56 protein-coding genes and 1 tRNA gene (1 of these 57 only partly in view) are annotated in these 57159 nt (G+C 55.6%); 9 read left to right on the forward strand and 48 right to left on the reverse strand.

Going from position 1 to position 57159, the window contains the following annotated elements; translation table 11 throughout:
* Positions 1-40: 40 nt before the first annotated feature.
* The 6 genes from FGQ86_RS07870 to infC form a co-directional block, all read right to left on the reverse strand.
* The gene (locus FGQ86_RS07870) at positions 41-298 is read right to left on the reverse strand and encodes a hypothetical protein (protein ID WP_195639065.1); all 258 of its coding nucleotides are present in this window, start codon (positions 296-298) and stop codon (positions 41-43) included.
* A gap of 134 nt (positions 299-432) precedes the next feature.
* Complete coding sequence (locus FGQ86_RS07875; RefSeq protein WP_138303395.1) at positions 433-807, reverse strand: zinc ribbon domain-containing protein; 375 nt, start codon at positions 805-807, stop codon at positions 433-435.
* Between the two features lie 187 nt (positions 808-994).
* Positions 995-1078: transfer RNA gene (locus tag FGQ86_RS07880), tRNA-Leu, on the reverse strand.
* A 226-nt stretch (positions 1079-1304) separates the two neighbouring features.
* Positions 1305-1661, reverse strand: coding sequence for a 50S ribosomal protein L20 (gene rplT, locus FGQ86_RS07885; RefSeq protein WP_033125377.1), 357 nt, complete (start codon positions 1659-1661; stop codon positions 1305-1307).
* Positions 1662-1693: 32 nt separating this feature from the next.
* Complete coding sequence (rpmI, locus tag FGQ86_RS07890; RefSeq protein ID WP_004840820.1) at positions 1694-1891, reverse strand: 50S ribosomal protein L35; 198 nt, start codon at positions 1889-1891, stop codon at positions 1694-1696.
* Between the two features lie 32 nt (positions 1892-1923).
* A complete protein-coding gene (infC, locus tag FGQ86_RS07895) occupies positions 1924-2418 on the reverse strand; it encodes a translation initiation factor IF-3 (RefSeq protein WP_033125376.1) in 495 nt (164 codons plus the stop codon).
* Between the two features lie 394 nt (positions 2419-2812).
* On the opposite strand from infC, the gene FGQ86_RS07900 reads away from it, so the two are divergent.
* Positions 2813-4168 (forward strand): sodium-dependent transporter, encoded by a 1356-nt coding sequence (locus tag FGQ86_RS07900; RefSeq protein WP_033125375.1) that lies wholly within the window; start codon positions 2813-2815, stop codon positions 4166-4168.
* Between the two features lie 31 nt (positions 4169-4199).
* Positions 4200-4673: a YbaK/EbsC family protein gene (locus tag FGQ86_RS07905; protein WP_033125374.1), complete on the forward strand. Its 474-nt coding sequence runs from the start codon at positions 4200-4202 to the stop codon at positions 4671-4673.
* A 111-nt stretch (positions 4674-4784) separates the two neighbouring features.
* Here FGQ86_RS07905 and FGQ86_RS07910 read toward each other — a convergent pair whose 3' ends face one another.
* Together FGQ86_RS07910 and FGQ86_RS07915 are read right to left on the reverse strand one after the other, a co-directional pair.
* Positions 4785-5453, reverse strand: coding sequence for a phenylalanine--tRNA ligase beta subunit-related protein (locus FGQ86_RS07910; RefSeq protein WP_138303396.1), 669 nt, complete (start codon positions 5451-5453; stop codon positions 4785-4787).
* A 30-nt stretch (positions 5454-5483) separates the two neighbouring features.
* Positions 5484-6347, reverse strand: a complete 864-nt coding sequence (locus FGQ86_RS07915) for a DegV family protein (RefSeq protein ID WP_033125372.1) — start codon at positions 6345-6347, stop codon at positions 5484-5486.
* 159 nt (positions 6348-6506) lie between these two features.
* On the opposite strand from FGQ86_RS07915, the gene FGQ86_RS07920 reads away from it, so the two are divergent.
* Positions 6507-7868, forward strand: a complete 1362-nt coding sequence (locus FGQ86_RS07920) for a spore germination protein (protein WP_138303397.1) — start codon at positions 6507-6509, stop codon at positions 7866-7868.
* A gap of 55 nt (positions 7869-7923) precedes the next feature.
* On the opposite strand, the gene FGQ86_RS07925 is transcribed toward FGQ86_RS07920, so the two are convergent.
* The 7 genes from FGQ86_RS07925 to FGQ86_RS07955 form a co-directional block, all read right to left on the reverse strand.
* Entirely contained in the window at positions 7924-8436 is a 513-nt protein-coding gene (locus FGQ86_RS07925) for a deoxyuridine 5'-triphosphate nucleotidohydrolase (protein ID WP_138303398.1), read from the reverse strand.
* A complete protein-coding gene (gene nrdG / locus FGQ86_RS07930; RefSeq protein ID WP_138303399.1) occupies positions 8429-8917 on the reverse strand; it encodes an anaerobic ribonucleoside-triphosphate reductase activating protein in 489 nt (162 codons plus the stop codon). Before nrdG ends, FGQ86_RS07925 begins: the two co-directional genes overlap by 8 nt.
* A 3-nt stretch (positions 8918-8920) precedes the next feature.
* A complete protein-coding gene (gene nrdD / locus FGQ86_RS07935) occupies positions 8921-11053 on the reverse strand; it encodes an anaerobic ribonucleoside-triphosphate reductase (protein WP_033125368.1) in 2133 nt (710 codons plus the stop codon).
* A gap of 189 nt (positions 11054-11242) precedes the next feature.
* A complete protein-coding gene (locus tag FGQ86_RS07940) occupies positions 11243-12016 on the reverse strand; it encodes an ATP-binding cassette domain-containing protein (protein ID WP_138303400.1) in 774 nt (257 codons plus the stop codon).
* Positions 11991-12890, reverse strand: a complete 900-nt coding sequence (locus tag FGQ86_RS07945) for an ABC transporter permease (protein WP_138303401.1) — start codon at positions 12888-12890, stop codon at positions 11991-11993. The genes FGQ86_RS07940 and FGQ86_RS07945 overlap by 26 nt, the downstream gene beginning before the upstream one ends.
* Positions 12891-12946: 56 nt before the next feature.
* Positions 12947-13981 (reverse strand): ABC transporter substrate-binding protein, encoded by a 1035-nt coding sequence (locus FGQ86_RS07950; RefSeq protein WP_033125575.1) that lies wholly within the window; start codon positions 13979-13981, stop codon positions 12947-12949.
* Positions 13982-14464: 483 nt separating this feature from the next.
* Entirely contained in the window at positions 14465-15862 is a 1398-nt protein-coding gene (locus FGQ86_RS07955; RefSeq protein WP_138303402.1) for a sodium:alanine symporter family protein, read from the reverse strand.
* 403 nt (positions 15863-16265) lie between these two features.
* On the opposite strand from FGQ86_RS07955, the gene FGQ86_RS07960 reads away from it, so the two are divergent.
* Genes FGQ86_RS07960 through FGQ86_RS07975 form a run of 4 tightly spaced genes read left to right on the forward strand, consistent with a single transcriptional unit; the run spans position 16266 to position 20488 of the window.
* Positions 16266-17255 (forward strand): ABC transporter ATP-binding protein, encoded by a 990-nt coding sequence (locus FGQ86_RS07960; protein ID WP_033125364.1) that lies wholly within the window; start codon positions 16266-16268, stop codon positions 17253-17255.
* Complete coding sequence (locus tag FGQ86_RS07965) at positions 17239-18105, forward strand: ABC-2 transporter permease (protein ID WP_033125363.1); 867 nt, start codon at positions 17239-17241, stop codon at positions 18103-18105. Before FGQ86_RS07960 ends, FGQ86_RS07965 begins: the two co-directional genes overlap by 17 nt.
* A 13-nt stretch (positions 18106-18118) precedes the next feature.
* Complete coding sequence (locus tag FGQ86_RS07970; protein ID WP_033125362.1) at positions 18119-19504, forward strand: GldG family protein; 1386 nt, start codon at positions 18119-18121, stop codon at positions 19502-19504.
* A gap of 15 nt (positions 19505-19519) precedes the next feature.
* Positions 19520-20488: a DUF4340 domain-containing protein gene (locus FGQ86_RS07975; RefSeq protein ID WP_033125361.1), complete on the forward strand. Its 969-nt coding sequence runs from the start codon at positions 19520-19522 to the stop codon at positions 20486-20488.
* A 128-nt stretch (positions 20489-20616) separates the two neighbouring features.
* On the opposite strand, the gene FGQ86_RS07980 is transcribed toward FGQ86_RS07975, so the two are convergent.
* The 22 genes from FGQ86_RS07980 to FGQ86_RS08085 all read right to left on the reverse strand — a co-directional run bounded on the left by FGQ86_RS07980 (position 20617) and on the right by FGQ86_RS08085 (position 42876).
* On the reverse strand, positions 20617-20961 hold the full coding sequence (locus FGQ86_RS07980; protein WP_033125360.1) for a cupin domain-containing protein: 345 nt from the start codon (positions 20959-20961) through the stop codon (positions 20617-20619).
* A gap of 49 nt (positions 20962-21010) precedes the next feature.
* Positions 21011-22966, reverse strand: a complete 1956-nt coding sequence (locus tag FGQ86_RS07985; RefSeq protein WP_138303404.1) for an ABC transporter permease — start codon at positions 22964-22966, stop codon at positions 21011-21013.
* Positions 22963-23727: an ABC transporter ATP-binding protein gene (locus FGQ86_RS07990; RefSeq protein WP_033125358.1), complete on the reverse strand. Its 765-nt coding sequence runs from the start codon at positions 23725-23727 to the stop codon at positions 22963-22965. Before FGQ86_RS07990 ends, FGQ86_RS07985 begins: the two co-directional genes overlap by 4 nt.
* 128 nt (positions 23728-23855) lie before the next feature.
* Positions 23856-24809: a type II CAAX endopeptidase family protein gene (locus tag FGQ86_RS07995; RefSeq protein ID WP_052083983.1), complete on the reverse strand. Its 954-nt coding sequence runs from the start codon at positions 24807-24809 to the stop codon at positions 23856-23858.
* Between the two features lie 128 nt (positions 24810-24937).
* Entirely contained in the window at positions 24938-26260 is a 1323-nt protein-coding gene (locus FGQ86_RS08000) for a replication-associated recombination protein A (RefSeq protein ID WP_138303406.1), read from the reverse strand.
* Positions 26261-26283: 23 nt separating this feature from the next.
* Positions 26284-27027 (reverse strand): tRNA threonylcarbamoyladenosine dehydratase, encoded by a 744-nt coding sequence (locus FGQ86_RS08005; RefSeq protein WP_076780920.1) that lies wholly within the window; start codon positions 27025-27027, stop codon positions 26284-26286.
* 102 nt (positions 27028-27129) lie between these two features.
* Positions 27130-27897, reverse strand: coding sequence for a polysaccharide deacetylase family protein (locus FGQ86_RS08010; protein ID WP_138303408.1), 768 nt, complete (start codon positions 27895-27897; stop codon positions 27130-27132).
* 77 nt (positions 27898-27974) lie between these two features.
* Complete coding sequence (locus tag FGQ86_RS08015; RefSeq protein WP_138303409.1) at positions 27975-29342, reverse strand: GHKL domain-containing protein; 1368 nt, start codon at positions 29340-29342, stop codon at positions 27975-27977.
* A 4-nt stretch (positions 29343-29346) separates the two neighbouring features.
* Positions 29347-30054 carry a LytTR family DNA-binding domain-containing protein gene (locus tag FGQ86_RS08020; protein ID WP_138303411.1) on the reverse strand — a complete coding sequence of 236 codons (708 nt, stop codon included), beginning with the start codon at positions 30052-30054 and terminating at the stop codon, positions 29347-29349.
* Positions 30035-30928, reverse strand: coding sequence for an MBL fold metallo-hydrolase (locus FGQ86_RS08025; protein ID WP_138303413.1), 894 nt, complete (start codon positions 30926-30928; stop codon positions 30035-30037). The genes FGQ86_RS08020 and FGQ86_RS08025 overlap by 20 nt, the downstream gene beginning before the upstream one ends.
* Before the next feature lie 51 nt (positions 30929-30979).
* On the reverse strand, positions 30980-31813 hold the full coding sequence (locus tag FGQ86_RS08030; RefSeq protein ID WP_138303415.1) for an HAD family hydrolase: 834 nt from the start codon (positions 31811-31813) through the stop codon (positions 30980-30982).
* 4 nt (positions 31814-31817) lie between these two features.
* The gene (locus FGQ86_RS08035; protein ID WP_138303417.1) at positions 31818-32408 is read right to left on the reverse strand and encodes a GNAT family N-acetyltransferase; all 591 of its coding nucleotides are present in this window, start codon (positions 32406-32408) and stop codon (positions 31818-31820) included.
* A 3-nt stretch (positions 32409-32411) separates the two neighbouring features.
* Entirely contained in the window at positions 32412-32939 is a 528-nt protein-coding gene (locus tag FGQ86_RS08040) for a helix-turn-helix transcriptional regulator (RefSeq protein ID WP_076777938.1), read from the reverse strand.
* 63 nt (positions 32940-33002) lie between these two features.
* A complete protein-coding gene (locus FGQ86_RS08045; protein WP_138303419.1) occupies positions 33003-33962 on the reverse strand; it encodes a 3-isopropylmalate dehydrogenase in 960 nt (319 codons plus the stop codon).
* Positions 33963-34197: 235 nt separating this feature from the next.
* Positions 34198-34860, reverse strand: a complete 663-nt coding sequence (locus tag FGQ86_RS08050) for a GPP34 family phosphoprotein (protein ID WP_171031529.1) — start codon at positions 34858-34860, stop codon at positions 34198-34200.
* Between the two features lie 56 nt (positions 34861-34916).
* Positions 34917-35501: a helix-turn-helix transcriptional regulator gene (locus tag FGQ86_RS08055; protein ID WP_033125351.1), complete on the reverse strand. Its 585-nt coding sequence runs from the start codon at positions 35499-35501 to the stop codon at positions 34917-34919.
* A 172-nt stretch (positions 35502-35673) separates the two neighbouring features.
* Positions 35674-37077: an MDR family MFS transporter gene (locus FGQ86_RS08060; protein ID WP_138303423.1), complete on the reverse strand. Its 1404-nt coding sequence runs from the start codon at positions 37075-37077 to the stop codon at positions 35674-35676.
* Positions 37067-37531, reverse strand: a complete 465-nt coding sequence (locus tag FGQ86_RS08065; protein WP_052083980.1) for a MarR family transcriptional regulator — start codon at positions 37529-37531, stop codon at positions 37067-37069. Before FGQ86_RS08065 ends, FGQ86_RS08060 begins: the two co-directional genes overlap by 11 nt.
* A gap of 239 nt (positions 37532-37770) precedes the next feature.
* Positions 37771-40122 carry an ABC transporter permease gene (locus FGQ86_RS08070; protein WP_138303425.1) on the reverse strand — a complete coding sequence of 784 codons (2352 nt, stop codon included), beginning with the start codon at positions 40120-40122 and terminating at the stop codon, positions 37771-37773.
* Complete coding sequence (locus tag FGQ86_RS08075; RefSeq protein ID WP_138303427.1) at positions 40119-40802, reverse strand: ABC transporter ATP-binding protein; 684 nt, start codon at positions 40800-40802, stop codon at positions 40119-40121. Before FGQ86_RS08075 ends, FGQ86_RS08070 begins: the two co-directional genes overlap by 4 nt.
* Before the next feature lie 97 nt (positions 40803-40899).
* Entirely contained in the window at positions 40900-42171 is a 1272-nt protein-coding gene (locus tag FGQ86_RS08080; protein WP_138303428.1) for a HAMP domain-containing sensor histidine kinase, read from the reverse strand.
* 3 nt (positions 42172-42174) lie between these two features.
* Positions 42175-42876 (reverse strand): response regulator transcription factor, encoded by a 702-nt coding sequence (locus FGQ86_RS08085; protein ID WP_076777945.1) that lies wholly within the window; start codon positions 42874-42876, stop codon positions 42175-42177.
* Between the two features lie 121 nt (positions 42877-42997).
* Here FGQ86_RS08085 and FGQ86_RS08090 point away from each other — a divergent pair, with 121 nt between their 5' ends.
* Positions 42998-43132 (forward strand): LuxR C-terminal-related transcriptional regulator, encoded by a 135-nt coding sequence (locus tag FGQ86_RS08090; protein ID WP_334292798.1) that lies wholly within the window; start codon positions 42998-43000, stop codon positions 43130-43132.
* Between the two features lie 11 nt (positions 43133-43143).
* On the opposite strand, the gene FGQ86_RS08095 is transcribed toward FGQ86_RS08090, so the two are convergent.
* The 6 genes from FGQ86_RS08095 to FGQ86_RS08120 form a co-directional block, all read right to left on the reverse strand.
* On the reverse strand, positions 43144-43392 hold the full coding sequence (locus FGQ86_RS08095; RefSeq protein WP_076777946.1) for a hypothetical protein: 249 nt from the start codon (positions 43390-43392) through the stop codon (positions 43144-43146).
* Between the two features lie 22 nt (positions 43393-43414).
* The gene (locus FGQ86_RS08100) at positions 43415-44434 is read right to left on the reverse strand and encodes a sensor histidine kinase (RefSeq protein WP_138303429.1); all 1020 of its coding nucleotides are present in this window, start codon (positions 44432-44434) and stop codon (positions 43415-43417) included.
* Positions 44431-45105, reverse strand: a complete 675-nt coding sequence (locus tag FGQ86_RS08105; protein ID WP_033124411.1) for a response regulator transcription factor — start codon at positions 45103-45105, stop codon at positions 44431-44433. Before FGQ86_RS08105 ends, FGQ86_RS08100 begins: the two co-directional genes overlap by 4 nt.
* A 100-nt stretch (positions 45106-45205) precedes the next feature.
* Positions 45206-48403 (reverse strand): carbamoyl-phosphate synthase large subunit, encoded by a 3198-nt coding sequence (gene carB / locus FGQ86_RS08110; protein ID WP_033124412.1) that lies wholly within the window; start codon positions 48401-48403, stop codon positions 45206-45208.
* Positions 48403-49473 (reverse strand): carbamoyl phosphate synthase small subunit, encoded by a 1071-nt coding sequence (locus FGQ86_RS08115; protein WP_033124413.1) that lies wholly within the window; start codon positions 49471-49473, stop codon positions 48403-48405. Before FGQ86_RS08115 ends, carB begins: the two co-directional genes overlap by 1 nt.
* Before the next feature lie 212 nt (positions 49474-49685).
* Complete coding sequence (locus FGQ86_RS08120; RefSeq protein ID WP_033124414.1) at positions 49686-50954, reverse strand: transglutaminase domain-containing protein; 1269 nt, start codon at positions 50952-50954, stop codon at positions 49686-49688.
* A 152-nt stretch (positions 50955-51106) separates the two neighbouring features.
* Here FGQ86_RS08120 and FGQ86_RS08125 point away from each other — a divergent pair, with 152 nt between their 5' ends.
* Positions 51107-52345, forward strand: coding sequence for a peptidoglycan-binding protein (locus FGQ86_RS08125; protein ID WP_033124415.1), 1239 nt, complete (start codon positions 51107-51109; stop codon positions 52343-52345).
* Between the two features lie 96 nt (positions 52346-52441).
* Here the strand turns inward: FGQ86_RS08125 and FGQ86_RS08130 are convergent, their stop codons facing one another.
* From FGQ86_RS08130 to FGQ86_RS08150, 5 genes are all read right to left on the reverse strand, one after another.
* Positions 52442-53857 (reverse strand): oxaloacetate decarboxylase subunit alpha, encoded by a 1416-nt coding sequence (locus FGQ86_RS08130; protein WP_033124416.1) that lies wholly within the window; start codon positions 53855-53857, stop codon positions 52442-52444.
* A 72-nt stretch (positions 53858-53929) separates the two neighbouring features.
* A complete protein-coding gene (locus FGQ86_RS08135) occupies positions 53930-55081 on the reverse strand; it encodes a sodium ion-translocating decarboxylase subunit beta (RefSeq protein ID WP_033124417.1) in 1152 nt (383 codons plus the stop codon).
* Positions 55082-55143: 62 nt separating this feature from the next.
* Complete coding sequence (locus FGQ86_RS08140) at positions 55144-55524, reverse strand: biotin/lipoyl-containing protein (protein ID WP_138303430.1); 381 nt, start codon at positions 55522-55524, stop codon at positions 55144-55146.
* A gap of 27 nt (positions 55525-55551) precedes the next feature.
* Positions 55552-56376 carry an OadG family transporter subunit gene (locus FGQ86_RS08145; RefSeq protein ID WP_138303432.1) on the reverse strand — a complete coding sequence of 275 codons (825 nt, stop codon included), beginning with the start codon at positions 56374-56376 and terminating at the stop codon, positions 55552-55554.
* Between the two features lie 14 nt (positions 56377-56390).
* Positions 56391-57159 carry the 3' portion of a carboxyl transferase domain-containing protein gene (locus FGQ86_RS08150; protein ID WP_138303433.1) on the reverse strand. 671 nt of this gene lie beyond the right edge of the window, so the window shows 769 of its 1440 coding nt (coding positions 672-1440); the start codon falls outside the window, past its right edge — the gene reads right to left on this strand; it ends in the stop codon at positions 56391-56393.

Below are 57159 nucleotides of genomic sequence, written 5' to 3' on the forward strand. Positions count from 1 at the left end.
TATGAAAGAGCCTTTTGATAAAAGAAAGGGTGCCCCTTTCCTATAAATTTAAAAATTCATAGTTTTGGGACACCCTCCTGCTTTCAGCCGGGGCATCCGGCATCCATCTGCCGATCAGATTGCCCGCCGCGTCTGTCTCCACGGAAAGCCCCGCCTCCTCCATATAACGACGTATCAGCTCCTCCGCGGCCCGGTCCTGAGCGGTAAAGGGAAATCTGGTGACGCTCCCGTCCCCGTTTCTCCCAATCCTGCCAAGCTCCATTATGTGGTTCCACAATCTCTGTGTATTGATCTTCATAAGCCCTCTGATAGTATGATTTAATATTATTTGAATTTTACAAACTTTTTCAAAATTAGCCACATTATACCACGATTACCCTGCCTGGTAAACCTTAAAATCCTCAAATCGGTCTCTCGGATCAATCTCTCTGCTTAAAATCTTCCGCCGCATTTCGGGCAGAATGTAAAGTCTTCCTCTGTCGTATAGCCGCAGTTCGGACAGCGCTTTACCCGTCCTGACTGCCATCCTCTGGAGACCGGCTCCAGATCCTCCTGCCTGATCTCCAGCTCTTCCCCTCTTGCGATCCGCCTGCCCACCTCCGGATCCAGCCTGTACACAGTGCCGCAGCAGCTTGTCTGCACAAAGTACTGCTTGTTCCACTTAAAGCAGGGAATAAAGAACAAAGACAGGGCCGTGTATGTCATGTACACCATATATCTCCCGTATCTGCCGCACCTGCTGCAGATGACCATCTGGTTGAACTTCAGATCCTTTCGCCCACTGGTGATACCTATGATAAAAAACATGCTCTCACGTTCCTTCCTTATTATAATCAGATATAAACAAACCAGCTTTCATTATAGCGGAAAAACGCGCTTTGTACAGCTCTTTTTCCCCGTTGATGTCAAAAATGAAAAAAGGAGCTCCCGCTCTCCCCGGGAACTCCTCTCTGGAAATGAAAAAAGCCTTGAAAACTCAAGGCTTCTTACTTAATGCGGAAGATGGGACTTGAACCCACACGACACGAATGTCACAAGATCCTTAGTCTTGCTCGTCTGCCAGTTCCGACACTTCCGCATGACTGCTTTATTTCGCTGTCCGAAAAGTATAATACTACAGGCCAGCCTGAATGTCAACAGTTATTTTAAAATTTTTTCTATTTTTTATACAGTATATATATTATATACATTATATGTATTATGCGCATTTGGAAATCCTTCGAAAATTCCCGCCCCTTGTGGGCGGAAATCTCCGGATTTCACTTAAAAATCACTTCAAACACTCTGCTTTAGCGAGCGCCTTATTACGCAATGCTCTTCTTTGCAGTCTCAGCCAGGGAAGCGAAGCCTTCCTTGTCGTTTACTGCCATCTCAGCGAGCATCTTTCTGTTAATGTCAATGTTGGCAGCCTTCAGGCCGTGCATGAACTTGCTGTAGGAAAGTCCGTTCATTCTTGCAGCAGCGTTGATACGTGCGATCCAGAGCTGACGCATCTGGCGCTTGCGCTGCTTTCTTCCTGCGTATGCAGATGTGAGAGCTCTCATGACAGACTGCTTTGCAACTCTGTACTGTTTGGAGCGCGCTCCTCTGTATCCTTTCGCCAGCTTTAATGTTCTGTTATGTTTCTTCTTAGCGTTTAATCCGCCTTTAATTCTTGCCATGTCCTAATTCCTCCTTCAATCTTTTCCCAATCCTACAGATATGGTAATACTTTCTTCATATTCTTTACGTTGGTTGCGTCTGTGATTGTAGCCTGTCTGAGATTTCTTTTTCTCTTTGTAGACTTCTTGGTTAAGATATGGCTCTTATAAGCTTTGTTTCTTTTCAGCTTTCCTGTACCTGTCTTTTTGAAGCGCTTTGCAGCAGCTCTATTTGTTTTAATTTTTGGCATGATGTTTTCCTCCTTAAAGATAAATAGTATTTTTAACGTTTTTCAGTTAAAACCATGCTCATATTTCTTCCTTCGAGTTTGGCCGGCTTTTCCACAACCGCCACGTCCGCAAGCATCTGCGCCACATCGTCCAGGATGTGCTTGCTCTGCTGCACGTGAGCCATCTCTCTTCCGCGGAAACGGAGCGTAACCTTCACTTTATTTCCCTTGGTGAGGAATTTCTTTGCATTGTTCACCTTGGTGTTCAGGTCGTTGGTGTCAATATTTGGTGAAAGACGCACTTCCTTCACTTCAACCGTTTTCTGTTTTTTTCTGGCTTCCTTCTCTTTTCTTGCCAGCTCATATTTGTACTTGCCGTAGTCAATGATCTTGCATACCGGCGGCTGAGCTTTGGGAGCAATTTTGACCAGATCCAGCTGCGCCTCCTCTGCCAGCTTCATAGCTTCACGGGCAGACATAATTCCGAGCTGTTCTCCAGCCTCGCTGATCACACGTACTTCCCTGTCTCTGATCTGTTCGTTAATCATTAAATCGCTAATTGTAGTGCACCTCCATCATAAAAAAATAAGTGAATAGTCCAGACTACCCACTTAACCTATTGCACAATACACCTGACATGGTATATAATGTCTCAATATCAACCAATAGTCACCTGATCGTGCTATGGTGAGAGCGGATACTCTGCTTTGTTTTACACCTTACGCATCAATTAATTTATCACACATTCTGATCCATGTCAACACTTTTCTTTTTTCTATCCTATTTTCCTTGCTAAATATCTCTTCTTTCATTATAATAGTCCTTACATATGTCTGAGATCATCCGGGTGCAGGTGCGCACACCGCTGTGCGCCAAAGGCAGGCGGAGATCCGGGATGCATGTGTGGACTACTGATTGAAAAATTTGAGGAGGTTTCTACAAATGAATAAGAGAAGCAGCTTTTCCGGCAAGCTGGGCTTTGTGCTGGCTGCCGCCGGATCAGCGGTGGGACTGGGAAATATCTGGCGTTTTCCCTATCTTGCCGCCCAGTACGGAGGAGGCACCTTCCTCCTGATCTACCTTGTGATCGCAGTGACCTTTGGTTTTTCCCTAATGATCGCTGAGGTGGCCATCGGAAGAAAGACAGGCCTTTCTGCCATCGGCGCGTTTAAGTCGCTGGACTCCCGTTTTGGATTCCTGGGAATCCTGGCATCCGCCGTCCCCATCATCATCCTTCCCTATTACTCTGTGATCGGGGGATGGGTCATCAAATACTTTGCGGTCTTTCTCACCGGCGGCGGCTCCGCCTCCGCGGCAGACGATTATTTTACGAATTTCGTCGGGAGTACTTTTGAACCCCTGGGCTGGTTCCTGCTCTTTCTGGGAGCAACGGCAGTCATCGTTCTTCTTGGAGTGGAGAAGGGAATTGAGAAGGTGAGCAAATTCGCCATGCCCATCCTTGTCCTCCTGGCTGTGGTCATCTCCATATACTGCCTGACCCTGGACGGCGCCATGGACGGACTTGCCTATTATGTGCAGCCCCACATGGATGACTTTTCTGTAAAGACAGTCCTCTCCGCCATGGGCCAGCTCTTCTACTCCATGTCCCTGGCCATGGGTATCATGGTGACGTACGGCTCTTACATGCGCAAGGACACCAACCTGGAGAGCTCTGTGCGCCAGATCGAGGTGTTTGACACAGTCATCGCCTTCCTGGCCGGTCTCATGATCATTCCGGCTGTGTTCGTGTTCTCCGGCGGAGACCCGAAGATCCTTCAGAGCGGACCGAGCCTTATGTTCGTGATCCTGCCTAAGGTATTTGCCAGCATGCCCATGGGCGGGGCCATCGGAGCGGCCTTTTTCCTGCTGGTGATCTTTGCGGCCCTGACATCCTCCATCTCGCTGATGGAGACTATCGTTTCCATCTTCCGGGACAAGTTCCACTGGAGCCGTAAAAATGCCTGCATCTTTGTGACTGTCCTGTCCCTGGTGATGGGAGTTCCGTCCTCCCTTGGATTTGGTCCCTTAGGCTTCATCACCTGGGCCAACATGACCATTCTGGACATCATGGACTTTGTCAGCAACAGTGTACTCATGCCCATCGTGGCCTTCTTCACCTGCATCTTCGTGGGCTTCTTTGTAGGCCCGAAGGTGATCGCTGACGAGGTAAAGATAACCAACGGAAAATTTGTGGGCGAAAAGCTGTTCACAGTCATGATCAAGTGGATCACCCCTGTTTTCCTTGTGCTGATCCTCGCCAGCTCCGTGGCCAATTCCATGGGATGGTTCAAACTTTAATATCTAATATGAGAAAGGTGATGTATAAGACATGTCGATCGAGAAGGTAAGATCCTACTTCCGCCAGTGGCCTGGCATGGAGGAACGAATTCTGGAGTTTCCCGTATCCAGCGCCACTGTGGCCGAAGCCGCCAAAGCGGTTGGCACTGAGGAGAGACGGATTGCGAAAACTCTCTCCTTTATGCTGGATGAAGGCCCCATCCTTGTGGTGGCGGCCGGAGACGCCAAGATAGACAACAAAAAATTCAAGGGCACCTTTCACAAGAAGGCTTCCATGCTGAAGGTGGACGAGCTGCCAGAGCTGGTGGGACATCCTGTGGGCGGTGTGTGCCCCTTCGGGATCCGGGAGGGAGTAAAGGTCTATCTGGATCAGTCGCTTCGGCGCTTTCCCACCGTCTTTCCCGCCTGCGGCAGCGCCAACAGCGCTATTGAGCTGACCATTCCGGAGCTGGAGACGTACTCCCGCTTTGCAGAATGGGTGGATGTGTGCAGGATACCGGAATAAGAAATATTGGAATAAAAAGCGCTATGATAAAGATGCCAAAGTAAAAGGAGCAGCCCTGCCATCAATGAGTTCAGATGGCAGGGCTGTTCCTTTAGCTTCCGTTCTATTTTGCTATTCGACAATCCAGCTCTCAACGTCCGATGCGCCCGCGTATTTCTCCAGATATTCCTTCCCGTACTCCAGCGCCTTCTCCAGATCGCCGCCAGGTGAGAAGGAGTAGATCAGGGTCAGCACCTCCTGCGCCTCCTCCGTGATCATGGCCCGTTCGGAGTCGCTTGTGGAGCTTCCGATGGCTCCCGCCTCATCCGCCAGCACCGGCAGGTGTTCGATATTGACCTGATCCTTTCCGATGCCCTTGTAGGTCTCTCCCTCCCGCCCGATGCGGAAGGTGAGCTCCTCCCCGATGCGAGCCGTGTCGTAGGAGCCCACGGAAAATCCGGACTGGATGGAGATCAGGTTGTTCACATCCACCACTGTGTTGACCTGGTAGAGCCCCTTCCCCTGTCCGATCCTGCGGATCAGAGCCTCGGAGGACACCCGGTAGCGGCTGGGATCCTTTCCGAAGGCCCGGTAGGCTGCCCGGGACTCCCTGATGTTCGGGATCTCCGTCACCCCATAGTCAAAGATGTCGTCCTTTGCCTTCTTAAAAATATCTTTTTTGAGATAGGCCCACAGCTCCTCGTTTTTCGCTTCCACCTTCACCTTGTACTGCAGGCAGCCCACTCTCGTGTCCGGCCACTTGTCCTTCATCTCCCCATCGATCACCAGATGCTTTCCCATGCCCTTTCGTCTCCTTTTCCTGTCTTGTACCTAGCGCTTATTTCCCATGCAGAACACAGCCACAACACCGGGGCCGGTATGGCTTCCGATGACTGTGCCGATGTTGTTGATCAGTATATTGTCGATGCCCATCTTCTCCCGCACAAGGCTGGCCACATACTCGGCGTCCTCTATGCAGTCCCCGTGTGTGATCATGATGATGTCATTGTCCCAGCCTTTGGACTGCTCCACCGCCATGTCCACGATCTTGTTCAGGGATTTCTTCCTTCCCCGCTCTTTTCCGATGACCTGCAGCTTACCCTCGTTGTCCATGTGGATGATAGGCTTGATCTTCACCATAGTGCCCACCACGGCTGTAGCCTTGGAGATACGCCCGCCTCTGTGGAGATGGTTCAGGTCGTCCACCGTCACATCATGGCAGATATGCAGCTTGTTCTCCTCCACCCAGGCCGCCGTCTCCTCAATGGTCTTTCCCGCCGCCTTCTGCTGAAGTGCCTTGTAGAGGAGAAGTCCCTCGCCCAGGCACGCGCACAGAGTGTCAATGACAATAACTTTTGCCTCCGGGTACTCCTCCCGGAGCTCCTCACCCGCGATCTTCATGCTGTTGCAGGTGCCGGAGAGTCCGGATGAGAAGGCCAGGTGCAGCACGTCCTTTCCTTCCTTTAAAAAGGGCTCCAGAGCCGCCTTCGCCTCCTCCGGGTTAACCTGGGAGGTGACAGACATTTTCCCCTCTCTCAGCTTGGCAAAAAATTCTTTGGCGGTCAGGCCGCTCATATCCTCATAGGTCTGTCCGTCCATTGTATATCTCAGAGGAACGACCGGAACATTCCTCTCCTCCAGCCATTCCTTTGGCAGATCCACTGTACTGTTCACAGTGATCACATAATCCCTCATTCTTCCATACCTCCTATACATTGGTTCTGTTGCACTAATCATACCATTTTTTATACAGTAAGGCAAAGCCTTTTGACGGCTCATGCATATTTCACCCTGTTTTGGGCAGATTAAGCTTATCAACACAATGTATCAGTACGGATATGGAGGGATCGATTTATGCCGGATACGAGAATAGTGACTGCGTCTGCGAAAGAAAATGTGGCGTACATGAACCAGATACTGCCTGTAAAGGACAGCTTTGACCTGGTGCAAAGGGATCTGGTCATCGGGGAGCGGGAGGCCTCCTTTTTCTTCATCGACGGATTTATGAAGGACGAGGTCATGTTGAAGATCATGGACTCCTTCCTCAGCGTTGCGAAGGAGGATATGCCGGGGAGCGCCACCGGCTTTGCCAGGCAGTGCCTCCCCTACGTGGAGGTGGACACCATCAGCGACTTTGACCAGGTCCTTCGGAACCTCCTCTCCGGCACTACCTGCCTTTTCATAGACGGCTACGAGGCCTGCCTTGTCATCGACTGCAGGACCTACCCCGCCAGAAGCGTGGGGGAGCCGGAGAAGGACAAGTCACTGAGAGGCTCCAGGGACGGCTTTGTGGAGACCATTGTGTTCAACACAGCTCTCATCCGCCGCCGGATCAGGGATCCCCATCTGGTCATGCAGATGATGGAGATTGGGGACAGCTCAAGGACAGACGTGGCTCTGTGCTACATGTCGGACCGGGCCGATGAGGCTCTCCTTAAAAATGTGGAAAAAAGGCTCCAGTCCATCCACACCGGCGATCTGCGGATGAACCAGCAGAGCCTGGCGGAGGAGCTCTTCAAGAGAAAATGGTTCAACCCCTTTCCCAAATTCAAATTCACAGAGCGGCCGGACACGGCGGCGGCCTGCCTCCTGGAGGGGAAGGTGGTGATCCTGGTGGACAACTCCCCCTCCGCCATGATCCTGCCCACCTCCATCCTGGATATCATCGAGGAGGCCAACGACTATTATTTCCCCACCCTGACCCAGATTTACCTGAAATTTTCCAGAGGGCTCATCACCTTCCTGACCGTCTTCCTGACGCCGGTCTTTCTTCTCTTCATGCAGAACCTAAACTGGCTGCCGGAGGTTTTCCGCTTTGTGGCCATCCGGGACACGGTAAACATCCCTCTTGTGTTCCAGCTTCTCATGCTGGAGCTGGCCATTGACGGGCTGCGGCTGGCGGCCCTGAACACCCCCAGTATGCTGAGTACCCCCTTGAGCGTCATCGCCGGCATTGTCATGGGCGAATTCTCCGTCCAGTCCGGCTGGTTCAACTCGGAGGTCATGCTCTACATGGCCTTTGTGGCTGTGGCCAACTATACCCAGCCCAATTTTGAGCTGGGCTACGCGCTGAAGTTCATGAGGCTTTTGCTCCTCATCCTGACCGCCCTCTTCAACTGGGTGGGCTTTGCGGCGGGCTGCGTCATTGTCATCTGCAGCATCTGCTTTAACAAGACCCTCTCCGGCCGGAGCTACCTGAACATCAAACTAAACTGACCTGCAAAAACCAAACAGGCCCGGGACAGACTGAACTGCCCCGGGCCGCCGGCCTTTAATTGGTACTTCCAAAGCCTCCGTTGCGGATGCCCTCCGCCTCGTCGTCCACTGTGATACCGTACTCCACAAAGATCCCCTGCATAAAACCTGTGCCCGCAGGGATCTCCACTGTCTTCCCCTCGTTGGTGTCGTTGGTGAGCTTGGCAAAAATGTGCCCCTCATTGTCAGAGTAGTAGTAATCGCTGTCAATGATGCCCACCGTATTATTGAGCTGCAGGCGGTACTTGAAGCCAAGCCCGCTCCTGGGATAGCATTTGAGCACCCACTCCTCCTCCATCTTTGCCCGGACGCCGGTGGGGATCTTCACCGTCTCCCCCGGCCCGAGGGTAAAATCCGCGGGGGCGAAGAAATCATAACCGGCAGAGCCCTTTGTGGCCCTTCTCGGCAGACGGATACTCTCGTATATTTCCCGGAGCTTCTCCTTTGACACCTCGCCGAAGGTGTCTGTCCACCCCTCCTCAAACTGTGTAAAGCTTACCTTCTCAAATTTCGCAATCCTCTTAGCCATGTAATACAACCTCTCCTGTCTTTAATGTCTTCTGCACATCGATCACCTGCTGGTTGGCGCTTCCCTTCCAGTGCAGCGTGCTGTCCTTCTCATCCTCACGGAAGGGCCCGTCCACCAGCACGTCCACATACCGGATCACCTCCAGGTCCCGCACCTCGTCCCAAGTGCTGCCTGTGTAGAGCCAGATGGTCTTGTCCGGGAAATCACTCCTGATCCGTCGGGCCAGCTCCGTCACCCCCTGCATATTGGCAGGGTGGAGAGGATCGCCGCCGGAGAAGGTGATGCCGCTCACGTAGTCCTTCTCAAGCTCCTCATAGATCTCCTGCCGGGCCGCCTCGTCAAAGGGCAGTCCCCCTTCCGGATCCCAGGTCACCGGGTTGTGGCACCCGGGGCAGGCGTGGGCGCATCCTGCCACCCACAGGACCACCCGCAGGCCGTCTCCGTTGAGCATATCATCCTTTGTTATGTTGTGGTATCTCATGTCTTACATGCTCTTCCTTTCCGCGATCTCCGCCATCTTGGCCTCGTTGAGGCGGGTGTCCCCCTTGACCCTGGAGTAGGACAGATACCCGTTCATGCGGTCAATCTTTGTCAGATTTTTGCTGCCGCACACAGGGCACACATCCATGGACAGCTCCTCGTGTCCGCAGTCGTCACAGTAGGCCAGGGACAGGTTGACGCCCTCGTAGTAGCCCTTGGCCATGGCCCGGCGCACCAGGGAACGGATGGCTTCTTTATTATAGTTGACCGGATATTTGACATACTGGATCTTGCCGCCGTTGCTCAGATCCCAGAAGCGCCCCTCCAGATCCTGCTTCTGTATGGGGGTGATGTCCTCCGTCACATGGCAGTGGAAGCTGTTGCTGACGTACTCCCGGTCTGATACATTCTCTATGATACCATATTTTTTCCGGAACTGCTGCACCTGAACGCCGCATAAATTCTCCGCCGGCGTCCCGTAGATAGCGTAAAGCCGCCCGTCCTCCTTCTTGAACTCGTTCACTCTGTCGTTGATGTACTGTAGGGTCTCCAGGGCGAACTGACCATCCTCCACAAGAGATTTCTTGTTGTGGAGCTGCTGCAGCTCATTCAGGGCCGTGATGCCAAAGGAGGCAGTAGCGGACTTAAGAAGGGGCTTGATCTTGTCATAAAGTCCCAGATGGCCGCCGTAGAAGCCGCCCTCGCAGTAAGCCAGGGGGTTGGTGGAGGCCTTCATCTCTCCCAAGTAGTCGTAGGTGCGCAGGTGGAGCTGACGGATCAGGTTCAGGTAGTAGTCCAGCACCTCATGGAAATCTCTGCTCTCCTGCTTTGCCTTCGCGTAGATCATGGGGAGATGGAGGCTGATGGCTCCGATGTTAAATCTCCCCACAAATACCGGCTGGTCGTTTTCATCTGCCGGCTCCATGCCTCCCCGCTCATACCAGGGGGACAGGAAGGCCCGGCATCCCATGGGGCTTACGACCTTTCCATATTTTTTGTACATGCTGGCCACGTAGCCGTCCCCTGTCAGGCTGAGCCAGTCCGGGTACATGGTCCTGGAGGAGCAGTCGATGCCCGCCTCAAACACGTCCTCCATCACGCCGCCCGGTCCGTGGAGCTTCTCGTCGTAGAGGAAGACGATTTTGGGAAAGAGGACCGGCTTTTTGTGCCCTTCCTTCCCCTGTCCTTTTTTGCGCACCTCCAGCATTTTCATAGTCACAAGCTTGCCGTACCTGCTGGGGACCGTGCCGGCTGTCACCGTGATAAAGGGGTAGTCTCCCCGGCTGGAGGAGACGGAGTTGAACTTGTACTCCCAGCCCTGGAAGCCCTGCTCCATCTCCTTCTCCAGATCCGCCCAGGCCACCTTCTGAACCGTCTCCTCGTCCAGACCTAAATCCCGATACTTCTGGATCAGCCTTTTGTGGGATTTCTCCGCAAAGGGCTCCAGTATGTCGTCCACGCTGGGAACGGTGAAGCCGCCGTACTGCTGGCTGGCCGCGCTAAGGACAATGTCCCCGATGACGTCAAAGGCGGTGTCCAGCGTCTTGGGCTCATTGTACCACAGGTTTCCCATCTCAAAGCCCCCAGTGAGCACAGACTTCACGTCAAAAAGACAGCAATTCATCGTGTCCCTCCTGGCGGACATGTCGTGGATGTAGATGTAGCCGTCCCGGATGGCCTGGATCTCCTCCACAGTGAGGAAGAACTTCTTGTACAGCTCCTTGTTCAGCTCATTGAAGATGAGGCTCCTCTTGGTAGACACAAGGGCACTGTCCGTGTTGCTGTTCTCCTTGTCCCCGATGTACATGATGGACTGGCTCTTCTTGTAAACGTCGTCCAGCATCTGGACAAAATCCTGCTTGTAGTTCCGGTAATCCCGGTAGCTTTTCGCGACCACTGGGTTCACCTTCTCAAGAGCTCCCTCCACCACGTTGTGCATCTGGGCGATGGGAACCTCCGTGATGTCCAGGTCGTCCACCTTCTCCTCCACAAAGCGGCAGATGAACTTCAGCTCCTCGTCTGTAAACCTGATCAGCGCCCGGTACGCGGACTTGTTGACAGCCACAACTACCTTCTGCACATTGAATGTCTCCTTTGTGCCGTCCTTTTTCACTACCTTCACGTTGTCTCTTCTCATAATATGCCTCTCCTCGTATGTCTATATTTAGTGTTTTATTTTTATCTCACTCACTATATCCTGTGCAAAATGCATTATCTATATTACCATCCCCCCTCTGCCCGCGTCAATCAGAACCGCCCGAAAATATTTCACAAAAAAAGAGCCCCGCCGGGCTCTTATTTTTGTATACTTATATGAGACTCTTTTTCAGTTTCCACACTCAATACTGATCTCATTGAAGAGCTTCAAAATCTCATCCACGGAGACCTTCTCCTTCTCCTCCCTCTTTTTGTCCAGGACAATCCCTCCCTGGTGCATCATGAGGAGCCGGTCCCCGTACTCTATGGCGTACCGCAGATTGTGGGTGACCATGATGGTAGTCAGCTTTTTCTCCTTCACGATCCTGTCTGTCAGCTCCATGATCAGCTCCGCCGTCTTCGGGTCCAGAGCCGCCGTGTGCTCATCCAGGATCAGGAATTCAATGGGCGTCATGGTGGACATGAGAAGAGCCATGGCCTGGCGCTGCCCTCCCGAGAGGGATCCCACCATGATATCCAGCTTATCCTCAAGACCGAGGCCCAGCTGGGCGAGAAGCTCTCTGTAATAGGAAATCCGCCCCCTGTTGGTCCCCCTTCCGAAGCCGTAGACCTTGCCCTTGTTGTCCGCCAGGGACATATTTTCCAGAATGGTCATGGAGGGACAGGTACCCATGGCCGGGTTCTGGTAGACCCGCCCGATCCGGCGGTTCCGGCGGAATTCCTTCTCCTTCGTGATATCTGTTCCGTTGATGTAGATCCGCCCCGCCTCCACCGGGATGCTGCCGCAGATAATGTTCAGCATGGAGGTCTTCCCGGAGCCGTTGCTGCCCACCACAGAGACGAACTCCCCGTCCTCCACGGTCAGATCAAAATTCTGAAACAGGCACATCTCATTGACAGTGCCGGGGTTATAGTATTTATGAATTCCTTTGAGTTCCAGCATCTGTCTTCACCTTCTTTCTTCTCTCCATGCTGATGATCAAAATGACAAGGAACAGCACCGCCGTGATCAGCTTCATGGCCTGGGGCTGGAAATTGCGGATGGCCACAGCCACACAGGCCTTGTAGATCACGGAGCCGATGAGCACCGCCGTGGTGGCCTGCATGATGGTGATCCTCCTGAAAAGACTTGTGCCGATGATCACGCTGGCAAGGCCGATGACGATGGCGCCGGTTCCCATGGATATCTCAAATACTCTCTCCTCCTGGCAGAACGCGCTGCCCGCCAGGGACACAAGGCCGTTGGCGATGGCCAGGCCCACGATCTTCACATTCCCCTGGTCCTTGGCAAGGGAGGTGACCAGCACCGGATTGTCCCCCACGGCCCGCAGAAGATAGCCGGATTTTGTCTTTAAGTACAGATCCAGCAGCACCTTGGCGATGACCGTCAGGATGAAAATGATGATAAGGGTCGTGTAGCTTTTGAGAGCCTCCGGCACGATCCCGTCAAGCCACTCATTTTTAAAGATGCTCTCCTGGGAGAAGAGGGGCACGTTGGATGTGCCCGCTATATAGAGGTTGATGGTCCACAGGGCAGTCATCATGATGATACCTGACAGCAGGTCTCTCACCTTCCCCTTCACGTGGATCAAGCCCGTGCAGATCCCGGCCAGAGCCCCCGCGGCAAAGGATGCCAGCAGGCTCAGGTAGGGATTGACGCCGTTTGTGATGAGGAGGGCCGTCACCGCCCCACCCAGGGGAAAGCTGCCGTCCACCGTCAGATCCGGGAAATCCAGGATTTTGTATGTGATGTATACGCCCAGGGCCAGGATCCCGTAGATCAGCCCCTGCTCCAGTATTGTTACGATAAAGTCCATGAAAACTGCCTCACCTTCTGATTTACATTTTCTTCAGCTCAAAGCTGCCGGACGGATCACTCGGCAGATGAGTCTGAGATCTCGTCAAAGCTCTCCACCGCGCTCTGCGTCAGCTCATCCGGCACTGTGATGCCGAGATTTTCCGCCACCTTCATGTTTACATAGAAACCGGGCTCTGAGATGGTCTCATAAGGCATCTCGGGGGCCTGCGCCTCTCCCTTGAGGATCTTCGCGGCCATCTCGCCGGTCTGCTCCCCTAACGCCACATAGTCAAGTCCCTCCGCTGCCAGGCATCCGATCCGCACCTGCTCGATCTCGCTTCCGAATACCGGGATGCCCTTCTCATTTGCCTTCTCCAGGATCGTCGGAAGGGAAGCCACCACCGTATTGTCCGTCAGGTTGGTGATACAGTCCACCTTGCTGATCAGATCGTCAGCTGCCAGGGAGATGTCCGCCGTTGTGCTGATGCCGCTCTCCACGATCTCAAAACCGTAGTCGCCCGCCAGCTCTTTGTAGGTCTCAAGGGCAGAGATGGAGTTGGCCTCGCTGGTGGTGTACATGATGCCCACTTTCTCAGCGTCCGGAAGGATCTGGCGGATCATCTCCAGCTGCTCCTTGATGGGAAGCTCGTCAGAGGTCCCGGTCACATTGCCCACCGGATTGCCGTCCTCGTCCGCCAGCTCTGCCGCCACCGGATCGGTCACCGCCGTATAGACCACCGGGATGTCTGTATCCATAGCCGCGTTGTAGGCGCTCTGGGCAGTAGGTGTGGCGATGGCGCAGATCAGATCCACCTTGTCAGACACGAAGGCGTCTGAGATCTGGCTGGCCGTTCCCATGTCGGCCGCCGCGTTCTGGTACTCCACTGTCAGATTTTCTCCCTCGACAATGCCCTCGTTCTCCAATCCCTGGAGGAAGCCCTCCCTGCAGTTGTCCAGGGAGCCGTGCTCCGCGAACTGGGAAATACCGATGGTGTAGCTGTCCTCCCCTGACCCTGAGGAGTCGGAGGAGCCTGAGGAGCCTGAGCACCCTGCTGCCATCGCTGTTGTCATTGCCGCTGTCAATAATACTGCCATCACTTTTCTTTTCATCATTGTTCTGTTCTCCTTTACTCTTGTTCTTTTTTGCTGCTGTACAGGAGAGAAAATCCGTGGAGCGGGTATCCCGCTGTAAAAGTCTTTACTGCGCCGGTCTGTCCGGTGTAATAAAAAACCGTCCCAAACCCAAAGGCTTGAGACGGTAATAAAATCTACTTTATTATCGCGGTACCACTCAAATTGACAAATGTCCACTTTCTCATGTACTAACATACACTCCTGATTGATAACGGGTTCGGTTCCCGACAAGCCATACTCGCCATTTCCGGTTTTCAAGCCGCCCTCGAAAGTCCATTCAACTATCCGCTCCGTATGGCAATTCCACCGCCTGCCACTCTCTTTGACATCGCTGTGATAATCTACTCCTCTTTCTCATCGGTTTATGGATTATTTATTTCATGCTCATTACTTTACTCTGACAAAGCAGATTTGTCAAGAGATTTTTTTAATTTTATGAAAATATGCCGCTGTTCCGCATCAGTCGTCAATAACCGGCACCGGCTCGTCGGACCAGGCGTCCAGATCGTTTATGTACTTCTTCGTCTCCTTTGCGATCACATTGGACAGAAGGAGAACTGCGATCAGGTTGGGCACGGCCATCAGCGCGTTCAGGATGTCGGCAAGAGCCCACACAACGTCCAGAGCCACGATAGGCGCGATGGCTGCCACTACCACGTAGAGAATACGGTAGCCGATCAGCACCTTCCTGCCTGCGAAGTACTCAACCGCGCGCTCACCGTAGTAAGCCCAGCCAAGAACTGTGGAGTAGGCGAAGCAGATGATGCCCAGGGTCAGGATCACAGGTCCCAGGTAGGGGATCTGCTGGAAGGCCAGTGTTGTCAGAACGCCGCCGTCAGAGATCTCATCCGCATTGATGCTTGGGTTTTTCATAACAGTCGTCACGATCACGAGACCGGACATGAGACATACGACAACTGTATCCCAGAATGTACCTGTGGAGGATACAAGCGCCTGGCGCACCGGGTTTCTCGTCTGAGCCGCCGCTGCCGCGATCGGTGCGGAGCCCATACCGGACTCATTGGAGAAAAGACCTCTCGCAATACCAAATCTCATAGCTGCCATGATACCGGTTCCCACAAGTCCGCCTGCCGCCGCGCCGGGTGTGAAGGCCAGGGTGCAGATGGTCTTGATAGCCGGAATGATGAAATCATGGTTGATGCCAAGGATGATGAGACATCCAAGCACATAGAAGATGGCCATGAAGGGCACCAGCTTCTCACACACGTTGGCGATGGACTTGATGCCGCCGAAGATAACGATGGCTGTCAGCACTGCGATCACGATACCCACGATCCAGCCGGGAACTCCCACGTTCTCCTCCACAATGTTGGCAATGGCGTTCACCTGTGTGGCGCAGCCGATACCAAAGGAGGCAAAGCCTGCGAAAACGGCGAATATCATTCCCAGGATCTTGCCCAGGGGCTGCCATTTCAGTCCTCTGGAGAGGGCGTACATGGCGCCGCCCTGCATACGGCCGTCCTTTGTCTTCACGCGGTATTTCACAGCGATCAGTGACTCGGAGTACTTTGTGGCAATTCCGAACACGCCGGAGAGCCAGCACCAGAGCACGGCTCCGGGGCCTCCCAGGGCGATAGCCGTTCCCACACCTACGATATTACCGGTTCCGATAGTCGCCGCCAGGGCGGTGGTCAGAGCGCCAAAGTTGGACACCTCCCCTTCCGCGTCCGGATCCTTGGTGACTGAAAGCTTGATACCCTTGCTGATAGATTTCCACTGGATAAATCCTGTGCGGAATGTGAGGAAAATGTGTGTTCCAAAGAGCAGGATGATCAGCCACCAGCCCCAGATCACGTCGTCGATCGCATAGATTGCATTACTGATTGTTTCTAACATAAAATGCCCCCTTTTCCTTTCTTCTCTGCGATTTTCCTTTAGTAAACAGTAGCATAACAATACACAAAGAACCTTGCTCCTCTTCATGTTCGTTTATAACAGTCTATCAGAATTTTCTGATAATTGCAAGACCTGTTATAAATATAACACATAAATCAAAACACTTATAGGAGTAATATATATTCTTCTGGTCATATACATCCTGTTTAACTAAAAAAGGGCATGGGCAAAGACTTTTTTAGACATCTTTGCCCAAACCCTTTTATGCATGGGTGAATTATACGCCGGAAAGCAGAGCTCTGTCAAGAGACAAGCCCAAACAATTTTCAGACTTTGGTCACATTTCCTACACATTCTCACTCTAAAATGGGGAAGAAAATCGTAATCTAAAGGAGGTATCGCTTTGATCGAAGTCAGAAATCTGGTGAAGTACTACGGCTCGCATATGGCTGTAGACCATCTGAATTTCACCATCCAGAAAGGACAGATCTACGGATTTCTGGGGCCAAACGGCGCCGGAAAATCCACCACTATGAACATTATGACGGGCTATCTGGGGGCCACGGAGGGGCAGGTGCTCATCAACGGACATGATATCCTCACAGAGCCCTACAAGGCAAAGCGGGATATCGGCTATCTGCCGGAGCAGCCGCCTCTCTACGTGGATATGACCGTTCTGGAGTACCTGAAATTTGTAGCTACCCTGAAGCTTATCGACAAAAGCATAAAAAGCGCCCAGCTGGACCAGGTCATCAGTCTGGTCCGCCTTGGTCCTGTCAAAAACAGACTCATCAAAAACCTCTCCAAGGGCTACCGGCAGAGAGTGGGACTGGCAGGCGCTCTCATCGGCTTTCCGGAGATCATCATCCTGGATGAGCCCACCGTTGGCCTGGATCCCCAGCAGATCATCGAGATCCGCCAGCTTATCCGGAATCTGTCCAAGGAGCACACGGTCATCTTGAGCTCCCATATCCTGTCCGAGGTGCGGGAGGTCTGCGACCACATCATGATCATCTACCAGGGAAAGCTGGTGGCCAGCGACACGCCGGAAAATCTGGAGCAGAAGATGCAGGGAAACGAGACCATAGAGCTCCTCGTCAAGGGAAGTCCGGAGGAGACAGAGGCTGTCATCCGCTCTCTTCCCTCCCTCCTCTCCTCAGAGGTGGAACAGTCTGAGGAGGCGGGCTGCACAAAGGCTCTTCTCACAGTGAAGGGCCGCGCCGATATCCGGGAGGATATTTTCTGGGCGTTCAGCCGGAATAAGCTTCCCCTGCTGCGCCTGGCCAACACACGGACCACACTGGAGGACATTTTCCTGGAGCTCACCTCTGAGAGTAAAGAACATATGACAGATGAGGGAAAGGAGGCTCTGAAAGATGAGAGCAATTTATAAAAGAGAGCTGGACTCCTATTTCCACTCTATGATCGGTTACGTGTTTATCGCCTTTTTCCTGGCCTTTACGGGAGTGTATTTTATGGCCTACAACCTGAATTACGGGTATCCCATTTTTTCCTACGTGCTCAGCTCCCTGGTGTTTATCCTGCTGATCGCCATCCCGGTGCTCACCATGAAGAGCTTCTCCGAGGACAGAAAGAGCAGGACCGATCAGCTGCTTCTGACGGCTCCGGTCTCACTGGGACAGATTGTCATGGGAAAATATCTGGCCATGGTGACAGTCTACCTCATCCCGAACCTGGTATTCTGTCTCTATCCCCTTGTGATCAAGCTGCAGGGAAACGCCTATCTGCTGACAGACTACTGCGGCATACTGGTGTTCTTCCTGATGGGGTGCGTCTACATATCCATCGGCATGTTCCTCTCTTCTCTCACTGAGAGCCAGATCATCGCCGCCATCTCATCCTTCGGCGTGCTCCTGATCCTCTACCTGTGGGACGGGATTTTGGGCTTTCTGCCCTCCTCTGCCCTGCTGAACCTTGTTATCCTGCTGGTGCTCCTCACCCTTGTCAGCGTTCTTGTCTGGCATATAACGGGGAACCCTGTCATGGCCGGCATCCTGGAGGTCGTTTTCCTTGCCGCCGGCATCATCGTCTACGCGGTAAATTCCAGCGTGTACGAGAGCCTGCTGTCAGACGTGCTGGGGCGGCTGGACCTGACGGCTCCTCTGACGGACGTGGTGTCCAGCAGCCTGCTGGATACGGGCAGTATCATCTTATACCTTTCTGTCATCGGACTGTTCATCTTCCTGACTATGCAGTCTATACAGAAAAGGCGCTGGAGTTAGGAGGGACATAGGCATGACAGATAAGATCAGAAATTCATTTAAAAGCATCGCATCAAAGCAGGGAAGCTACAGCGTTGGCCTGACAGCCCTTGTCATCGCCATCGTGGTGGTCATCAACCTCATTGTGGGACAGCTTCCCAGCCAGATCCAGCAGATCGACATCAGCACAAACAACATATACGAGATTACAGACACGAGCCGGGAGCTGCTGGACGGCCTGGACAAGGACGTCACCTTTACTGTGCTGGCCGACAAGAGCAGCACAGACGAGCGCATCAGGAATTTTATCGACAGATACAGCGCCCTCTCCAGCCACATCACTGTGGAGTGGATCGATCCGGTGCTGCACCCCGCGGCCCTCTCCACCTATGAGGCGGACTCAGACACCATCGTGGTCTCCTGTGCTGACACAGGCCGCAGCACCACCGTGGCCTTCACCGACATCATCACCTACGATCAGATGTCCTACTACACCACCGGAAGCGCCACAGAGTCGGAGTTTGACGGGGAGGGACAGCTCTCCAGCGCCGTCAACTACGTGACAACAGACGTGACGAAGAAGGTGTACTACACCTCCGGCCACGGGGAGAGCTCCCTGTCCTCCTCCATCACGGACCTGATGAGCAAGTCCTCCCTCACCCTGACCGAGCTGAACCTGATGATGGCCTCCTCCATCCCGGAGGACTGCGACCTTCTCCTCATGGACGCGCCGGTCAATGACCTGTCAGAGGATGAGATCACCATGCTCAGCGACTATATGGAGGGCGGCGGCCATCTCTTTGTCATCCTGGGCAGCGATGTCAGCGAGACGCCCGCCCTGGCCTCCTTCCTGGAGACCTACGGGCTCACCTCAGCCGGCGGCTACATTGCGGACACCCAGAGGAGCTACCAGGGGAACTACTACTACATCTTCCCGGAGCTCTCCGTGTGCGGCGACATGGCAAATGAGCTCCAGTCAAAGATGGTTCTTCTCATCAACGCCAATGGGCTGGTAGAGGGGACTCCGGCGCGGGATACCATCACCCTGACCCCCTTCATGACCACCTCCTCCAGCGGCTACGCGGTGACAGAGGATGGCCAGTCCACCCAGGGAACCTACGTGCTGGGAGCCACAGCCACGGAGAACGACAGCCGGCTCACGGTCATCAGCTCAGAGTCCATGATCGACGAGACCATCACGAGCCAGTTTACGAACATCGAGAACCTGACTCTGTTCATGAACGCGGTGACTGCAAACTTTGACGACATTGAGAACCTGTCCATTGAGCCCAAGAGCCTGCAGATCGAGTACAACACCATGCAGTACACAGGGCTCATCGGCCTGGCGGCCATCATCGGCATCCCCGTCATCTTCCTGCTGTACGGCCTGCGCCAGTGGATGAAACGTCGGAAAGCGTAAGGAGGGATATTGGATATGGATATAAAAAAACACCGCACACTGTTTTTGCTTGGAGGTATTTTCATCGTGCTTGTCCTGATCTACCTGGCTCTCTCCTCCCACCAGCGGGGCGCAGACGAATCGGACGCCGGGGAGGGCTCCCAGATCCAGGTCTGCGACCTGGGGGATCTGTCCTCCTTCCAGTTCACGGACCAGTCCACCGGCACAGGCATGAGCTTTGTGAAGGAGGACGGCACCTGGTACGTGGCTGATGACCGGGATATTCCTCTGGCCCAGACCTACATCGACGCCATGGAAAACACCTACGCGTCTCTGACTGCCACCAGACAGATCGACGACCCGGACTCCCTGTCTGACTACGGCCTTGAGAGCCCGTCCTACACAGTCCAGGCCACAGATACAGAAGGGAACACCACCACCTTTTCCATCGGGGACGCGGCAAAGGAGGACTACTATCTGACTGTGGACGGCGCCCAGTCGCCTGTGTACACAGTCAGCAGCTCGGCTGTATCCGTCCTCCAGTACGACATGGACACTCTGGTGAAAAAGGACACCATGCCCTCCATCGGAAGCGGCAACCTTCTGACAGCGGAGATCACGGAGAACGGGCAGACCACCACCTACTCCTCTGACGACGAGGAGCAGAGCGACACCATCTCCACTATCGCCGGCGGATACGGGGCCATGGCCCTCACCGACCTGGCCAGCTATCACGCCACCGCGGAGGAGCTGACTTCCTTCGGTCTGGACGAGGCGTCCCGGACCACGGTGAAGCTGACCTACCAGGAGTCCTCCGGCAGCTCCGACTCTGACTCTGGCGACGACTCCGGGGACAGCGACAGCCTGACCTACACCCTCTACCTGGGCAGCGACTCGGGAGACGGCACCAGGTACGTGCAGGTACAGGACTCTGACCTGGTGTACCTGGTGAGCAGCGATGTGCTGAACAACCTGCTTGGCACAGGGAACAGCACAGAGGAGTAATTTCTCACCCGCCGCGGGCTGAAGCCACAAATTCCAACATTTTGCATTTGCAAAGAGCGGGCCGTATCCGGGAGCTTTTCCCGGGCGCGGCCCGCTCTTTTTTGCTGTCTTTTGTTCCTGCCTGTTTTCTATTTTTTCAGGATGAGGGCCACAAAGACCAGGTCCTCTGTCCCTGTGTTCTTCACCCCATGGCCGTCCCCGTCCTTGCAGAAGGTCACGTCTCCCGCCTCGATGGGAACCGCCTTGCCGTTGTCATCGTACATGCCGCTGCCGCTGATCACGTAGTAGGTCTCTGTCTCCCCGTGGTGCTCGTGGTGGCCCAGCTCACAGCCCGGCTTTATGGTCACGCGGCTGAACATCTTGCAGTGCTCTCCCAGCTCCTCCCCTGTGATGAGAGCCTCCTTCATGATAAATCCCGCGCCGCCGTTGACGTGCTCTACTTTGACAGTCTCTCTCTCTGATGCTTTTGTCATAGTGACATTCCTCCTTTGATCTAATCTGCCACTATTTTATCACACTGTCTCACTCATTGACAATCTTATAATATTCTCTGGCCGTGACGGCAAAGACAGCCACATAGAAGAGGGCGAACACCAGCACCGTGGCCGCCGTGCAGGCCAGGAACAGGGGCGTGTTGACAAGGCCCAGCATGGCCAACAGCTTGTCGATGACATTGAAGGCCACCGCAATGTGAACCACAGCCATCACAAGGGGCAGGAAGAACACCATCAGCACCTGGCTGCGTATGGAACGCCTGACCTCCCGTTTTCCCATGCCCACCTTCTGCATGATCTGGTACCGCTCCCTGTCGTCGTAGCCCTCGGAAATCTGCTTGTAGTAGATGATGAGCACTGTGGCCACCAGGAACATGATGCCCAGGTAGAGACCGATGAAGAAGAGGCTTCCGTACAGGGCAAAGAAATTTTCCCGGCTCAGCTCCCTGTTCTCGCACACCGCCCCGGGCACCTCCTGTCCGATCCGGTCCGCAATGCTCTGCACCGCCGCCAGGCAGTCATCCTGGCTTCCGCCCATGTCAAAGTAGGTGGAGTACTGGAGAGCGCCGTTCACCACGCCCATGTCCAGTATGGACTGTTCATCCGGCATGATCAGATACCAGCCGGTGACCACCCGGGCCACGCTCTTGTCCTCCAGCCGGAAATCCTTCAGCTCCTTCACCACCTTCAGCTCTTTTCCGTTGACTGTGATGGTGTCCCGGCCGTAGCTGCCCTCGTCGGTGACGAAGAGGATGACCTCGTCCGGGGCGAGCTCCGTGGGGTCTCCCTGGACCTTCTGGTAGTCCTCCAGAGGGATAAAATACATCTCCTGTATATCCTCCACCGTGTAGTCCACAGTCTGGCTGTTGGTAAAGGCTGTGTCGCTCTGCCGGAGCACGGCGGTGGCGCCGTACCTGTAGGACATGCCGTCCTCCTTCTCCACATGGCGGGCAGAGAGCTCCTCCTCCACGATCCGGTCTATGGACGAAATGGTCGCCGGATCGGAGGCGTCCGCCGTGGTGATGCAGTAATCGTAGGGGAACCGCTGGTCCAGTATGTCCTCCATCCCCGCGTAAAGGCTCACCGTGCTGGAGATGAGCACCAGCACGATGGTGCTCAGGATGCAGATATTGGCAAGCCCCGCCGCGTTCTGCTTCATCCGGTAGATCATGCCCGACACCGCTGTGAAATGATTTGCCTTGTAGTAGAAATTTTTCTTTTTCCTGAGCGCCTTCAGGACAGCGATGCTGCCCGCGATGAAGAGACAGTAGGTGCCTATGATAACAAGGACGACTGCCACGATAAAGGTGTCGATGGCGTCAATGGGCCGCTCCGTAGTGATCGCCAGATAGTATCCCACTCCCATTGCCAGCACGCCGACAAGAGCAAGGAGCCACTTGGTCCTGGGCTCCCTCTCCCCCACATTGCCGCCCCGCAGGAGTTCCACCGGATTGGCCAGCTTTACCTGAAAAAGGTTGTAGAGCCATGTCAGGAAAAAGATAAAGGTAAAGAGGACCGCCGTGTAGAGGATGGAGGGCAGGGAGATATGGAAGCGTATGCCCACATCATACTGCAGGATGCGCAGGAGGAGAAGATGCATCAGCTTCCCGAAGACCATGCCTCCCAGTATCCCCAGCACCAGGCTGACAGCCCATATGATCAGCGTCTCTACGGTAAGCATCCTGCCGATGTGTCCCTTCCCCATGCCCAGGATATTGTAGACCGCGATCTCCTTCTTCCTCCTCCTGATGAGAAAGCTGTTTGTGTAAAACAGGAAGATGAGGGAAAAAAGGGTCATCACCGGTATGGTGAGGAAGAGGACTGTGGTCACATTCCTGTTTCCGATGCTGTCATTCCTGGCCAGAGTATCCATCATGTAGTACATCATGACCGTGAGCACGGCCGTCAGCATGAAGGGAACATAGGTCTTCCCGTTGTTCTTTATATTGGTAACCGCCAGCTTTGCGTAGATCCTGCTGCTCACCTCTTCTCACCTCCCGTAGCCAGAACGGTCAGTGTGTCCGAAATCTTCTGGTAGAGCTGCTCGTTTGTCAGGCTGCCTCTGTAGAGCTGGTGGAACACTTCCCCGTCCTTGATGAACAGGACCCGCCCCGCCGTGCTGGCCGCTTTCACACTGTGGGTCACCATGAGGATAGTCTGGCCGTCTCTGTTGATCTGCATGAACATTCCCAGCAGCTCGTCTGCAGACCGGGAATCCAGGGCGCCCGTGGGCTCATCTGCCAGGATAAGCTGGGGCTTTGTGATGAGTGCTCTTGCCACCGCGGCCCTCTGCTTCTGTCCTCCCGACACCTCGTAGGGAAATTTGCCAAGGATTTCCCGGATACCCAGCTTTTGCGCTATGGGCTGGAGGCGGCGGTCCATCTCCTCATACTTCTTTCCCGACAGGACCAGGGGCAGGAAAATGTTGTCCCTCAGGGAAAAGGTATCCAGCAGATTGAAGTCCTGAAAGACAAAACCCAGGTTCTGCCTGCGGAAGGCCGCCATCTCCTTTTCCTTCACCTTTCCGATATCATTTCCCTTCAGATAGACTCTCCCGGCGGTCGGCTGGTCCAGCGCCGCCAGGATGTTGAGGAGGGTGGTCTTGCCTGAGCCGGACTCACCCATGATCGCCACATACTCGCCGGGTTCAACAGAGAAGCTCACATTTCGCAGCGCCTCCACCTGGCTGCCGCCAAACCGGGTCGTATATATTTTCTTTACATTTTTCACTTCCAGTAATGCCATGAAAATAACCTGCCTTTCTCTTCGTATGTTCTGTAGACATTATACCGAAGGAAAGGCAGGCTATCCATTTTTTCATATTACATTTCCGGGTCTGTACCTTACATTTTTGTCACACAGCGGCTGTCTCCCTAAAGCCGGCTCACTCCCTCCAGAGCCACCACTGTCTCCATGATGAGGAAGAGGAGCATCCAGAAAGTGGTGAAAGCCCACAGCCAGTACCTCCTGGGCGGGCGGTTCCGCCGCCACCAGGAGACGATCTTCTCTCTCTCCTTCACAAGGATGACGCAGGCCGCCAGGAAGAAAAATCCCGGCACGCCGTACTCCAGCACCGCCCCGGCCGTCTTCGGGAGAGCCCCCGCCAGCCGCCCCAGGAGGTCGCTGAACACCAGATTGTTGAGAACATGGATCAGGATGGACCACCCTATGGAGTACTCCACCGCCACATATCCGAAGACTAGCCCCGCTCCCACCGCGAAGGTGCCCTGCAGGAAATTCCCGTGCATGGCGCCAAAGAGGACAGCGGACAGGACGATTGCAAACCCTTTGCCCCCTCCCAGCAGCCTTCTCAATACAAATCCCCTGAATACAAGCTCCTCCGCCACAGGCCCTATCAGGGAGGCGTAGAGGAACATGGGCAGGTCGCCGCTCACTGCCGATGCACTCTCAGCCGCGTTCTTAAGAGTCAGTCCAAAGGGATTGAGGACCAGTTCTGCCAGGAGAGCTGCCACAGTAAAGATTGTCTGGCAGGCCATAAAAACGCAAAATATCCGGATAAAATTTCCGGCCTCCATCTTTCGGCTGCTCCGGAATGCCTCCCTCACAAGACCTGTCCTGCGGCTGGCTATGGCCAGGAAGAGAAGTCCTCCGCACACGCCCGCGATGCTCAGTATCCCCAGGAAAGAGCCCATGTTCTGCCCAAAGGCCCCCACCGCCCGGTCTGCCGCCTGCTCTGACCCGGCTCCGGCCATGATGGCGATGGTCCTGATAGCGACAGCTCCGAACATGACGGCTACCATGATCAGATTGTAGAAAAAAATATAGCCCGCTGTGCGGTTTGTCATTTTCCGTACCTGTTTTTTCATCTCTCTTTGTTACCTCCTTGTACCCCTACTATAGCCCCCAGACAAAAAGAGCACACATCCTCTGTTGCGAATGGTGCTCTTTTTGTTGTGAAAGGTGTAAAGGAGCTGCGGGCCCGTCAGTCCCTCTGTCAGTCCTTCTGTCCTTTTATCTTTCTCATATGCTCCTTGATCTGCCTCTCATATCCCATGTCCCCGGGCTCATAGAACCGGGTGCCCTGTATCTCGTCAGGCAGGTACTGCTGCTCCACATAATGGTCCGGGTAATCGTGGGCGTACTTGTAGCCTGTGCCGCGGCCCAGGTCCTTCGCCCCCCTGTAGTGGGCGTCCTGAAGATGCGCAGGCACGGTGGTCTTGCAGCGCCCCACATTCTCCATGGCGGCAAAAATGGCGTTCACCGCCGAGTTGCTCTTGGGGGCCGTGGCCACGTAGAGCGCTGCCTGGGACAGGATGATCTGGGCCTCCGGCATCCCCACCCGCTCCACCGCCTGGGCGGCGGAGACCGCCACGGTGAGAGCCATAGGGTCCGCGTTTCCCACATCCTCCGAAGCGCATATCATGATCCTGCGGGCGATAAACTTGATATCCTCCCCCGCGTAGAGCATTTTGGCCAGATAGTACACGGCCGCATCCGGGTCCGACCCTCTCATGCTCTTGATAAAGGCGGAGATGGTGTCGTAGTGATTGTCCCCGGTCTTGTCGTAGCGGACCACCCGCTTCTGGATGCACTCGGAGGCCACCTCCAGAGTCAGGTGGATCTTTCCGTCAGCGGACCGCTCTGTGGTCAGCACGCCCAGCTCCACCGCGTTCAGGGCGTTCCTTGCGTCCCCGCCCGCCACGTCCGCCAGGAATTCCAGAGCGTCCTCATCGATCACCGCGTCATAGCTGCCCATCCCCTTCTCTTTGTCGTAGACCGCCCGGTTGATGAGGGTCTTCACATCCTCCTTGCTCAGGGGATAGAGTTCAAAGATGCTGGACCTGGAGATGAGAGCCCCGTTTACCTCGAAATAGGGGTTCTCCGTGGTGGCCCCGATGAGGGTGATGGTTCCGTCCTCCACAAAAGGAAGGAGATAGTCCTGATGCCCCTTGTTGAACCTGTGTATCTCATCCACAAAGAGGATGGTCCGGCGGCCGTACATTCCGCGGCGCTCCTTCGCCTGGCGGACCACCTCCTCCATGTCTTTCTTTCCCGCCACTGTGGCGTTGATCTGGGTGAACTCCGCCTTCGTGGTGTGGGCGATGACCTTGGCAAGGGTAGTCTTCCCGGTTCCCGGCGGGCCGTAGAAAATGAGGGAGCCCAGCTTGTCCGCCTTGATGGCCCGGTAGAGGAGCTTGTCCTTCCCGATGATGTGCTGCTGGCCCACCACCTCCTCCAGCGTCTCCGGCCGCAGCCTGGAGGCCAGGGGAGACTCCCTGTCCATATTCTGTTCTCTTGCGTACTCAAATAGATCCATATCTGTTCTGCCACCTTTCCAGCCTAAAGTCCTGCTATATCCCGCACCACTTCCCCCGCGATGAGAAGGCCTGCCACAGGGGGCGTAAAGGAGATGCTTCCCGGCAGGCTCCTCCTTTGTCCCTTGTCCTCCCCCGTGTCCCGTCCTGATACGTCCACAGGCTTTTCTTTGGAGTAGAGCACCTTCACATGCTCGATCCCCCGCTTTTTCAGCTCTCTTCGCATCACCTTGCAGAGGGGGCACACGGAGGTCCGGCTTATATCTTCAATCTCAAAGAGCTCCGGGTGGAGCTTGTTTCCTGTCCCCATGCAGCTGATGACGGGGATCCGCTCCCTGTCCGCCCTCTCGATCACCGCCAGCTTTGCCGTCACCGTGTCAATGGCGTCCACGATGTAGTCCGGCCTCTCCGCAAAAAGCGGGTCTGTATTGTCCGCCAGGACAAAGGTCTCAAAGGTCTGTACCTCCGTCTCAGGGCAGATATCCTGTATCCGCTCCCGCATCACCTCCGTCTTGTACCGGCCCACCGTGCTGTGGTAGGCGATGGACTGGCGGTTGATGTTGGTCATGGACACCCTGTCATTGTCCACCAGGATGAGGCGCCCCACCCCGGCCCTTGCCAGAGCCTCGATGCAGTGGGAGCCCACGCCTCCCACCCCCAGCACCATGACCGAGGAGCTTCGTATTTTCTGCAGCTTCTCCTCCCCTATGAGGAGCGCTGTCCTTGCAAATTCATCTGCTGTATATTCCTGTTCTCTGAATTCTGTCATCTTTTTTGCCTTTTCTTTCTACTTTTTCAGCGCCTCTTTCACTTAAGCGCCTCTTTCTATACCGCTTCCGCCCGAGACTGCGCCTTGCGGCGGCACATTCCCTCACGGCAGCATCAGCTCATCCGCCGTCACAAACGCGAAGCCTTCCGCCTGGAGGATATCCACAATGCGCAGCGCAGCCTCCACGGAGGACGCATAGCAGTCGTGCAATAAAATGATATCACCATCTTCCGCCTCCGTCACTACCTTTTCTACGATCTGATCCGCATTTTCCGTGGTCCAGTCCAGCGGGTCCACCGTCCACAGCACCGGCAGCACCTGAAGCTCCTCCTCCAGCTTCTCATCCCAGACGCCAAAAGGGGGGCGCACGTATTCTGTATGCTTTCCTGTGATAAGGTAGATGACTTTGTCTGTGTCCCCGATCTCCCGGCTCAGATGCTCCTCATCCTCCAAATCCAGCTGAACATGGTGATAGGTGTGGTTTCCGATGAGATGCCCCTCCCGGTCCATCCGCTCCACAATTTCCGGGTACTGCACCGCGTACATGCCAATGAGAAAAAAGGTGGCCTGCACATTCCGCTCCTTCAGCCCGTCCAGCAGCTCTGGCGTCCAGCTGGGGCTGGGTCCGTCGTCAAAGGTGAGGGCCACCCGCCGGGCCTTTTCTTCCTCCACAGCCTCCTGCCTCTTTGTTCCGCTGTCCGCCCCGGTCTCCGCGGTCACACCGCCTGCCCTGATCTGTCTGGCCAGCGTCTCTGCTTCCGCGGTCTCGCCGGCCGTACCGGCCCACTCCGTGAAAGAACAGGACAAAGCCGGCAGCAGCAGGGCGCAGGCATACAAGAGGAACACGGCCCTCTTTCCTGAAAGCTTCATCTTCCCTCTCCATCTGGCATTTTCTTCATATATATGAAGAAAATCTCCGGGACATTCAGCGGACGGGCCTTTTACATTCAGCTCTCTGACGGCAGGTGGAGAAGGATCGCCAGGCGGTAAATCCGTTCCCCCTGCCCGTCATCCGCCGCCGATTCCAGATCATTTGGCGCCGGCTCCAGGATATCCCGCCGAAGCGAGCCCTGGTATTTCCTGGCCGCCCACTCCATATTGAGAAGCCCGAAGCCGTGGGAGTCTCGGTCTTTCTTTTCCGTATAGCCCCTGGGCGTATCCGCCCGGGCATTACCCGCCGGATTTTCAAACACAAGGCTGAGCATCTGCCCCTGCTGCCGGATGCGCACCTGAACCCACCCGCCGCCAGGCTGGGCCTCCAGGGCGTTGTCCAGGGCATTGGCAAAGAGCGCGCAGATATCCGCGGCGTCCACAGGAAGAGGAGAAGGCAGGCGGCCGTCCAGCCGTATCTCTATGCCCCGCCTGGCCGCCAGCATATTTTTCTCGTTTAAAATAGCATCCCCAATGTCGTTTCCACAGTGAAGGGGGGTGTCCGTCAGCTCCAGGCGTCCCTCCAGCTCCCCGATATAGTCGGAGAGGCCGCTGTAATTCCCCCTGGCAGCCAGCTCCCTGATGCAGAGCAGGTGGTTGCGGATATCGTGGCGGAACATACGGAGCTTTGTGTCGCTCTCCCTGCGCGCCTCGAAATGCTCCAGCTCCGCCCGCAGATAGGACCTGTTCAGGTCTGCCATATACTGATAATAGGATCGCCTGTTTCCCTGCTGTACAAGCGCGGTCACAGACACCTCCAGGAGCACTGCCGCCACGCTGGCAAGAAGGGTGAACCCCCTGGCCGCCTCCCCTGAGACGGGCAGCTCCTCTCCCCCTGCAATCATCGCTCCTATGGCGAGGAGGAAAAGGCCTGTTCCGTGGAGGAGGTTCCTCTCCCATCTGCTCAGTCTTCTGTAAGATGTCTCAGCCCGGAAGCGGCGCCGGGCTTCCCTGCTTTCCCATAAGATTAGGGGCAGCAGCACCCAGAAGAGGAGGTCGAAAAGCAGTTCCCACTTTCCCATGTCTCTGACTCTGACCCCGGTCAGCACGTAAGGGATCCCGAAAAGAAGGGAGACCGGCGCGATGAGAAATCCCGTCACCGGGAGGAATAGAAAGAACCCCCTGGCCCTGTGCCTGTCCCTCACCGCCGATGTGTAGCCCCCGAAGACAGCGAGGGGCCAGAAGACCGCCAGGTCCCCGTCTGTCCCCACTGTCAGGAAGAGCGCTGTCTGGCCGAAAAGGAAAATGCCCCAGAAGAGAGCCCATTTTCTCCTGGTGTCAAAGACCGGCTCCAGATAAATATAGCGGGAAATCAGGACGAGAACTATGAGGATCTCCGCCGCTCCCGCCAGGCTGTATAAGATTTTTCCTGTTTCTGCCGCCATCTTCCTACTCCTTTTCAGATATATACCGGGAGAGAGCCTGGACAAAAGCAGCCCGCTTCCCCCGGCTCACCGGCAGCCGGGTTCCATCTGACAGGGTCACCTCCCGCCCGTCAAAGGCGGACACATGCCGTAGTCCCACCAGGTAGCTCCTGTGGATCTGGAAAAAATCCAGGGGCGGCAGTCCTTCCGCCTGCTCCTTAAGCTTCTTCCGGAGCAGGCAGTGTCTCCCGCCTGTCATGTACAGGGTGAGATACACGTTCTCACTTCGGAAATACAGGATTTCTCCAAGAGGGATAAAAAGCTCTCTCCCGTCCGCCTTCACCTGTATCCTCCTGTTCCGCCTTTCCCTCTCCTCCACAGCCCGCAGCGCCCCAAAGAGGGACGATTCCTCCACTGGCTTGGCAAGAAAACGGAAGGCCTCCACCTCGTACCCTTTCATGGCGTACTCTGTGTGGCTGGTGAGGAGGATGACAGGGATGGCGTCATTTACGTCTCTCACCGCCCGGGCCGCCTCCAGCCCGCCCATCCCCGGCATCTCGATATCCAGGAAGACCAGGGACCAGCAGAAGGGCTCTCTCTCCACAGCCCGCACAAGGGCCTCCCCGGAGGAAAAGGCGTCGATCCGCAGGTCCAGGCTGCGGTAGTATCTCTCCAGCTTCTCCCGGAGCATCTCCAGGAAAAGAGGCTCGTCGTCACATACTGCTATCCGCATCTTTTTCCTCCCTCATATCCTGAAGCAATTCTCCGGTATCCGGAAGCGCTTTCCCCTTATCCAGGACCACTTCCCCGCTGTGGATGGCCCGCAGCTGGTCCCCCATGATATCCTTCATCACGTCAAAGGCCCTCTGTCCTGTGCAGTGGCCTGTGAAGCAGAGAATACCCGTCTTCTTCAGGAGCCGGGCCGTCTCCCTTATATGTTCCAGGTCCGCCTCCTCATACCTGTCCTTCTTCATGTGGAAACCGCTGACCAGCACATCCGGCCAGTCTCCAAAAATCTCCCGGTATCTGTCCAGTATGTTCAGCACCCCGTTGTGGGCGCAGCCCGAGAGCAGCACGTGAAAATCTCCCTCACTTACCACAAGACACTGTTCATGGCAAAAATCGTCCTGGACATACTCCGCCCCGGCCTTCCGCTTCAGCGCCCGGTTGCCCTCCGGCCACATCCTGTGTCCCTCTATGCCGGAAAAGAGGAACAGCTCCCGGTCAATCCGGTGGTCTCCCTGGAGGAGCACGCACTGGGGCAGCCCCAGGATGCAGGGCTCCAGCCCGATGTACTTTTCACCCTCCGGCTTCAGGTGGTAAAAGCTCCCTCCCGCGCTTTGCTGCATATAAATCCTTGTCCCCGGATATTTCTTTGCGAAAGCGGGGATCCCGCCGCCGTGGTCATAGTGGCCGTGACTTAAGATCACCGCGTCCACCCCTCCCAGGTCAATTCCCAGAAGGTCGGCATTTGCAAGAAATCCATCACTTGCCCCTGTGTCCATGAGCACCTTATGTCTCTCCGTCTCTATGTAAAAGCTCAGTCCGTGCTCACAGCGGCAGCCGGGCTGGCCTTCTGTGTTCTCTATCAGGTTTACGATCCTCATCTGTCCTCTTCCTTTTATATATCTGTTTTCCTGCCCTTGTCCGGGCTTGACTCAGCGGGGAAGACACAGCCGTATCCCCTTCGCCGCTCCGCCGCGTCTGTTGGATGGAAGGATGATATCCGCCTTCTCCCTCAGCTCCGGCACGGCGTTCCCCATGGCCATCTTAAGGCCTGCCGCCCGGAACATGGGCAGGTCGTTCTCCCCGTCGCCTATGCAGGCCGTCTCTTCTTTCTTTATCCCCAGCCTTTCCGCCAGGGCGGCCAAAGCCATCCCCTTGGACGTCTTCTCGGAGAACACCTCCACGTATATGGACGTGCTGGCCCAGGTCAGGCCCCGGGTCCTCTTAAGCAGCTTTTCAAGCCGTTCCCGCACGCCGGGACGCAGAAAATAAAACTGGATCTCCTCCACCCCGTACCTGGATCTTGCAAGGGTCCTCTCCATGCTCTTTACACGGTACACGCCCCTGGCGTCCTTCCCGTATATCAGCCTGCCCAGAAGGACAAGAAGCCGCCCCTGTATCAGGTATTCATGGTGGAGGTGGGCCGTGATGCCGGCTCCTGTCCTCCGGCAGTCCCGGAGAAGTCCCAGGGCCATCTCCTTTGGGATCATAGACCGGAACAGGTCCTTTCCGGTCCGGCAGTCTGTCACTACGGCCCCGTTGGAGCTGATGACATACCGGTAAATGTCTCTCTCCCCCGCCAGCCGGTGAGGGAGGCAGTGAAGGTTCCTGCCTGTCGTGGGCACCACAGTGATACCCGCCCGGGCCGCTTCCCGCAAGGCTTCCACTGTCTCCCGGGACATGCGGCTCCTTCCATCCAGGCAGGTGCCGTCCATGTCCACAGCCAGGAGTTTGATCCTGTGTCTTTTCTCTTGTGTCTTATCCATCTTATCACTCTCCTTGCCGTATGGATGAAAAAGGCTTTACCTCAGGCTGCTCTTCCCGATGCTCTCCTATATTTTTTGCCATCCACACTATGTGGTACCACCTGTGGAATTTGTAACCGCAGCTCGGGAATCGCCCCACAGTCCGAAATCCCATGCGCTGATGGAACAGGATACTGTCCCCGTTCAGGTACGGGTCTTCCCCCTCCGGGCAGGCGATGCAGGCGTAGAGATCCGTAATGCCCTGCATCCGCAGGATTTCCTCCAGGGCCTCGTACAGCTTCCTCCCAAGCCCCTGTCTCCTTCTGTCCCTCCGCAGATAAATGGACGTCTCCGCCGCCCAGTCGTAGGCCCGCCTCTCGTGAAAGGGAGAGGCGTAGGCATAGCCCAGGATTTCTCCTTCTGACTCTGCAAGCAGGTACGGATACCGCTCCCTTATGCGGCGGATGCGCTCTCTGAACTCTTCCACAGAGGGCACCTCATACTCAAAACTGACAGCTGTGTGCTCCACATAGGGCGCGTAGATATCCAGCAGCGCCTCCGCGTCCTCCTCACAGGCAGTGCGAAGGCGGATAGGTTCCGTGTGTTCTATTGACATGCTCTATTTCCTCCATCTGTAAATAAGCAGGGAAGCAAGGATCAGCACAGCCCCCGCCGCCGAGACAGCAACCGGCAGCATTGGCTCCACCCTCCAGGCCACAAAGACTGCCGAGGGCCCGTCCGCCCCTGCAATGATCTTCAGGGCGCTCTGCTGGGAAGTCCACCAGAGGATACCCCAAATGAGCATGGCAGCGCCGATCAGCATCACGATGGCCAGCAGGATAACGCGCCGGACTGCCTGGCGTCTCTGCACGGCCGCCAGCCTGACTGTCTCCGCCACTGTCTGTTCTGTCTCCTCTCCCGTCATTTTGTCCGGGAAGGTCTTCTCTCCTCTCAGAATGTCCAGGACTGTGACCCCAAGCTGCCCGGCCAGCGGCTCAAGAAGCGTGATGTCCGGGTAGCCCACGCCCCGCTCCCAGCGGCTGACAGCCTTGTCCGTCACCTGGAGCTTTGCTGCCAGCTCCGCCTGGGTCATATTTTTCCCCTTCCGCATTTCCGCGATAAAGCTTCCTGTCCTTTTTACGTCCATTTCATCCCCTCCTTCTAAAGAGAGTATATTCTAAGAGAATGGCTTTGTCAGCCTGTGTATGATCTATTTTCCGGATACACAGCCCGACGGTTCGTTTACCTGCTTTTCCCCGGTCCCTCTCCTCCCTCTCTCTGCGAGGGCAGCATAGATTTCGTCCACATCATAGTCCGGGGCAAACCGGCGGGCTGTCTCGCAGATGAGGCTTACCTTCTCCTCCGGCTCTCCCAGTTCCCCGAAATCTTCTATGATAGCAGAAATGGGCTTATCCTTTTTTAGTTTCGCACAGATCCAGGAGATAAGCTTTGTCTCCTCTCCCTGCTCCTTCGACTCCTGCAGCTCGTCTGCAAACAGCTCTCTCAATGCCTCGCACATTTCCTTCTCCTCCTTCATCCTGTCCCAGTTGGCTCGCACGATCAGATCCATGGCCGCCTGGTACCACTTTGAATGTCTGTGCCGCTCATATCTCTCCATCAGGTCCTGCAGCTCGCGGCCCTCCTTCAGGTTCCCCCTCAGGTGCTGCAGCCAGTAATTGTCTCTCTCCGACAGCTCCCTTGTCACCAGGAGCTGCATCGCAAGGGCGTCTCCCTCAAGATAGTAAATCCCGTCACCCTGCCTGCTGACCTTCATCCCTCTTGCCTTCTTCAGATGCCCCAGCAGCTTCCTGGGGTAGCGCATGCACACGAATGTCAGGGTGATCTCCTCCGGGTCCACCTCCATCACCCGGTCCGTGTCCGACTGATACAGGCAGGCGTAGGCGTACACCTTGTAGAAATCATTGATGCTCAGATAGTCCTCCGGGGATTTGTACTCAATGATATTGTAGCTCTTGAATATCCTTCCGATATTCTTCTCCAGCCGGACGCCTTTCTCCTTTTTCACGACCAGCACGTCCATCTGCAGGGGCTCCTTTGTGAGCTGGCACTCATCCACGATCTCCAGCAGGTCAAGCTCCTTTTCCAGTTCGATCCGCAGCACCGCGCCAAATGCCGGATGCCAGGACAGTCTTCTCTTCTCCTGCTCCATCCCTCTCCTCCTTGTCAGTATAATACAGTTTCTTCCCCACGCGCAACTTTTACATAAATTTTTCATCATTTCCGGGTGATCCGGCAGATATGCCCGATACGTCAGATATGAATGGGAACCGCTTTTTGAATGATGCGGTTCAAGAAATGTCTTCTCAAAAAAGAAGGTACTCCAAGTTTACATCAGCTTATATCTTCTGTCAACCAGGAGTACCCTTTGATCTATTATTTATTTCCTACACGATAATTCCCACCATGAGGCAGGCGAGCAGCATGTCATCCACAGAGCTCATGTACCTGATCATCCTCCCCATTTCGAGGCTTTGAGGGTCCTTCTTCTGCTCCTTTAATCTGGCTTTCAGGTCCTTTCTCTCGAATTTGGAGAAATACTGGTCCAGGTTCTTCGAGCTCTTCAAGATCCACAGGAGGGCTCCGTCCTCAGGGGACATATCACCGCCGTCCCTGGCCGCCTCCCGCAGCCTCTCTGCCAGCGCGGTCCTGGCGCTCTTCTGCGGGATGTACACCGTCCTATTGCCCAGCACGCCGCCCTTTTCTTCCCTTACGGACTGATCCCCCAAAAGGGACGCCCCTGTGTCTGCTATGAACTGCCCCATCCTGCTGATATCATAGGTAAGAAAATCGCTTATCATTTTCAGAGCAGTGCGGGGCTTCTTCTTCAGATACTCGTACAGGACTGTCAGATGCTCAAGGCTGTCCGGCAGCTCCCGCTCCACCTTGATGGTCTTCCCGTCCATGCTCACCACCTCATTCATGAGGAGGTCCATAAATCCTGCAGCCACAAGAGCGGCGTTGCCCTCCTCCCTGTGCATGGCCGGCATGCAGCCAATGTCTGTCACCGCCAGAATGTAGTACTCCTGTGCAATTCCTCTTCTTTCCATCTCATTTTCCTCCGAAATATTTCTTGCTGACCAATCAATCAAATATATCTTCGGAGTCATACACCCAGGAGCCATATGAAAAACAGGCTGACAGCCAGGGCAAGGACACCTGTCCCAACCGCCAGAAGGATCTTCTGGTAGATACGCTTCCCCTCTTCCTTCGCCTTCTCGATCTCGTCCAGGGTGGTCCCCTCCACAAAAGCTACGATTTCCTTGTAGCTCTGGATATCGTACCGGGCCTTTCTCTTTTCCACCTGGGCCGCCGCATAGATGCCCGCCAGCAGGATGACGATCCATATTCCCATTCCCACATAGGACAGAAAGTGGACAAGAGGAATAGGGGTGACGCCGATGAGAAGGAGGAGGAAACCAAAAATGTTTCCAAGGCGATTAAATTCTTTCCTCTCATCGTCGCTCATGTTCATCCTCTGCTTCATCGTCTCCACGTCTCCTTTGACTAATTGATCCAGAGAGATTTCAAATGTGTCGCAGAGGAGCATCAGACTGTTTATATCCGGATAGCTCTTGTCATTCTCCCAGTTTGAGATGGTCTGCCTCGAGACATAGACCTTCTCCGCCAGGGCATCCTGTGACAGGGACCGTTCCTTCCGGTATTTTTTAATCTGATTTCCAAGCTCCATTTTTTCTCCCTGCGCTTTCACTATAGTCAAAAAGAGAGGATCTGTCTGTCAAAAGTCTTTGACATGCCCTGTTTTACGGGGATTTCCCGCTGTCAAAGCCCTTTTGCGGCCGACAGTTCCTTCATTTGCTCTCCCATTATAGCAAACCTGGTATCCTGTGAAAAGCGATATCTTATCTTTTCTCCCTGACAGCAAAGAACGCGATCAGCAGAAGCACTGCCGCTCCCACTGCCATCCAGAAAAAGGACATGTTCATGCCGTGCATCATGGCGTTGTCCCCGTAGCTTTCCGCTGAGGACGCCGCCACCATGGTCATGATCCCCACAAAGACCGCCGAGCCGATAGAGCCCGCGATGGTCCGAAGGGAGGTGAGAAGGGAGGAGGCGTCCGCCATCTTTGTGGGGTGCACGTTGCTGGTCCCCCAGGTGAGGAGGGGCATCATCAGGCTTCCGATGGAAATGTTGCGGATCACATTCAGCGCTGCAGCGATCCACAGAGGCGTTTCCATAGAAAGGAAAAACATGCCCATGTTGCTGATGACAAGAGCGGCGGCCCCTGCCACAAAAATCTTCTTTATCCCAATCTCATCGTACAGCTTCCCGGCAAAGGGGCTGACAAGGGCCGTGGCCAGGGAGCCGGGAAGGGTCACAAGACCGGACACCACCGCCGAGTAGCCCATGACGCTCTGGACATAGAGGGGCATCATAACGGAGGAGCCCATCATCACAAGGTAGAGGACCATGCTGGAGATGACGCTTACTGCGTAATTCCGGTTGACCAGTATCTTCACATCCAGGAAAGGCTTCTCCAGCCTGCACTGGCGGGTCACAAAGAAGACGCAGACCACGGCTCCGAGAAGAAGCGGAACCCCTACCTCTATGCTGAGAATGCCAAAGGTGCTCAGGTTCCCGATACCCAGGGTCACGCCGCCAAAGGCCACGATGCTCTCCACAAAGGAGACCACGTCAAATTTCTTGTCCTGCAGCTCCAGGACATCCTCAAACACGATACAGGATATGATAAAGGACAGTATCATGATGACCAGCGACACGTAGAAGATGGACTTCCACCCAAAGGCATCGATCATAAGCCCCGCGATGGTGGGCGCCACGACAGGAGCGGCCGTGGTGGCCAGCCCGTATGTCCCCATCATGGTCCCCCGCTTCTTTATGGGATAAATGGTCATGATGACCACCTGGGCGGCTGTCATCAGCACGCCGTTGCCGCAGGCCTGCAGGACACGCCCCACCATCATCAGGGCAAAATCCCCCGCAAATATGCTGACCAGAAGTCCTGCGATAAATGCGCCTATTCCCGTCAGATACAGCCTTTTTGTCGGGAAACGGGTGATGAGGAAGGCAGTCAGGGGCATGATCATACCCATGACCAGGGAGTAGCCGCTGGTGATCCACTGGCCCACCGATGTGCTGATCCCGAAATACTCCACCACGCCCGGCAGAGCGGTTGTCATTGCCGTGGAGAGGACAGAGGAGGAAATGCCTGATACCACCAGGCACAGAAAGATCATTGCCCTCTGTCCATCCTTTATTTCTCGTTTTTTATGTTCATTTTCCATGATGTACCTCCATTCTATGCCATACCTTCTGATTGATGTTGTCGGACATGTGCCGCAGCGCCTGCTCTACAGCCTCCAGCTCCTCCGGGGCCATCCCCTGGCTGACAGTCTCGTAGAAATCCTGATGGATCTGACGGATCCTTCTGGCCGCCGGGACCGCCTTGTCGGTGAGATACAGATGCTTCACCCGGCGGTCCTGCTCATCGCCGCTGACTCTTATATATCCAACCTCCGTCAGCTTCTTGATGATCTTGGTCAGGGTCGCCTTGTCCACCCGGAACCGCTCTGCCATCTCCTGGGACGTGGCCCCGGGATGCTCCCGGAGATATTCCACATAGAACTGCTGGCCCCAGCCTATCTCATACCCGGACAGCCCCCGGTCATAGTACATCTTCATCAGCCTGTCGAAGATGGACACCCAGCGGCCTATTTCCGGGAAATCTCTCTCTTTCATAGGAAAGCCTCCTTGTCTTGCTTGTTCTGCTCCGATGAAGGACTATATCACATTTTAGTAGCGTACGCAACTATTTTTTTTCTGTTTTTCACATCCTGACTATGTTCCTTCTCTCTGCCAGAATTAAAAAAACGGGCAAAGAAGAGGCGTTCGCAAGTTACCCCTGTAGTACAGCGCAAAGGCTGTACGGCAGCTTACAAACGCCTCTTTTTACAAAATCCCATCCCCGCACTTTTTTTCTAAAGAGCGCTGATGGTGTCCACCACGGACATGTTCCTGATCCGCCTTGCAGGGCCCCACACTGCCAGCACTGCGGAGAGGGCCATCACCGCCAGTATCACGGCAAGGGCTGTTCCCGGTATCTGCCACTCATCTCCCCAGCGGGAGGTGATCATGGACTGGTAGAGCAGCCTGTGGAGGGGCAGACCCACAGCACAGCCAAGGAGCATGCCCGAGAGCACATAGGTGACCGCCTCCGCCGCCACCATCTTAATGAGCTGTCCGCTGCTCATGCCGATGGCCCGCATGGCCCCGTACTGCTTCATCCTGGCCTCCACGCTCATGCCAATGCTGTTGATGATGTTGAACATGGAGATGAGGGCAATGACAGCCAGAAACCCGTACACAAAGATGACCATGGAGTACCAGACTCCTCTCACCTCGCCGTTGTCCATGCGCCGGTCCGAGAAGGTCGTCCCCTCTCCGCCCAGGCTGCGGATTTCCTCCACGTCCCCCTCCGTTGCATTTCCCGCAAGCTGCACGTCGATGATGGTGTAGCCGTCCTGACCTGTGAGCTGGCTAAAAAGAGCCTCGCTGCAGTAGACATTCTCCACCCCCTGCTGGGTTCCCACGATGGAGAAGGAGGTGAGGGCTGTGACAGGCAGCTTCTGCACGCCGCAGGAGGTCTCCAGAGTGATCACATCCCCCAGCTTGAGGCCCTCGTCCTCGCTGACGTAGACGCCCATCACGCCGTCCCCCTTTTCCACACTCTCTATATCTCCCTTTATAATGCCCTCCCCGGCCCAGCCAAGCTGGTTCTCCTCCAGGGAGATGAGGTTGATGCTGCCCGCCCTCTCGCCGGTCTGCGCCGGCAGCTCATAGGCAAAGCTCCTGCCGTAGACCCGCTTTACATAGTCCTTCCCCTCAAGCTCCCGGGCCAGATCTTTCGGGATGGAGCAGGTCTCATCTGCGCTCACCACGGACACGTCCGGTGTGTAGGGCCGCAGGGGCACCAGGGCGTGGTGCATGAAATCCACCGCCGTGCTGAAGGACAAAAAGAGCAGGATGCTGAAGGCAAAGGAGGCGGACAGCAGGATAAAGTTCCGCTTCTTTCCCTTTGCGTGGTGGATGCCAAGCACCGTGTCCACGTGGAAAAACCTCGTCCTGGCCGCGCGCCTGACCCTGGTGATCTCCCCGGTGTTCCCCGATACTGCCGCAAGGGGAGATGCCTTGGAGGCCTTTCTCGCCGGCGCCCTGGCGGCCAGCAGGACCGTGATAAGGCCAATGACAGCGCCCGCCGCTATCCCCGGCAGGCTGACGCCAAAGACCGGCATATCGCCGAAAAATCTGTCGCTCACAAGCCGCAGCAGAGCACACAGAGCCCAGGTGACAAGAACCCCTGCCAGCACCCCCAGGGGGATGGCAGTCATGCACCAGCCAAGGGCCTCCCGGCGCACAAAGCGGACAACCTGCCTCTTCTGGGCGCCCAGGCACCGGAGCATGCCGAAAAATCCGGTCCTCCTGGCAATGTTGCTGCTGAGGCTCCCCGATATCATCAGCACGCCTGCCAGGACAACGAGGAGCGCCAGCACTGCCGCTGTCCCGTAGAGCTGGAAGATGTAGGGGTCGCTGCTCTGCAGCATGAGGGCAAGGAGCTTCGCGTTCTGCCCCACCTGCTCGTCACTTAAGGAGTAGGCGTCCCTGATCTCCCTGATCTTCTCCTGGATATCGCACCAGGGCGTGAAGGACACGTAGAACTCCCCGTCCAGCTCCTGGGTGTCCTTCATAAAATACTCCTGGTAAATCTCCCGGTCCGTGAACATGCCGTAGACGCCCTGCTGCAGGATGGAGGAGGTGTCCCCCATAATGCCCGACACGGTAAAGCCAAGCTGCTCTCCCTCCGGCGTATCCAGAGTGACCTTGTCCCCGACGCCGATGCCCAGCCTGTCAGCGGCAGTCTCCGTCAGCACGACACCGTCCTTCGTCCCCTCAGGGAAGCTCCCCTCTTTTATCTCTACGGAGGGGTAAAGGTCCAGGAACTCCCTGTCAAATCCGCAGATGACGGTCTCTGTCCCCTGTATCTGATAGCCCATGTCCACCCGGTAGTTGGTAGCCCCATACCAGGAGCTCTCCTCCACCTCGGGCCTTGCGGCGATCAGCTCCTGCTGCTCCCGGGTCAGTCCCCTGAAGACCGCATGCCAGGCCCCGTCGCTCTTCACTGTGGAAATCCGCTGCGCCCGGATTTCCATATCCGCCATGCTGAAAATGGCGGCCACGAGAAACACGGCCAGGAAAATGCAGATCCTTGTCATGAGGCTCTGCTTCCTGTGTACCTTCCCGGAAATTTTCACCAGGTCCAGATAGCTCTTCATCGCCTCACACCTCCCATCTCTGTGAGGACTCCGTCCGACACCTTCATGACCCGGTCCACAGAGGCGGTCAGGTTCATATTGTGGGTGATCATGAGGACGGTCTGCTGGTAGTGCCGGGACGCCTTGCAGAGAAGGTCCATCACGTCCCGGCTGCTCCTGGAGTCCAGATTGCCTGTGGGCTCATCCGCCAGCACGAGCATGGGGCGCATGACCAGGGCCCGGCCGATGGCCACCCTCTGCTGCTGCCCGCCGGAGAGCTGCCCCGGCAGATGGTGGCGTCTCTCTGTGAGCCCCAGCAGCTCCAAAAGCTCCTCCACCTGCCCCTTCTTTGGCTTCCGATAGTCCAAAAGCAGGGGGAAAATAATGTTCTGCTCCACGTCCAGCTCCTCGATGAGGTGGAAGGACTGGAAGATAAAACCGATGTTCTGCCTGCGGAAGATGGTCCGTTTGTTTTCTGTCATAGAGAAAAGGTCCTCTCCGTCCAGGTACGCCTTTCCCCCTGTGGGAGCGTCCAGCCCGCCGATGCAGTTCAGAAGGGTGCTCTTGCCGGAGCCGGACTCTCCCACCACGGCGGCAAACTCCCCTCGTTCCATGGAAAAGGAGACGTCCCGCAGGGCCCGGACCGCCGCTTCCCCCTTCCCGTATGTCTTGCTGAGATTTTCTACACGTAAAAGTTCCATTGTCTTTGTCCTCCTTATCCGGCGCCGGCCAGGCCGGCTCCTTCCTTTTACAGTAGATATCCTACTCCCTTAGCCTTACAGCCAGATGAATGTGAGCTTACAGTTTCGTCACCTGCCCGCCGGATGCGGCCTCTGTCCCAAAGCCCGGAAAGGAGATGATAAACCGGCTCCCCCGGCCGGGCCGGCTCTCCACCTGTATCACGCCTCCCTGCCCCTCTATGACAGACTTTGCCAGGGGAAGCCCAAGCCCGCACCCCTCCCTGTCAGAGGAGCGGCTGCTCCTGTAGAAGCGCCGGAAGATAAAATGGATGTCCTCCGGCGGTATGCCGTGGCCGTTGTCCTCCACGAAGATCCGCAGCATGGCCGGGGACTCCTCCCACCGCACCCGGATGACGCCGCCCGGGTCCGTATGGTCCAGGGCATTTTTTATGAGGTTGGAGAGGGCCTCCCGCATCCAGGACCTGTCGCAGACCAGATGAGAGCGCTCCTCTCCCTGAAGGAGGAGCTGCTTTTCTTCCTTGCGGGCCATGTCAAGGAGCTGCTCCGCCGCCTCCCCGGCAAGCCGGCCCACAGGCCAGTCCTCCTTCTCAAAGGCCACCGCCCCTGCGTCCAGCCGGGCCACCTTTAAGAGCGTCTGGATGAGCTCCTGTATCCGCTCCAGGGCCTTCAGGGCCTTCCCGGAAAACTCCCGCACCACGGAGGGCTCCTCCGGCTCTCCCTCCATGATCTCCATGTACATGAAAAGAGCGGACAGCGGGGTTTTCAGCTGGTGGGAGATGTCAGAGAGAGTCTCCTTCATCATCTCCTTTTCCGCCTGCCTGGCCTGGCTCCTGGCCTGCAGCGCCGTGGCAAGCTGCTCTGCGGAGGCGAACATCTGAAAAAGGGTCCCCCGCTCATTTCTCGGCAGATGACGGGAGAAATTTCCCCCTGCGTACTCTCCCATCACCTCCGCCGCCCTCTCATAGAGCCGCTGTCTCCGTCCCAGGAAGAGAAGGGTCCCCATAAGCAGCAGAAGGGACAGCCCGCCAAAGACAGCGGCCTGTCCTCCCACCTGCCTCATCCCCGCCTCATAGAGGTCCGGCAAAAGCCAGAGGGGCGTGGTCTCCTCCGTGTAGCCCGCCTGCAAAAGGAACCTCTCTCCTTCCGCTGTCACCTCTGTCCCGGCAAAGGCTCTGGCAATGACCGCAGGCTCCACCCCCTCCCCGAGGAGGCCGGAGCTGACCCTGCCCTCCCACTGGAAATAAAGGGTCCTCATCCGGTCTGTCTGCCCCCATCCAAGGAGACAGGCTGCCGCCACCATGGCCGCCGCCAGAAGGAGGATAAATGCCAGGTAGCTCCTCGTCTGTCTTTCCTCCAAAATCCCTCTCATCTTTTATCCCCTCCTCTGTCCCTTCCATTCATAGCCTCGGCCCCGCACTGTCAGAAGGTGGGCCGGAGCCGACGGGTCCTCCTCCAACTTTTCCCGCAGACGGCGCACATAGACGGACAGGGTGTTGTCGTCCACAAAGCTCCCGTTTCCATCCCACAGGGCATCCAAAATCTGAGTCCTTGTCAGCACCCGGCCCTCATTTTCCACGAGAAGGCAGAGGAGGCGGTACTCTGCCGCTGTCAGCTCCAGCATCCTGTCCTCCATGTAGGCCCGGCCTGCCAGAAGGTCTATGAAAAGGCCGCCGGAGCGCAGCTCCTTTCTCTCCCTCTCCTGGGGCCGGCCGCTGCGCCGAAGCTGTGCCCGGATGCGGGAGCACAGCTCCCCTAAGCGGAAGGGCTTTGTGATGTAGTCGTCCCCGCCCCCGTCCAGCCCCCGGATCACGTTGGTCTCCTCGTCAGCCGCCGTGAGGAAGATAATGGGGATGCCTGCGTCTTGCGCCCTCACCTGCCGGCACACGTCAAACCCGGTCCCGTCGGGAAGGGATACGTCCAGGAGCAGAAGGTCATAGTCCTCCGTCCGCTCCAGCCTTTCCATGGCCTCCCCCACCGTGCGGGCCACGGTGAGACGAAATCCGTTTTTCTCCAGGGAATACCTAAGTCCGTCTATCAGGCTTCTGTCGTCCTCCAGAAGAAATAGTCTGTCCATGCTCTGCTCCGCCTCCTGTTTTGCTGTAGTCAGTGGTTATATTATACCATGGCCGCGCAGCGCCCGCCTCCTCCTTACAAAAATGTAAGGATCTTCCTCCCAGGGGATAAAGCGAAAAGAAATCGCCCGCCGCTTACAGGTAAGCGAGCGGACGGTATCCAACCATCTGCAGCATATATTTGAGAAGCTCTCTGTCTCCTCCTCCGTGGAGGCGGTCACAAAGGCCATCCGCCTGGGGTATCTGCCGCCCCTTTAGAAGTGCCTCCTTCACATGTAGATCTCCATCCTGGAGATGAGATTGGTCACGTTCATCTTGCTGGCAAAGAGCTGCCGGTAGGTGGCGCTCTTCGTCCGCCCGGCCTGGGAGAGGCGCTCCATATCCGCAGTGATCCTGTCCTGCTCCGCATAGAGGGCCTCATAGAGGTCTTCCAGGCGCCCCAGCCGGTCTATGGCCTCCTGGATGTCCGGAGCCGAATAGCCCTTTTCCCTCTTTGTCGTCAGTCTCTGTATCTTCATTGGTGTTCTCCTCTCTCTTCTTTTATTCTGCCTCCACAGGCTTTCTCCCCAGGTCCAGAAAGACCTTCGTCCCCTCTCCCGGCGCAGACTGGATCCGCATCCCGTGTCCCAGCCGGTCCATCACTCTCCTGCAAAGATAGAGGCCAATGCCCGTGGACTTCTTGTACTCCCTCCCGTTGTATCCGGTAAATCCCCGCTCAAAGACCCGGGGCAGGTCCTCCTGGGCAATGCCGATGCCTGTGTCCGCTATGACAAGGGCGATCTGGCTGGGGCCGTCTTTTTGTGCATAGATGGAGACAGCGCCCTCCTTTGTGTATTTCAGCGCGTTGGACAAAATCTGTTCTATGACAAACACAAGCCACTTCTCATCCGTCAGCACCAGGCTGTCCGTCTCCTTAAAGTCCAGCTTCAGCTTCTGAATGATAAAGAGCCTGGAATATTTTCTCACCGCCTGGCGGATCATGTCGTCCAGGGGATACCAGGAGAGCACCATATCCCGGGAAATGTCCCCGATCCGCAGATAGGTCATGACCATCTCCACATACTGCTCTGTCCGGAACAGCTCCTTGTCCATCTCCCTTAAAAAGCTGTCCTTCCCCTGCCGCTCCCTCTCCTCCTCCTGGAGAAGGAGGCGCATGGCCGCTATGGGCGTCTTGATCTGGTGGCCCCACAGGCTGTAGTAGTCCACACTCTCCTGCCGCCTCTCCGCAGCGTCGTTTCTCTCCTCGCTCCTCCGCCTTAAAAGCTCTGTCAGCATTTCCTGGTACTCCCGCTCCGCCAGAGTATCCGCCCCCGGCAGCATGGGATCCGCATAGGGTAGATTTCTCCGTATCTCCTCTATCTGCCTTTCTCTCTTCAGATAGCGGACAAAATCCACGGCCGTGCACACCAGAAGGATGACCGCCGACAGGAGCAGGGCATAGCCCACGGCGTCCCGCGTCACCTCATAGAGGTAGCCTACGAGGGCAAAAATGAGCACAGTCCCGGCATAGACGGCCAGGGGCTTTCTTATTTCCTTCAAATAGTATCCAAATGTCTTCATGCCTCCACCATGTACCCGATGCCTTTCTTTGTCACGACAGCCTCCTCCAGGCCGATCTGGGCCAGCTTCTTCCTGAGCCTTGCCACGTTGACTGTCAGCGTGTTCTCATCGATAAACGCGTCGCTCTCCCACAGCCTTGCGATGATCTCGTCTCTCGTCACGATCTTTCCCGCATTTTCCAGAAGGCACTGGAAAATCTTAAACTCATTTTTCGTCAGGTCTGTCTTCCTGTCCTGGTAGGTGACTGTGGCGTCCGCCAGATTGAGGATACAGCCTTTGTACTCCATAAGGCTTGCGCTGCCCCGGTAGGAGTAGGTCCGCCGAAGGAGCGCCTGCACCTTGGCAGTGACCACATGCAGGTCAAAGGGCTTCTCGATAAACTCATCCCCTCCCATGTTCATGGCCATGACAATATTCATATTGTCGCTGGCAGAGGAGATAAAAATGATCGGCACATCCGACACCTGCCGGATCTGGGTGCACCAGTAAAATCCGTTGTAAAAGGGAAGGCCGATATCCAGGAGCACAAGATCCGGCTCCACTCTGGTAAATTCTGCCATGATATTCTTAAAGTCCTCCGCGATCACTGTCTCATAATCCCAGCCCTCCAGATGTCTCTTCAGCGCCTCCGCGATAGTGCTGTCGTCCTCCACGATCATAATACGGTACATGCTGTCATCCTCCTTTTCGCTTTTCCATTGTACCACAAAAAAACAGACAGGAAAGGGCTTCCTGTCCGTTTTTATTTCTTCCTTTCTTATCTCTTTCGCCTTAGATCTTTGCGATGTCGATAAGGGTCAGCTTCTTGATATCTGTATTCTCCAGACTGGTGATGAGAGCCTCTGCCGTGTCGATGGCTGTCAGCACGTTGACGCCGGTCTCGATGGCGTTCCTGCGGATCACAAAGCCATCCCTGGCCCTGTCCGCTCCCTGGGGCGGTGTGTCGATGATCAGGTCGATCTTGTGTCCCAGGATCAGGTCCATAAGGTTGGGTGACTCCTGCTCGATCTTGTTCACAGGAACCGCCTTCACGCCGCCGGCCTGCAGGGCCTCGGCTGTGCTCCTTGTGGCGAAAATCTTGTAGCCGATCTTCTCAAAGCGGCGGCCGATCTCCACAGCCTCCGGCTTGTCCTCATCCCGGACGGTGATGATCATGTTCTTGTGCTTCGGCAGCTTGATGCCAGCTCCCAGGAAGGCCTTGTAGAGGGCCTCGTCAAAGGTCTTGGCAATGCCAAGGCACTCGCCTGTGGACTTCATCTCAGGTCCAAGACTGATGTCCGCGCCCCGGATCTTCTCAAAGGAGAACACCGGCATCTTGATGGCAAAGTAGTCCGCCTCTTTTTGCAGTCCCGGCGTGTAGCCCAGATCCTTCAGCTTGTGTCCGATGATCACCTTTGTGGCCAGCGGCACGATGGGGATGCCTGTCACCTTGCTGATGTAGGGAACGGTACGGCTGGATCTGGGGTTGACCTCGATAACGTACACGTCCTCTCCGCACACGATGAACTGGATGTTGATCAGTCCGATCACGTGGAGAGACTGAGCCAGCTTCTTTGTATACTCCTCAATGGTCTTCTTTGTCTTCTCGGAAATGCTCTGGGCCGGGTAGACGGAGATACTGTCTCCGGAGTGGATACCCGCTCTCTCAATGTGCTCCATGATACCCGGGATCAGGATGTCCTCGCCGTCGCAGACAGCATCCACCTCGATCTCCTTGCCCTGCAGGTACTTATCTACCAGGATGGGGTGATCCTGGGCGATCCGGTTGATAATACCGATAAATTCATCTATATCATGGTCGTTAATGGCAATCTGCATGCCCTGTCCGCCCAGCACGTAGGAGGGGCGCACAAGCACAGGATAGCCCAGACGGTTCGCCACCTCTTTTGCCTCCTCGGCTGTAAAGACCGTTCCTCCTGTGGGACGGGGAATACCGCATTTCTCCAGGATCTCGTCAAAGAGCTCCCTGTCCTCTGCCGCGTCCACGTCCTCCGCGGATGTTCCCAGGATGGGCACGCCCATCTTCATGAGAGACTCGGTCAGCTTGATAGCTGTCTGGCCTCCGAACTGCACGACAGCGCCGTCCGGCTTCTCCAAATCCACGATGCTCTCCACATCCTCCGGTGTAAGGGGCTCAAAATACAGCTTGTCCGCAATGTCAAAATCTGTACTTACCGTCTCCGGGTTGTTGTTCACGATGATGGTCTCATATCCCTCCTTGGAGAAGGCCCATGTACAGTGCACAGAGCAGAAGTCAAACTCAATACCCTGTCCGATGCGGATGGGGCCGGAGCCAAGGACAAGAACCTTCTTGCGGCCGCTTGTCTCCTCCACCTCATTTTCACTTCCGTATACAGAGTAATAGTAAGGTGTGGCTGCCGCAAACTCAGCCGCGCAGGTATCAACCATCTTGTAGGAGGCAGTGATGCCGTACTCGTGGCGCATGTCATGGATCTGCCTCTCCGTGTTGCCGGTCAGATCCGCGATCACGTTGTCCGGGAACTCCATCCTCTTTGCCTCTTTTAAGATCTCGGCGGACAGGGGCTTTGTCTTCAGCGTCTGCTCCATCTCCACCAGACGGGCGATCTTGTCGATGAACCATTTATCGATCTTTGTGATGCTGTAGATCTCGTCGTAGGAGATGCCCTTTCTCAGTGCCTCCGCGATCATCCAGATGCGGCGGTCATCCACGATCTCCAGCTTCTCCAGGATCTCCTCTCTTGTGAGGGCTGTGAAGTCGTAGGACATAAGGCTGTCCACATGCTGCTCCAGAGAGCGGATGGCCTTCATGAGGGCTCCCTCAAAGTTGTCACAGATGCTCATGACCTCTCCTGTGGCCTTCATCTGTGTAGTCAGCGTTCTCTTGGCGCTGATAAATTTGTCAAATGGCAATCTGGGCATCTTTACAACGCAGTAGTCAAGCATTGGCTCGAAGCTTGCATATGTCTTCTGTGTGACCGCGTTCTTGATCTCGTCCAGTGTGTAGCCAAGAGCAATCTTGGCCGCCACCTTGGCGATGGGGTAGCCTGTGGCCTTGGAGGCCAGGGCGGAAGAACGGCTCACACGGGGATTTACCTCGATAACGCAGTACTCAAAGCTGTCCGGTTTCAGGGCGTACTGCACGTTGCAGCCTCCGGTAATGTTCAGCTCGCTGATGATGTTCAGGGCGGAGGTACGGAGCATCTGGTACTCCTTGTCCCCCAGCGTCTGGGAGGGCGCCACGACGATACTGTCTCCTGTGTGCACGCCTACCGGGTCGATATTTTCCATATTACATACAGTAATGCAGTTGCCGTTGCTATCCCGCATTACCTCGTACTCGATCTCTTTCCATCCCGCGATGCAGCGCTCTACAAGCACCTGCCCCACGCGGGAGAGACGCAGGCCGTTCTCCAGGATCTCCACAAGCTGCTCCCTGTCGTGGGCGATACCGCCGCCGCTGCCGCCCAGCGTGTAGGCAGGGCGCAAGACAACCGGGTAGCCAATCTTCTCCGCGAACTTGATACCGTCCTCCACATTTTCCACCACGAGAGAGGCAGCCACTGGCTCGCCGATCTTCTCCATGGTAGTCTTGAACTCCAGACGGTCCTCCGCCTTCTTAATGGTCTCGGAGGTGGTTCCGATGAGGCGCACGTTGTTCCTCTTCAGGAAGCCGTTCTCCTCCAGCTCCATGGCCAGGTTCAGGGCCGCCTGTCCGCCCAGGGTGGGAAGGACGCTGTCCGGCTTCTCCTTCAGGATGAGCTGCTCTACCACTTCCACTGTCAGAGGCTCAATGTAGACGCGGTCCGCGATATCCTTGTCCGTCATGATGGTGGCAGGGTTGGAATTGAGAAGGACAACCTCCAGTCCCTCCTCCTTCAGGGAACGGCATGCCTGTGTTCCCGCATAGTCAAATTCTGCCGCCTGACCGATGACGATCGGACCGGAACCGATAACCAGTACTTTTTTAATATCTTTATTTCTAGGCATTAGTTTGCTCCTTTCATCATATCCATAAACCTGTCAAACAGATACCCTGAGTCCTGTGGTCCCGGGCATGCCTCCGGATGGAACTGCACGGTAAAAATGTTCTTTCCGATATAGGAAAGTCCCTCGTTCGTGCCGTCATTGACATTGACAAAGGCCTCCTTCGCGATGGCCGGGTCAATAGTGGAGGCGTCCACTGCGTATCCGTGGTTCTGGGAAGAGATGTATACCCGGTTGTTGGTCAGATCCTTCACCGGATGGTTGCCTCCCCTGTGTCCGTATTTCAGCTTGTATGTCTTTGCTCCGTTTGCCAGGGCCATGAGCTGATGTCCCAGGCAGATGGCAAAGATGGGAATGTCTGTCTCGTAGAGCTTTTTGATCTGAGCGATGATCTCCGTACAGGTCTCCGGGTCTCCCGGGCCGTTGGAGAGCATGATGCCGTCCGGCCTGGAGGCGATGATCTCCTCAGCAGTCGTGTCCGCCGGGTAGATGGTCACCTGGCAGCCTCTCTTATTCAGAGATTTTGCGATGTTGTTCTTCGCGCCGAAATCCATCAGGGCCACCTTCGGTCCATTTCCCTCCAGAACGTAGGGCTCCTGGCATGTGACCTTGGAGACTACGTCGCCCACTGTGTACGCGTGGAGCTTCGGAAGGATTTCGTCCAGGTCATAATTCTCGTTGGTGGTGATCATTCCGTTCATGGTTCCCTTTTCCCTCAGGATCTTGGTGAGGGCGCGGGTGTCGATCCCTGCAATTCCCGGGATATCCTGCTCCTTTAAGAAGTCCTGGATGGTTCCCTCACAGCGGAAGTTGCTGGGCATCCTCGATAATTCTCTTACGATGTAACCGTCCGGCCATGCTTTCTTTGACTCCATGTCCGGTGTAATTCCGTAATTTCCAATCAATGGATAGGTCATAACTACGGCCTGTCCTGCGTAAGAAGGGTCAGTCAGCACCTCCAGGTAGCCTGTCATGGAGGTATTAAATACAATTTCACTTATCATGTCTTTCGTGGATCCGATGCTGGTTCCCGTAAAGACGGTTCCGTCTTCCAAAATAAGAAACGCTTTCATTTATTCACCTTTTCCCTTCAAAATGTTTTCATGTAAAATGCGAAGATTGTTCTGCCTGCCAGAGCGCGCTCCATATTTCCGGGCGAAATAAAAGGCAGTATGTGCAAGCACAACTGCCTTTTAACATTTCTCCCCCAGCGACAAATCATGTCTCCACAAATTGTATAGATTATACTACAAATTAGGACAATTTTCAACCGATAAAATAGATTTTATTCGTACTCCCAGTACATCGTGATCTTGTCAAGGCTTTCATCGTCCCGGTAGGAGTACCGCACCGTGCCGATACCGTACAGGTGCGCCAGGTTTCTGGCCGCCCGGTCAGCCAGGTCTGTCAGCACCTCCTCCCGGGCCTGCCGGTAGACCTCAGGCCCGGAAAATTTCAGCACGGTTCGTTCCTCCCCCGCCGCGATGGACCGGTTCATTGCCTGCAGGATGGTCTCCGGATCATAGTTTTCATAGTACATGCCGTTCACCACATAGTAATTGTAAGCCATAGTATTGCAGGCCGGGAGCTCCTGGTCGCTGTCCGGCGTGTGGGTCTGAAAAAGCTGTGTGTCGTCGCAGCACATGTAGTCGTAGGCAATCTCCGGGTTCTCCTCCTGCCGGTAGACCGGGTCGCCCCAGGTGGCGTCCACATAGCAGTACTGATCCTGGCACCTAACCAGGTTCCAGGCATGGCCGCCTTCCCCTGACTGGGAGACGGCTGTACCGCTGACATAGGTGCAGAACACGCCCAGACGCTCCAGCAGGTACTGCACAGCCTTGGCGTAGCCGGCGCACACAGACCGCTTTCCAACAAACACGCTGTAAATATTCTGATTGTCCTCCGCCGTCAGGTCGTACTCCACGCCGCGGATCACATACTCGTACACGTACAGGATTTTCTCATAATCTCCTGCCTGGCTGTCTATCCCTGCCAGGCATCTAGCCGCCTCCTCCTCGATCTGTCTCCGGCGCTCCTCCTTTTCCTCCTCCGTGCAGTTGTACTCCGGCCGCAGAGAGGCGCTGCTGCCGGAAAGGCCAAAGGAGGCGCTGCTTGTCACCACGCTGCCGGCCCCGTCGCACCAGAATAGTTCCGGATAGTCCTTCATGACCAGGCCGTACAGACGGTCGATCTCCTCTGTGGATGCGTCATCCAGCTCTATCTCCTCCTGAAAGTCCAGAAGTCCGTCCCGTATCTTCCCGTAGACCTCCTTCTCCTTCTCATTCAGCTGCTGAAAATAGTATTTTTCTGTCCCGGCAGTTTCCCCGGACGCCTCACCGCCTTCTCCCTCTCCAGTTTCTCCCTCTTCGGCCTGCGCCTGCCCGCCGTCCTCCGGGGCCGGCTCCTCCAGGGCCGCCGTCTCCATGACTTTGCCCTGCCGCGCCCTTAAAAGGGCGGCAATGCTGTCCCCGCAGCCAAAAAGAACCGCCCCGGCCACAGCCGCCAGGAGCAGGCAGAGCAGCCCCCATCCTCTTTTCTTTTTTCTTCTATTCATATGGCAGAACTCCCGCTGTATTTTTCATAAGCCGGTCAGGCCGGCATTTTTTGCGTATCCAAATATAGTATATGAAAATTTTCGTTTTTTCACAATCTGAATTTTCCCTCATATACTGACAGTGACAAAACATTGCGCCCGGGAGGTTAACTATGCCTTCTTCCATAGGAAAACTGAAAATCAACGTCACCTCAGAAATAAACGGGTATCCGGTCTCCGGAGCCGACATCCGCATCTCCTACACCGGCATCCCTGACAACATACTGGAGGAGACTTCCACCGACAGCTCCGGCCAGACCGAGACACTGGAGCTGGACGCGCCGCCCGTGGAGTACAGCCTGGATGTAGATTCCGATGAGCAGCCCTACTCCGAGTACACCATCCTTGCCAGCGCCCCGGGATTTGAGACGATCAGCATAGCAGGGGCCGAGATCCTGGGAGATGTGACTGCCATCCAGAACATAAGGATGCGCCCCTCCGACTCCACAGACAGCCGGGAGGAGCGCTTTGTGATCCCCGCCCACACTCTCTACGGGAACTATCCTCCCAAAATACCGGAGGATGAAATCAAGCCGGTAAATGAGACCGGAGAGATCGTTCTGAGCCGGGTGGTGGTGCCGGAGTACATCGTGGTCCACGACGGCAGCCCCAGGGACAGCACAGCCCGGAATTACTATGTAAAATACAAGGATTACATCAAGAACGTGGCCTCCAGCGAAATCTACGCCACCTGGCCCGCCAACACCATCCGGGCCAACGTGCTGGCCATTATGTCCTTCACCCTGAACCGGGTGTACACGGAATGGTACAGGAACCAGGGCTATGATTTCACCATCACCTCCTCCACGGCCTTTGACCACAAATGGATCCCCGAGAGAAATGTGTACGACACCATCTCCGTCATCGTGGATGAGCTATTCGCAGATTATCTCTCACGCCCCAATGTGCGCCAGCCCATCCTGACCCAGTACTGCGACGGCCGTCAGGTCCAGTGCCCGAACTGGATGACGCAGTGGGGATCCAAGTCCCTGGGGGACCAGGGCTATACGCCCATCGAGATCCTCCGCTACTACTACGGGGACGACATGTACATCAACACAGCCGAGGCCATCTCCGGCATCCCCTCCTCCTGGCCGGGCTACAATCTGGAGGAGGGCTCCTCGGGAGCCAAGGTGCGCCAGCTGCAGGAGCAGCTGAACGTCATCGCCGGGGCCTATCCGGCCCTCCCGAAGCTGGGTGCAGACGGCATCTACGGCCCTGCCACGGCAGAGGCGGTGAGGAAATTCCAGAGCGTCTTCGGCCTTCCACAGACCGGGATCACAGACTATCCCACCTGGTACAAGATTTCCGAAATCTATGTGGGCGTCTCCCGGATCGCGGAGCTGACGTGAAGAGAGACCGTTTATGGCATATAACATCGCTTATCCGGGAGGAAAAGAAACAGACCGCGGAAGTTCCGCGGTCTGTCTTATCTCTTTTATACTGTTTTACACCGGATAGCTTCCGCTCTCTGTGTCTGCCACAGTGGGGTCGATCTTTGTCTGCTGTGCCTCCCGGTACTTGAAGAAGTCCACGGCAACCTGCGGGAAGAGTGCGTATGTCAGCACGTCCTCATCCTGCTGGATCCACTGCTCACACTCTTTTCTGAGAGTGTCCAGCTCATCCGGGATCAGGTCCGCCGGACGGCATGTGATGATCTCGGGATTATCGCCCAGCACCTTCTTAACCACATCCGGATTGAAGGGCTTTACGGTAGCTCCGTACTTTCCGCTTAAGACATCCTTTGTCTCCTTTGTGGCCATCTTGTAGCGCTCGCCCATCAGCACGTTGAACACGGCCTGTGTTCCCACGATCTGAGAGGACGGTGTAACGAGGGGCGGCTCACCCAGATCCTTGCGGACTCTCGGCACTTCCTCCAGAACCTCGTAGTATTTGTCCTCAGCTCCCTGCTCTTTCAGCTGGGATGTCAGGTTGGAGAGCATGCCTCCGGGTACCTGGTAGAGGAGTGTCTTGATGTTAACGCCAAGGTTCTTCGGATTGAGAAGACCGCTGTCCAGAGCCTCGTCCCTGATCGGGCGGAAGTAATCCGCGATCTCTGCCAGAAGCTTCTGATCCAGTCCTGTGTCGTAGGGTGTGCCCTTGAAGGTCTCCACCATAACCTCTGTGGCCGGCTGGGAGGTTCCCAGCGCGAACGGGGAGATGGCTGTGTCAATGACATCCACGCCCGCCTCAACAGCCTTCAGATATGTCATGGAAGCCACACCGGATGTATAGTGGGTGTGGAGCTGGATCGGGAGGTCAACTGCCTCCTTCATAGCGGAGATCAGCTCTGTAGCCTTGTAGGGCAGAAGAAGTCCTGCCATGTCCTTGATACAGATGGAGTTTGCGCCCATATCCTCGATCCTCTTCGCAATGTCGATCCAGTAGTCCAGGGTGTAAGCGTCGCCGATGGTGTAGGAAAGAGCCACCTGGGCGTCCGCTTTTTCCTTGTTGGCAGCCTTGACTGCGGTCTGGAGATTGCGGAGGTCATTCATACAGTCAAAGATACGGATGATGTCAATTCCGTTTGCGACTGATTTCTGAACAAAATACTCAACAACGTCGTCTGCGTAGGGACGGTAGCCAAGGATATTCTGTCCTCTGAAGAGCATCTGCAGCTTTGTATTCTTAAAGCCGTCCCGGAATTTTCTGAGGCGGTCCCACGGATCTTCCTTCAGGAAACGAAGGGACGCGTCAAAGGTAGCTCCGCCCCAGCACTCTACGGAGTGGTAGCCCACCTGGTCCATCTTGTCGATGATAGGCAGCATCTGCTCTGTCGTCATACGGGTGGCGATCAGAGACTGATGTGCGTCACGCAGAATGGTTTCTGTTATTTTCACTGGTTTTTTCTGAATTTCTGCCATTATTTCTTCCTCCATTATAATCTATTCAAATGACCGGCTCCGGCCGTCTTCCCAGGCCGGAGAAGCCGGCTTTTACATCACTCCGAAGATAGCCATAAAGGTTCCGGCCACGACCGCCGTACCGATAACTCCGGCCACGTTCGGTCCCATGGCATGCATCAGAAGGAAGTTCGTGGGATCATATTCCGCGCCCACCTTCTGGGATACCCTGGCCGCCATAGGCACGGCAGACACGCCGGCTGATCCGATCAGCGGGTTGATCTTTCCTCCGGACACCACGCACATGATCTTTCCGAGCACCACGCCTCCGGCCGTACCGAATATGAAGGCCACAAGTCCGAGGGCTACGATCTTCAGCGTATCCAGGTTGAGGAACGCCTCCGCGCTTGTGGTGGCGCCGACGGATGTGCCCAGCAGGATAACTACGATGTACATCAGAGCGTTGGATGCCGTCTCTGTCAGCTGCCTTACCACGCCGCACTCACGGAACAGGTTGCCCAGCATAAGCATACCTACAAGGGGTGCTGTGGTGGGAAGGATCATACATACCACGATGGTAACGATAATGGGGAAGAGGATCCTCTCCAGCTTGGATACGGGCCGGAGCTGCTCCATCTTGATCTTCCTCTCCTTATCCGTGGTCAAAAGCTTCATAACCGGCGGCTGGATAATGGGAACCAGCGCCATGTAGGAGTAAGCCGCCACGGCGATAGGCCCCAGGATCGCTGTCTGCTGCAGCTTTCCGGCAAGGAAGATGGATGTGGGGCCATCCGCTCCGCCGATGATGGCGATAGCCGCAGCCGCCTTGTCCGAAAATCCCATGGCCATAGCGCCAAGGTAAGCGGTGAAAATACCGAACTGCGCTGCCGCGCCCATCAGGAAGCTGGTGGGGTTGGCGATCAGCGGTCCGAAGTCCGTCATGGCTCCTACACCGAGGAAGATCAGTGACGGAAGGATGGACCACTCGTCCAGTACATAGAAATAATAGAGAAGACCTCCTGTGCCGTTGGCCGCGTCCTCCGCATGCAGCATGATATCCGGATAGATATTGACAAGCAGCATACCGAAGGCGATGGGTACAAGCAGCAGAGGTTCAAATCCATGTTTTATTGCAAGATACAGGAAAAAGCATGCAACAGCGATCATGACCAGGTTTCCCCATGTAAGGTTGAGGAAGGCCGTCTGCTGCACGAGGTTTCCCAATGTCGTTAATATATAATCCATTTTTTAACCTCCAGTCGTGTTTCAAAAGTTTCCCAGCAGATGCAGCGGGGCCGCTGCCCTGTTTAGTTCAGTGTAGCCAGTACCGCGCCTGCCTCTACGGCATCGCCCACAGCCACATCAATGCTGGCAACTGTTCCGTCCTCCGGTGCCACGATGGGGATTTCCATTTTCATAGCCTCAATGATGACAACCGCATCGCCGCGCTTTACGGCCTGGCCTACATTCGCCTCGATCTTAAATACCTTTCCGGCTGCTCCTGCCTTCACCTGGATGGAGCCTGCTCCTGCTGCCGGGGCCGGTGCGGGCGCTGCCGCGGGTGCCTTCGGTGCGGGCGCTGCCGGTGCCTTCGGTGCCGGTGCCGCTGCGGGCGCTGCTCCTGCCGCCTTCTCCTCAACCGTTACATCATATACATTTCCATTTACTGTGATTGTGTAATTTTTCATTTTTATATCCTCCTGATCCGGTTATGCTTAAATCCATTTATTTGATTTCCGACGTCTGATGCTTCTCACGATAAAGCCGTCTGCCGGTACTTCCTCTGATGCCGCGATAGCTGCCGCGATAACTGCCGCCAGCTCGCTGTCGTCTGTCACGTCCTCAGCCTCCGCCTGGGTCTCCGGGGCCGGCTGATCCGGTGCGCTCTGGGCCGGAGCCTCAGATGCCTGTGCTGTGGAGATCTCCGGGGCCGGAGCTGCTGTGTTCTTCCTGGAAAATGCCTCCTGCAGCTTCGGTATATATTTCAGCAGGGAGATGATCACGCAGATAATAATCAGTACACAGAACACGGTTCCCATGCCGAGCAGCGTGTTCAATCCCGCCTTGCTCAGGACCTCGCCCATGGAATAGATCCCGCTGACTGTAAGGCTGTCCAGATGCAGGTTGCCCCGCACATCCGCCTTATAGATGACCTCAAGGTTGGCCTCCCTGTCCGCGAACTGGGCTGTGGTTGTCACAGAGAGCTGTGTCTGGGAGGCGTCGTATGTGAAATCGCCGTGTCCCTCATAGGCTCCGCACTCATCCACACCTGCCTGCCAGGCGTCCATAGAGCTAAGGAAGCTGTCCCCTGTGAAGGGATAGCCTGACTGCGCCATCTGGATATCCAGCTGCTCGTCAGAGAGGCTGTTCCACTGCTCGATCGTCGTGTCGTCCGCGGTGGAGCAGTAGCTGATGAGGAACTCGGTGGCCTCCTCGATGGTGGCCTGGTCATACTCCACTCCAGAGTCTTTGCCGCTGCACCCGGCCAGGGCAAACACAACTGTAAGTGTGCATAATAATAAGCTAATTTTCTTCTTCAATTCGTCTCACCTCACTAAACTGTTCCATGTTTCTTTGCAGGACGATCCTCTCTCTTTGTAAAGAGCATCTCAAATGCTCCGATAATGTATTTGCGCGTCTCTGCCGGGCTGATGACAGCGTCCACATACCCGCGTCCTGCCGCGGAAGCCGGGCTGGACTGGAGTGTGCGGTAGTCAGCCGCCTTCTCCGTCTGCGCTGCCCTGTCTGCATCCGGGTACATGATCTTTGCCGCCAGATTTGCGTCCATCATACCGATCTCGGCGTTCGGCCATGCGTAGACTATATCCGCGCCGATGGATTTGCTGTTCATGGCCACATAGGCGCTTCCGTAGGCTTTTCCAATGATCACGTTCACCTTCGGGACAGTAGCGTCGGCAAAGGCGTAGATCAGCTTGGCTGTCTCACGGGCCAGGTTTCTCTCTGCGCACTTGGAGGCGTCAAAGCCTGTCACATTGGTCAGCGTCAGGACCGGAATGTTGAAGGCGTCACAGAACTTCACGAACTGAGATGCCTTGCGGGCTCCCGCTGTGGACAGGGATCCGTCAAATTCCGCCACTACCTCTGCGTCCTCGTTGTAGACCTTGGAGCGGTTTGCCACAGCTCCCACTGTCATGCCATTGAGACGGATAAAGGCTGTAACCATATCCTTCGCGTAATCCTTCTTCACCTCGAAGACTACGCCGTTGTCTGAGATCTGGGCCAGGGCAATGGCTGTATCCTCCGCCGCGTTCTCAATATCCGCGCACAGACGGTTCAGGTCATCTGTACACTCGTCGTAGGAT

The sequence above is a fragment of the Clostridium sp. BSD2780061688st1 H5 genome (genome assembly GCF_005845155.1).
In the GTDB taxonomy this organism is placed as follows: Bacteria; Bacillota; Clostridia; order Lachnospirales; family Lachnospiraceae; genus Claveliimonas; species Claveliimonas intestinigallinarum.

Coding starts and splice junctions, on each gene's coding strand:
- FGQ86_RS07870 (WP_195639065.1), bottom strand. CDS start 298: ATGAAGATCAATACACAGAGATTGTGGAACCACATAATGGAGCTTGGC.
- FGQ86_RS07875 (WP_138303395.1), bottom strand. CDS start 807: ATGTTTTTTATCATAGGTATCACCAGTGGGCGAAAGGATCTGAAGTTC.
- rplT (WP_033125377.1), bottom strand. CDS start 1,661: ATGGCAAGAATTAAAGGCGGATTAAACGCTAAGAAGAAACATAACAGA.
- rpmI (WP_004840820.1), bottom strand. CDS start 1,891: ATGCCAAAAATTAAAACAAATAGAGCTGCTGCAAAGCGCTTCAAAAAG.
- infC (WP_033125376.1), bottom strand. CDS start 2,418: ATGATTAACGAACAGATCAGAGACAGGGAAGTACGTGTGATCAGCGAG.
- FGQ86_RS07900 (WP_033125375.1), top strand. CDS start 2,813: ATGAATAAGAGAAGCAGCTTTTCCGGCAAGCTGGGCTTTGTGCTGGCT.
- FGQ86_RS07905 (WP_033125374.1), top strand. CDS start 4,200: ATGTCGATCGAGAAGGTAAGATCCTACTTCCGCCAGTGGCCTGGCATG.
- FGQ86_RS07910 (WP_138303396.1), bottom strand. CDS start 5,453: ATGGGAAAGCATCTGGTGATCGATGGGGAGATGAAGGACAAGTGGCCG.
- FGQ86_RS07915 (WP_033125372.1), bottom strand. CDS start 6,347: ATGAGGGATTATGTGATCACTGTGAACAGTACAGTGGATCTGCCAAAG.
- FGQ86_RS07920 (WP_138303397.1), top strand. CDS start 6,507: ATGCCGGATACGAGAATAGTGACTGCGTCTGCGAAAGAAAATGTGGCG.
- FGQ86_RS07925 (WP_138303398.1), bottom strand. CDS start 8,436: ATGGCTAAGAGGATTGCGAAATTTGAGAAGGTAAGCTTTACACAGTTT.
- nrdG (WP_138303399.1), bottom strand. CDS start 8,917: ATGAGATACCACAACATAACAAAGGATGATATGCTCAACGGAGACGGC.
- nrdD (WP_033125368.1), bottom strand. CDS start 11,053: ATGAGAAGAGACAACGTGAAGGTAGTGAAAAAGGACGGCACAAAGGAG.
- FGQ86_RS07940 (WP_138303400.1), bottom strand. CDS start 12,016: ATGCTGGAACTCAAAGGAATTCATAAATACTATAACCCCGGCACTGTC.
- FGQ86_RS07945 (WP_138303401.1), bottom strand. CDS start 12,890: ATGGACTTTATCGTAACAATACTGGAGCAGGGGCTGATCTACGGGATC.
- FGQ86_RS07950 (WP_033125575.1), bottom strand. CDS start 13,981: ATGAAAAGAAAAGTGATGGCAGTATTATTGACAGCGGCAATGACAACA.
- FGQ86_RS07955 (WP_138303402.1), bottom strand. CDS start 15,862: ATGTTAGAAACAATCAGTAATGCAATCTATGCGATCGACGACGTGATC.
- FGQ86_RS07965 (WP_033125363.1), top strand. CDS start 17,239: ATGAGAGCAATTTATAAAAGAGAGCTGGACTCCTATTTCCACTCTATG.
- FGQ86_RS07970 (WP_033125362.1), top strand. CDS start 18,119: ATGACAGATAAGATCAGAAATTCATTTAAAAGCATCGCATCAAAGCAG.
- FGQ86_RS07975 (WP_033125361.1), top strand. CDS start 19,520: ATGGATATAAAAAAACACCGCACACTGTTTTTGCTTGGAGGTATTTTC.
- FGQ86_RS07980 (WP_033125360.1), bottom strand. CDS start 20,961: ATGACAAAAGCATCAGAGAGAGAGACTGTCAAAGTAGAGCACGTCAAC.
- FGQ86_RS07990 (WP_033125358.1), bottom strand. CDS start 23,727: ATGGCATTACTGGAAGTGAAAAATGTAAAGAAAATATATACGACCCGG.
- FGQ86_RS07995 (WP_052083983.1), bottom strand. CDS start 24,809: ATGAAAAAACAGGTACGGAAAATGACAAACCGCACAGCGGGCTATATT.
- FGQ86_RS08000 (WP_138303406.1), bottom strand. CDS start 26,260: ATGGATCTATTTGAGTACGCAAGAGAACAGAATATGGACAGGGAGTCT.
- FGQ86_RS08005 (WP_076780920.1), bottom strand. CDS start 27,027: ATGACAGAATTCAGAGAACAGGAATATACAGCAGATGAATTTGCAAGG.
- FGQ86_RS08010 (WP_138303408.1), bottom strand. CDS start 27,897: ATGAAGCTTTCAGGAAAGAGGGCCGTGTTCCTCTTGTATGCCTGCGCC.
- FGQ86_RS08015 (WP_138303409.1), bottom strand. CDS start 29,342: ATGGCGGCAGAAACAGGAAAAATCTTATACAGCCTGGCGGGAGCGGCG.
- FGQ86_RS08020 (WP_138303411.1), bottom strand. CDS start 30,054: ATGCGGATAGCAGTATGTGACGACGAGCCTCTTTTCCTGGAGATGCTC.
- FGQ86_RS08025 (WP_138303413.1), bottom strand. CDS start 30,928: ATGAGGATCGTAAACCTGATAGAGAACACAGAAGGCCAGCCCGGCTGC.
- FGQ86_RS08030 (WP_138303415.1), bottom strand. CDS start 31,813: ATGGATAAGACACAAGAGAAAAGACACAGGATCAAACTCCTGGCTGTG.
- FGQ86_RS08035 (WP_138303417.1), bottom strand. CDS start 32,408: ATGTCAATAGAACACACGGAACCTATCCGCCTTCGCACTGCCTGTGAG.
- FGQ86_RS08040 (WP_076777938.1), bottom strand. CDS start 32,939: ATGGACGTAAAAAGGACAGGAAGCTTTATCGCGGAAATGCGGAAGGGG.
- FGQ86_RS08045 (WP_138303419.1), bottom strand. CDS start 33,962: ATGGAGCAGGAGAAGAGAAGACTGTCCTGGCATCCGGCATTTGGCGCG.
- FGQ86_RS08050 (WP_171031529.1), bottom strand. CDS start 34,860: ATGGAAAGAAGAGGAATTGCACAGGAGTACTACATTCTGGCGGTGACA.
- FGQ86_RS08055 (WP_033125351.1), bottom strand. CDS start 35,501: ATGGAGCTTGGAAATCAGATTAAAAAATACCGGAAGGAACGGTCCCTG.
- FGQ86_RS08060 (WP_138303423.1), bottom strand. CDS start 37,077: ATGGAAAATGAACATAAAAAACGAGAAATAAAGGATGGACAGAGGGCA.
- FGQ86_RS08065 (WP_052083980.1), bottom strand. CDS start 37,531: ATGAAAGAGAGAGATTTCCCGGAAATAGGCCGCTGGGTGTCCATCTTC.
- FGQ86_RS08070 (WP_138303425.1), bottom strand. CDS start 40,122: ATGAAGAGCTATCTGGACCTGGTGAAAATTTCCGGGAAGGTACACAGG.
- FGQ86_RS08075 (WP_138303427.1), bottom strand. CDS start 40,802: ATGGAACTTTTACGTGTAGAAAATCTCAGCAAGACATACGGGAAGGGG.
- FGQ86_RS08080 (WP_138303428.1), bottom strand. CDS start 42,171: ATGAGAGGGATTTTGGAGGAAAGACAGACGAGGAGCTACCTGGCATTT.
- FGQ86_RS08085 (WP_076777945.1), bottom strand. CDS start 42,876: ATGGACAGACTATTTCTTCTGGAGGACGACAGAAGCCTGATAGACGGA.
- FGQ86_RS08095 (WP_076777946.1), bottom strand. CDS start 43,392: ATGAAGATACAGAGACTGACGACAAAGAGGGAAAAGGGCTATTCGGCT.
- FGQ86_RS08100 (WP_138303429.1), bottom strand. CDS start 44,434: ATGAAGACATTTGGATACTATTTGAAGGAAATAAGAAAGCCCCTGGCC.
- FGQ86_RS08105 (WP_033124411.1), bottom strand. CDS start 45,105: ATGTACCGTATTATGATCGTGGAGGACGACAGCACTATCGCGGAGGCG.
- carB (WP_033124412.1), bottom strand. CDS start 48,403: ATGCCTAGAAATAAAGATATTAAAAAAGTACTGGTTATCGGTTCCGGT.
- FGQ86_RS08115 (WP_033124413.1), bottom strand. CDS start 49,473: ATGAAAGCGTTTCTTATTTTGGAAGACGGAACCGTCTTTACGGGAACC.
- FGQ86_RS08120 (WP_033124414.1), bottom strand. CDS start 50,954: ATGAATAGAAGAAAAAAGAAAAGAGGATGGGGGCTGCTCTGCCTGCTC.
- FGQ86_RS08125 (WP_033124415.1), top strand. CDS start 51,107: ATGCCTTCTTCCATAGGAAAACTGAAAATCAACGTCACCTCAGAAATA.
- FGQ86_RS08130 (WP_033124416.1), bottom strand. CDS start 53,857: ATGGCAGAAATTCAGAAAAAACCAGTGAAAATAACAGAAACCATTCTG.
- FGQ86_RS08135 (WP_033124417.1), bottom strand. CDS start 55,081: ATGGATTATATATTAACGACATTGGGAAACCTCGTGCAGCAGACGGCC.
- FGQ86_RS08140 (WP_138303430.1), bottom strand. CDS start 55,524: ATGAAAAATTACACAATCACAGTAAATGGAAATGTATATGATGTAACG.